The sequence below is a fragment of the Paraburkholderia sp. CNPSo 3274 genome (assembly GCF_024206475.1).
GTDB lineage: Bacteria > Pseudomonadota > Gammaproteobacteria > Burkholderiales > Burkholderiaceae > Paraburkholderia.
Genome location: NZ_JAMBPR010000020.1, coordinates 1 through 57671, shown reverse-complemented (window position 1 = coordinate 57671; position 57671 = coordinate 1). Strand labels below are relative to the sequence as shown.

Annotated in this window: 49 protein-coding genes, 1 tRNA gene and 2 pseudogenes (1 of these 52 running past the window's edge); 17 read left to right on the top strand and 35 right to left on the bottom strand. The window is 63.8% G+C overall.

Features of this window, described 5'->3' with window-relative positions; all coding sequences use genetic code 11:
• Positions 1-77, top strand: partial view of a hypothetical protein gene (locus tag M3I54_RS15940; RefSeq protein ID WP_254337541.1) — the 3' end only. The gene continues 469 nt to the left of window position 1, outside the view; the window shows 77 of its 546 coding nt (coding positions 470-546); its start codon lies off the left edge, out of view; its stop codon occupies positions 75-77.
• A gap of 18 nt (positions 78-95) precedes the next feature.
• Here M3I54_RS15940 and M3I54_RS15935 read toward each other — a convergent pair whose 3' ends face one another.
• The 4 genes from M3I54_RS15935 to M3I54_RS15920 all read right to left on the bottom strand — a co-directional run bounded on the left by M3I54_RS15935 (position 96) and on the right by M3I54_RS15920 (position 5494).
• The gene (locus M3I54_RS15935) at positions 96-2459 is read right to left on the bottom strand and encodes a GNAT family N-acetyltransferase (RefSeq protein ID WP_254337435.1); all 2364 of its coding nucleotides are present in this window, start codon (positions 2457-2459) and stop codon (positions 96-98) included.
• 239 nt (positions 2460-2698) lie between these two features.
• A complete protein-coding gene (locus tag M3I54_RS15930) occupies positions 2699-4300 on the bottom strand; it encodes a peptide chain release factor 3 (RefSeq protein ID WP_254337433.1) in 1602 nt (533 codons plus the stop codon).
• 567 nt (positions 4301-4867) lie between these two features.
• Positions 4868-5161, bottom strand: a complete 294-nt coding sequence (locus tag M3I54_RS15925; protein WP_254337431.1) for an H-NS family nucleoid-associated regulatory protein — start codon at positions 5159-5161, stop codon at positions 4868-4870.
• A gap of 105 nt (positions 5162-5266) precedes the next feature.
• A complete protein-coding gene (locus M3I54_RS15920) occupies positions 5267-5494 on the bottom strand; it encodes a hypothetical protein (RefSeq protein WP_254337428.1) in 228 nt (75 codons plus the stop codon).
• Positions 5495-5878: 384 nt separating this feature from the next.
• On the opposite strand from M3I54_RS15920, the gene M3I54_RS45125 reads away from it, so the two are divergent.
• Positions 5879-7129, top strand: coding sequence for a helix-turn-helix transcriptional regulator (locus M3I54_RS45125; RefSeq protein ID WP_254337426.1), 1251 nt, complete (start codon positions 5879-5881; stop codon positions 7127-7129).
• Between the two features lie 16 nt (positions 7130-7145).
• Here the strand turns inward: M3I54_RS45125 and M3I54_RS15910 are convergent, their stop codons facing one another.
• Positions 7146-7427, bottom strand: coding sequence for a hypothetical protein (locus tag M3I54_RS15910; RefSeq protein ID WP_254337424.1), 282 nt, complete (start codon positions 7425-7427; stop codon positions 7146-7148).
• Between the two features lie 100 nt (positions 7428-7527).
• Positions 7528-8139 (bottom strand): BON domain-containing protein, encoded by a 612-nt coding sequence (locus M3I54_RS15905; protein ID WP_254337422.1) that lies wholly within the window; start codon positions 8137-8139, stop codon positions 7528-7530.
• A 203-nt stretch (positions 8140-8342) separates the two neighbouring features.
• Here M3I54_RS15905 and M3I54_RS15900 point away from each other — a divergent pair, with 203 nt between their 5' ends.
• Positions 8343-9743, top strand: a complete 1401-nt coding sequence (locus M3I54_RS15900) for a GntP family permease (protein ID WP_254337420.1) — start codon at positions 8343-8345, stop codon at positions 9741-9743.
• A 131-nt stretch (positions 9744-9874) separates the two neighbouring features.
• Here M3I54_RS15900 and M3I54_RS15895 read toward each other — a convergent pair whose 3' ends face one another.
• The 7 genes from M3I54_RS15895 to M3I54_RS15865 form a co-directional block, all read right to left on the bottom strand.
• Positions 9875-11074, bottom strand: coding sequence for a succinylglutamate desuccinylase/aspartoacylase family protein (locus tag M3I54_RS15895; protein ID WP_254337418.1), 1200 nt, complete (start codon positions 11072-11074; stop codon positions 9875-9877).
• Positions 11075-11834: 760 nt separating this feature from the next.
• A complete protein-coding gene (locus M3I54_RS15890; RefSeq protein ID WP_254337416.1) occupies positions 11835-13190 on the bottom strand; it encodes a cytosine permease in 1356 nt (451 codons plus the stop codon).
• A 213-nt stretch (positions 13191-13403) separates the two neighbouring features.
• Positions 13404-14399 (bottom strand): biotin-dependent carboxyltransferase family protein, encoded by a 996-nt coding sequence (locus tag M3I54_RS15885; RefSeq protein WP_254337414.1) that lies wholly within the window; start codon positions 14397-14399, stop codon positions 13404-13406.
• Positions 14389-15264, bottom strand: a complete 876-nt coding sequence (locus M3I54_RS15880) for an allophanate hydrolase subunit 1 (protein ID WP_254337412.1) — start codon at positions 15262-15264, stop codon at positions 14389-14391. Before M3I54_RS15880 ends, M3I54_RS15885 begins: the two co-directional genes overlap by 11 nt.
• Positions 15261-16727: an acetyl-CoA carboxylase biotin carboxylase subunit gene (locus M3I54_RS15875; RefSeq protein ID WP_254337410.1), complete on the bottom strand. Its 1467-nt coding sequence runs from the start codon at positions 16725-16727 to the stop codon at positions 15261-15263. Before M3I54_RS15875 ends, M3I54_RS15880 begins: the two co-directional genes overlap by 4 nt.
• Before the next feature lie 4 nt (positions 16728-16731).
• A complete protein-coding gene (locus M3I54_RS15870; RefSeq protein ID WP_254337539.1) occupies positions 16732-16974 on the bottom strand; it encodes an acetyl-CoA carboxylase in 243 nt (80 codons plus the stop codon).
• 21 nt (positions 16975-16995) lie between these two features.
• On the bottom strand, positions 16996-17778 hold the full coding sequence (locus M3I54_RS15865) for a 5-oxoprolinase subunit PxpA (RefSeq protein ID WP_254337537.1): 783 nt from the start codon (positions 17776-17778) through the stop codon (positions 16996-16998).
• Between the two features lie 182 nt (positions 17779-17960).
• Between M3I54_RS15865 and M3I54_RS15860 the strand changes: the two genes are divergently transcribed.
• Both M3I54_RS15860 and M3I54_RS15855 read left to right on the top strand, forming a co-directional pair.
• On the top strand, positions 17961-18869 hold the full coding sequence (locus M3I54_RS15860; protein ID WP_254337408.1) for a LysR family transcriptional regulator: 909 nt from the start codon (positions 17961-17963) through the stop codon (positions 18867-18869).
• A gap of 267 nt (positions 18870-19136) precedes the next feature.
• The gene (locus M3I54_RS15855; protein WP_254337405.1) at positions 19137-20324 is read left to right on the top strand and encodes a DUF2235 domain-containing protein; all 1188 of its coding nucleotides are present in this window, start codon (positions 19137-19139) and stop codon (positions 20322-20324) included.
• Between the two features lie 39 nt (positions 20325-20363).
• Here M3I54_RS15855 and M3I54_RS15850 read toward each other — a convergent pair whose 3' ends face one another.
• The 6 genes and pseudogenes from M3I54_RS15850 to M3I54_RS15825 form a co-directional block, all read right to left on the bottom strand.
• Positions 20364-21083 (bottom strand): ABC transporter ATP-binding protein, encoded by a 720-nt coding sequence (locus M3I54_RS15850; RefSeq protein ID WP_254337403.1) that lies wholly within the window; start codon positions 21081-21083, stop codon positions 20364-20366.
• The gene (locus M3I54_RS15845; protein WP_254337401.1) at positions 21083-21850 is read right to left on the bottom strand and encodes an ABC transporter ATP-binding protein; all 768 of its coding nucleotides are present in this window, start codon (positions 21848-21850) and stop codon (positions 21083-21085) included. Before M3I54_RS15845 ends, M3I54_RS15850 begins: the two co-directional genes overlap by 1 nt.
• Positions 21847-23121, bottom strand: a complete 1275-nt coding sequence (locus M3I54_RS15840) for a branched-chain amino acid ABC transporter permease (protein ID WP_254337535.1) — start codon at positions 23119-23121, stop codon at positions 21847-21849. Before M3I54_RS15840 ends, M3I54_RS15845 begins: the two co-directional genes overlap by 4 nt.
• A gap of 39 nt (positions 23122-23160) precedes the next feature.
• Positions 23161-24108, bottom strand: a complete 948-nt coding sequence (locus tag M3I54_RS15835; protein ID WP_254337399.1) for a branched-chain amino acid ABC transporter permease — start codon at positions 24106-24108, stop codon at positions 23161-23163.
• A gap of 40 nt (positions 24109-24148) precedes the next feature.
• Positions 24149-25393, bottom strand: coding sequence for a branched-chain amino acid ABC transporter substrate-binding protein (locus M3I54_RS15830; RefSeq protein WP_254337397.1), 1245 nt, complete (start codon positions 25391-25393; stop codon positions 24149-24151).
• 139 nt (positions 25394-25532) lie between these two features.
• Positions 25533-26029 (bottom strand): annotated as a pseudogene (locus M3I54_RS15825) (helix-turn-helix domain-containing protein).
• Positions 26030-26128: 99 nt separating this feature from the next.
• On the opposite strand from M3I54_RS15825, the pseudogene M3I54_RS15820 reads away from it, so the two are divergent.
• Positions 26129-26803 (top strand): annotated as a pseudogene (locus tag M3I54_RS15820) (YbiU family protein); the annotation flags it as partial.
• Positions 26804-26880: 77 nt separating this feature from the next.
• Here the strand turns inward: M3I54_RS15820 and M3I54_RS15815 are convergent.
• Together M3I54_RS15815 and M3I54_RS15810 are read right to left on the bottom strand one after the other, a co-directional pair.
• The gene (locus tag M3I54_RS15815) at positions 26881-28617 is read right to left on the bottom strand and encodes an ATP-binding protein (RefSeq protein WP_254337394.1); all 1737 of its coding nucleotides are present in this window, start codon (positions 28615-28617) and stop codon (positions 26881-26883) included.
• 177 nt (positions 28618-28794) lie between these two features.
• Positions 28795-29145: a response regulator gene (locus M3I54_RS15810; protein ID WP_254337392.1), complete on the bottom strand. Its 351-nt coding sequence runs from the start codon at positions 29143-29145 to the stop codon at positions 28795-28797.
• Between the two features lie 322 nt (positions 29146-29467).
• Between M3I54_RS15810 and M3I54_RS15805 the strand changes: the two genes are divergently transcribed.
• On the top strand, positions 29468-29743 hold the full coding sequence (locus tag M3I54_RS15805) for a hypothetical protein (RefSeq protein WP_254337390.1): 276 nt from the start codon (positions 29468-29470) through the stop codon (positions 29741-29743).
• A 6-nt stretch (positions 29744-29749) separates the two neighbouring features.
• Here the strand turns inward: M3I54_RS15805 and M3I54_RS15800 are convergent, their stop codons facing one another.
• Positions 29750-32800 (bottom strand): FAD-binding and (Fe-S)-binding domain-containing protein, encoded by a 3051-nt coding sequence (locus tag M3I54_RS15800; RefSeq protein ID WP_254337388.1) that lies wholly within the window; start codon positions 32798-32800, stop codon positions 29750-29752.
• Between the two features lie 115 nt (positions 32801-32915).
• On the opposite strand from M3I54_RS15800, the gene M3I54_RS15795 reads away from it, so the two are divergent.
• Positions 32916-33833 (top strand): LysR substrate-binding domain-containing protein, encoded by a 918-nt coding sequence (locus M3I54_RS15795; protein WP_254337386.1) that lies wholly within the window; start codon positions 32916-32918, stop codon positions 33831-33833.
• Positions 33834-33952: 119 nt separating this feature from the next.
• On the opposite strand, the gene M3I54_RS15790 is transcribed toward M3I54_RS15795, so the two are convergent.
• The 8 genes from M3I54_RS15790 to M3I54_RS15755 all read right to left on the bottom strand — a co-directional run bounded on the left by M3I54_RS15790 (position 33953) and on the right by M3I54_RS15755 (position 43522).
• Positions 33953-35299, bottom strand: coding sequence for an MFS transporter (locus tag M3I54_RS15790; protein WP_254337384.1), 1347 nt, complete (start codon positions 35297-35299; stop codon positions 33953-33955).
• Between the two features lie 339 nt (positions 35300-35638).
• Positions 35639-36508, bottom strand: a complete 870-nt coding sequence (locus M3I54_RS15785) for an alpha/beta fold hydrolase (protein ID WP_254337382.1) — start codon at positions 36506-36508, stop codon at positions 35639-35641.
• Between the two features lie 65 nt (positions 36509-36573).
• Complete coding sequence (gene mhpT / locus M3I54_RS15780; RefSeq protein ID WP_254337379.1) at positions 36574-37821, bottom strand: 3-(3-hydroxy-phenyl)propionate transporter MhpT; 1248 nt, start codon at positions 37819-37821, stop codon at positions 36574-36576.
• 94 nt (positions 37822-37915) lie between these two features.
• Positions 37916-38941, bottom strand: a complete 1026-nt coding sequence (gene dmpG, locus M3I54_RS15775) for a 4-hydroxy-2-oxovalerate aldolase (protein WP_254337376.1) — start codon at positions 38939-38941, stop codon at positions 37916-37918.
• Between the two features lie 4 nt (positions 38942-38945).
• Positions 38946-39893 carry an acetaldehyde dehydrogenase (acetylating) gene (locus M3I54_RS15770; protein WP_254337374.1) on the bottom strand — a complete coding sequence of 316 codons (948 nt, stop codon included), beginning with the start codon at positions 39891-39893 and terminating at the stop codon, positions 38946-38948.
• A gap of 13 nt (positions 39894-39906) precedes the next feature.
• Complete coding sequence (gene mhpD, locus M3I54_RS15765) at positions 39907-40695, bottom strand: 2-keto-4-pentenoate hydratase (protein ID WP_254337372.1); 789 nt, start codon at positions 40693-40695, stop codon at positions 39907-39909.
• A 29-nt stretch (positions 40696-40724) separates the two neighbouring features.
• Positions 40725-41669 (bottom strand): 3-carboxyethylcatechol 2,3-dioxygenase, encoded by a 945-nt coding sequence (locus tag M3I54_RS15760; protein WP_254337370.1) that lies wholly within the window; start codon positions 41667-41669, stop codon positions 40725-40727.
• A gap of 2 nt (positions 41670-41671) precedes the next feature.
• Complete coding sequence (locus M3I54_RS15755) at positions 41672-43522, bottom strand: bifunctional 3-(3-hydroxy-phenyl)propionate/3-hydroxycinnamic acid hydroxylase (protein WP_254337367.1); 1851 nt, start codon at positions 43520-43522, stop codon at positions 41672-41674.
• A gap of 192 nt (positions 43523-43714) precedes the next feature.
• Between M3I54_RS15755 and M3I54_RS15750 the strand changes: the two genes are divergently transcribed.
• Positions 43715-44518 carry a DNA-binding transcriptional regulator gene (locus tag M3I54_RS15750; RefSeq protein ID WP_254337365.1) on the top strand — a complete coding sequence of 268 codons (804 nt, stop codon included), beginning with the start codon at positions 43715-43717 and terminating at the stop codon, positions 44516-44518.
• On the opposite strand, the gene hcaR is transcribed toward M3I54_RS15750, so the two are convergent.
• A complete protein-coding gene (gene hcaR / locus M3I54_RS15745) occupies positions 44515-45393 on the bottom strand; it encodes a DNA-binding transcriptional regulator HcaR (protein ID WP_254337362.1) in 879 nt (292 codons plus the stop codon). The two genes, M3I54_RS15750 and hcaR, sit on opposite strands and share 4 nt — an antisense overlap.
• 124 nt (positions 45394-45517) lie before the next feature.
• On the opposite strand from hcaR, the gene hcaE reads away from it, so the two are divergent.
• From hcaE to M3I54_RS15710, 7 genes are all read left to right on the top strand, one after another.
• A complete protein-coding gene (hcaE, locus tag M3I54_RS15740; RefSeq protein ID WP_254337360.1) occupies positions 45518-46873 on the top strand; it encodes a 3-phenylpropionate/cinnamic acid dioxygenase subunit alpha in 1356 nt (451 codons plus the stop codon).
• Positions 46870-47418, top strand: a complete 549-nt coding sequence (hcaF, locus tag M3I54_RS15735; protein WP_254337358.1) for a 3-phenylpropionate/cinnamic acid dioxygenase subunit beta — start codon at positions 46870-46872, stop codon at positions 47416-47418. The genes hcaE and hcaF overlap by 4 nt, the downstream gene beginning before the upstream one ends.
• 2 nt (positions 47419-47420) lie before the next feature.
• The gene (hcaC, locus tag M3I54_RS15730) at positions 47421-47741 is read left to right on the top strand and encodes a 3-phenylpropionate/cinnamic acid dioxygenase ferredoxin subunit (RefSeq protein WP_133183789.1); all 321 of its coding nucleotides are present in this window, start codon (positions 47421-47423) and stop codon (positions 47739-47741) included.
• A complete protein-coding gene (gene hcaB, locus M3I54_RS15725; RefSeq protein ID WP_254337356.1) occupies positions 47741-48556 on the top strand; it encodes a 3-phenylpropionate-dihydrodiol/cinnamic acid-dihydrodiol dehydrogenase in 816 nt (271 codons plus the stop codon). The genes hcaC and hcaB overlap by 1 nt, the downstream gene beginning before the upstream one ends.
• A 13-nt stretch (positions 48557-48569) precedes the next feature.
• The gene (gene hcaD, locus M3I54_RS15720) at positions 48570-49796 is read left to right on the top strand and encodes a 3-phenylpropionate/cinnamic acid dioxygenase ferredoxin--NAD(+) reductase subunit (RefSeq protein WP_254337355.1); all 1227 of its coding nucleotides are present in this window, start codon (positions 48570-48572) and stop codon (positions 49794-49796) included.
• Positions 49797-49883: 87 nt separating this feature from the next.
• A tRNA-Val gene (locus M3I54_RS15715) sits at positions 49884-49960 on the top strand.
• Between the two features lie 213 nt (positions 49961-50173).
• On the top strand, positions 50174-51136 hold the full coding sequence (locus M3I54_RS15710; RefSeq protein WP_254337353.1) for a TauD/TfdA family dioxygenase: 963 nt from the start codon (positions 50174-50176) through the stop codon (positions 51134-51136).
• Positions 51137-51164: 28 nt separating this feature from the next.
• On the opposite strand, the gene M3I54_RS15705 is transcribed toward M3I54_RS15710, so the two are convergent.
• Together M3I54_RS15705 and M3I54_RS15700 are read right to left on the bottom strand one after the other, a co-directional pair.
• Positions 51165-52412: a D-amino acid dehydrogenase gene (locus tag M3I54_RS15705; protein ID WP_254337351.1), complete on the bottom strand. Its 1248-nt coding sequence runs from the start codon at positions 52410-52412 to the stop codon at positions 51165-51167.
• A 166-nt stretch (positions 52413-52578) separates the two neighbouring features.
• Positions 52579-54210, bottom strand: a complete 1632-nt coding sequence (locus M3I54_RS15700; protein ID WP_254337349.1) for a methyl-accepting chemotaxis protein — start codon at positions 54208-54210, stop codon at positions 52579-52581.
• Between the two features lie 333 nt (positions 54211-54543).
• Between M3I54_RS15700 and M3I54_RS15695 the strand changes: the two genes are divergently transcribed.
• Positions 54544-55767, top strand: a complete 1224-nt coding sequence (locus M3I54_RS15695) for a YeeE/YedE family protein (RefSeq protein ID WP_254337347.1) — start codon at positions 54544-54546, stop codon at positions 55765-55767.
• Positions 55768-55875: 108 nt separating this feature from the next.
• On the opposite strand, the gene M3I54_RS15690 is transcribed toward M3I54_RS15695, so the two are convergent.
• On the bottom strand, positions 55876-56463 hold the full coding sequence (locus M3I54_RS15690) for a YSC84-related protein (RefSeq protein WP_254337345.1): 588 nt from the start codon (positions 56461-56463) through the stop codon (positions 55876-55878).
• A 196-nt stretch (positions 56464-56659) separates the two neighbouring features.
• Positions 56660-57604, bottom strand: a complete 945-nt coding sequence (locus M3I54_RS15685) for a DUF2950 domain-containing protein (protein WP_254337343.1) — start codon at positions 57602-57604, stop codon at positions 56660-56662.
• Positions 57605-57671 lie beyond the last annotated feature (67 nt).

The window sequence follows — 57671 nt, the reverse complement described above, 5'->3', positions numbered from 1 at the left end:
ATGGCGAGGCCTGGCTCGAAGAGCTCGCACTCACGCGCGGCCAGATCGACGACGCGCTCGCGAAGCTGGCCGCTTAAGCAGCGAGGCGCGCCGGCTCAGTCGAGCGGCATGCGAAAACCGACCACGCCTGGGTCTTCCGTGGGCGTGACGGTGAAGCCGCAAGCGCGCGCGAGGCCGATCATCGGCGCGTTCTCGCGCAGCGCCTCGCCGAGCAGCCAGTGCGTGCCGCGCGAGCGCACGTACGCGATGATGCGCGACATCAGCAAGCGGCCAAGGCCGCCCCGCTTGAGATTCGACAGAATCGCGACCGCGAACTCGGCGGTCTCGTTGTCCGGATCGGCCACGGCGCGCACCACGCCCAGCGTGCGCGGCTCGCCGTCGTCGCCCTGCACGACCGCAATCAGCGCCATCTCGCGGTCATAGTCGATTTGCGTCATGCGCGCGAGCTGTGTGTGATCGAAGCTGCGCACCGCCGAGAAGAAGCGCAGGCGCAAGTCGTCGGGCGTCATCGACGCGACGAACGCGGCGTGCATGGCCTCGTCTTCGGGACGGATCGGGCGGATCGTGAGGCGCTCGCCGTGCCAATCTAGCGATTCTTCCAGCCGCCGCGGATACGGCATGATCGCGAAGCGGCTGCGCTTTTCCGCAATCTGCAGGCAGGGGGCGACGACCACGACCGCCTCGGGCAGCACACGCAGCGTCAGACGCAAGCCCACGATTTCCCGCACCTCGCACACGAACTGCGATAGCTCGGTGAGCGCGGCCAGCGTCGGCTCGGGCGCCGCGTAGCGCGCATAGGGCGAGTGCGCGACGATGTCGCGCGAGAGCACAGGGTTCAACGGCGGGAGGCTGTACACGCGCAGCGGCGGCGAAAAATCGTCCGGCGAAGGCGCGGCGAAACGGAACACCGGGCCGAAGTTGTCGTCGTCGCGAAACTCGACCGACACGTCCACCACCGGCTTCACGCCCGGTTCGTCCTGCGCCTGCGTGGCGAGCCCGAACAAGGCCAGCAATCTGCCCGCCTCCTCCCCTTTCAGTTCCGTGCGCCCGGCCGCCAGCGCCGCGCGCGCTTCGCCCTGCGCGGCCTCGATCGCGGCCGGGCCCTGGGCGGGCATCGTCTCCGGCGTCTGCATCAATAGCTCACGGCCCAGCCGGTAATCGACGAGACGCGCAAACGCGCGCGCCAGACGCCGCGGCGTGGTGTGCACCGGAATGCCGTGTGCGTGCAGTTCGTCGCGCGTTGCTTCGTCCACGCCGCCGAAGAAGCACGCGAGCATGCCGCGATACGCGAAACGCTGTTGCTCGATCAGCGTGCGCGCCACCGCATCCACAGGCGCGCTGTGGGTGGGCGCGTGCACGACGAACGCCGTGCCGCTCGAGCGGTGCGTGGCGAGCGTTTGCAGCGCGAGGCCGAAGTGCTCGGGCTTCGCAGTGTCGCCGAGCACGAGCGGATTACCGGCCTGCGCGTGCGGCAGCGCGGCCTGGATGGCCGCGAGCGCTTCGTCGTTCCAGCGTGCGAGCGTGTCGCCGGCTTTCATGAAGGCGTCGCGCGCCAGCGCAGCCACGCCGCGGTCGCTCGTGATGAGCGTGGCCGTGTCGCTCGCGGCCACGCGGCCCACGCCGAGCGTTTCGATTTCGTCGAGCAGGTCGTCGAGCGTGTCGACGCGTACGAGGCCCGCGCGCCGGAACGCCGCCGTGTAGAGCGCATCGCCCTTGTCGTCGCGGCCGCTGCGCAGCGCGAGCACGGGTTTGTTGCGCGCCGCCGCGCGCGCCGCCGACATGAACTTGCGCGCCGCACGGATCGTGTCCACTTCGAGCAGGATGGCGCGCGTGCTCGGGTCGCTCGCGAGATAGTCGAGCACGTCGCCCACGTCGACGTCGGCTTCGTCGCCGAGCGCGATCACATGCGAAAAGCCCAGGCCGCGCGGGGCGGCCCAGCGCAGCACCGCGTTGGTGAGGGCGTTGGACTGCGAAACCCACGCCACGCCCCCCTTGCGCGCAATCGATGCCGCCGCGCCCAGTTGCGCGTTGAGCGCGGGCGTGAGCGCGCCGAGACTGCCGGGGCCGACGATACGCAGCAGATGCGGGCGCGCCGCCGCCAGCGCATGGCGCAGGTCGGCCTGATCGGCCTCGTCGCGCACCTCGCCGACGATGATCGCCGCGCGCGTGCCCATGCCGCCGAGTCGATGCACGAGCGCGGGCCACGTGGCGGGCCGCGTGCAAATGATGGCAATACCGGGCGCCTCGGGCAGGTCGCCCGCGTCGGCGAGCACGGGTCGGCCGTCGAACGCCTCGAAGTCGCCCGCATGGCGCGGATTCACGGCCCAGAGCGGGCTCGTGAAGCCGCCTTCGATCAGCCGCCGCCACACCATGCTGCCGATGCTGCCGGGGCGCTGCGAAGCGCCGATCACGGCCACGGATTTCGGCTGGAACACTGCATCGAGATTGCGTACGGTCACGGGCACTCCTCGTTGGTCTGGCGAGGCGCGCGCCGCGCAGGCGGGCGCCCATTTGTCGTCTTTTACCGTTACGAGAAGAGGATAGGGCAAGCGCGCAGGCGGTGCGCGTTTTTCGCCCGGCGCGCGTGAGCGCAGATGCGGCGGCATGGCGTCGCACGCCATGCCGGGCGTGTGACACCACGATGAGCGAGAAGGAACTTCGCCTGGTTTGTGAACGCGGCGCGAACGCGCCGCGCGTGTTACATCGACTTGCGGAACGGCGCGCCGGAATGCTCGCGCAGTTCGTTGAACACGATCTTCGGCCAGGCCTTTTGCGCGACCTCGATTTCGGAGACGTGCGAGGCGAGATAAGTCGGCGCGTTCGACGCGTCGTAGGCCATGCGGGCCTCGTACGAATCGGTGAAGCGGCGCAGCTCGGTGGGATCGTCGCAGGTCACCCAGCGCGAGAGTCGATAGCGCGCGGGCATCAGGCGCACGGCAACCTTGTACTCGGCCGCGAGGCGGTGCGACACCACTTCGAACTGCAGTTGGCCAACCGCGCCCAGAATCGTCGCGCCGCCATGGATCGGGCGGAACACCTGGATCGCGCCCTCTTCGCCAAGCTGCTTGAGCGCTTCGCCCAGTTGCTTCGCGCGCATCGGATCGACCACCTCGATGGTCTGGAAAATTTCCGGCGCGAAGAACGGCAGACCCGTGAATTGCAGGTCTTCGCCTTCGGTGAGCGTGTCGCCGAGACTCAGCGTGCCGTGGTTAGGAATACCGATGATGTCTCCCGGGTACGCCTCGGCCACGGTTTCACGGCGCTGCGACAGGAAGCTCACCACGTTGTTCGCGCGGAAGGTCTTGTTGTTGCGCGTGACCTTCAACTGCATGCCGCGCTCGAAATGGCCCGAGCACACGCGGATGAACGCTACGCGGTCGCGGTGCGCGAGGTCCATGTTGGCCTGCACCTTGAACACGACGCCCGTGAACTTCGGCTCATCGGGCGAGACCGGACGCTGCACGGCCATGCGCGGCGACGGCGGCGGCGCGAGATCGACCAGGGCGTCGAGAATTTCCTTCACGCCGAAGTTGTTGATCGCCGAGCCGAACAGCACCGGCGACTGCTCGCCCGCGAGGAAGGCGTCGCGATCGAAGGCGGGCGTCGCGCCCGTGATCAGCTCGACTTCTTCCTTGGTGCGCTTCCAGTGATAGCCGAAGCGCGCTTCGCCATCTTCTTCGCTGATGTTCTGGAGCGTTTCCACCGCGCCGCCAAGCGACTCCTGGCCCGCGCGGAACACGCGTACCTGGTCGCGCTGGATGTCGTACACGCCCTGGAACTCCTTGCCCATGCCGATCGGCCAGGTGAAAGGCACGGCGGCCACGCCAAGGTGCTGCTCGATTTCGTCGAGCAGATCGAGCGGCTCGCGCACTTCGCGGTCGAGCTTGTTGATGAACGTGAGAATGGGCGTCTTGCGGCTGCGGCAGACTTCGAGCAGCTTGAGCGTTTGCGCTTCCACGCCGTTCGCGCCGTCGATCACCATCACGGCCGCGTCGACCGCCGTGAGCACGCGGTAGGTGTCTTCCGAGAAGTCCTCGTGGCCCGGCGTGTCGAGCAGGTTGATGACGGCGTCGCCGTACTCGAACTGCATGACCGAGCTGGCGACCGAAATGCCGCGCTGCTTTTCGATCTCCATCCAGTCGGAGGTCGCGAAGCGGCCGCTCTTCTTGCCCTTCACGGTACCGGCGATCTGGATCGCGCCCGAAAACAGCAGCAGTTTTTCGGTGAGCGTGGTCTTGCCCGCGTCCGGGTGAGAAATGACCGCGAACGTGCGGCGGCGTCTAAGTTCGGCAACTGACATGGATAGGGCGGGTATCACGGATGAATTCGGGCAACCGGGCCGCGCGGCGGGGGTTGCGGCGAGCGCGGCGGCGCTTGCGGGCGCGTTTTCAAGCAACACATGCGGCGCGTGCGGCCGCAGTGCGCGGACCGCCCAGGCGCGGCGAATAGCACGAGCGATCGGGAATGTCCCGGGGATGCCCGCGCAAAAAAGCGAAAAGGCGCCGGGACCGAATGATACACGGCATTCGTCCCGTCGACTAAAGGTTTGATGGGGTTGGAACGGGATAGACGTGCAGGTTGGCGCCGCTTTGCCAAAGGTGAGGTTTTACAGGACCTCGATACGAGCGCACCGTCGACACCGTCATGCACCCGACGCGCTCGCGAGACGCCCCCCATTTTCGCGAAAATTTCCTTTCGCCACAGACGTCCGCCCGCTGCGCGAACGTTCTGGTCCTGGACGTTGCGGCATGCCGCTGTGCGCCGCGCAGTGCGTGAGGTGAGCTTTTTCGGGAGGCTTGAAGCGATGCGGCCGTCACCTCGGATCCTGTGCACGCCCTGGTGTTACGGCCTGGCGAGAATTCGCGAGTTATTCCTTGATGAGGAAGCGTTCGCGGTTCTTGCCCGCCAGCCAGCCCGGCGCGCGGCCACGGCCGCTCCAGGTCTCGCCGGTTTTCGGGTTCATGTAGCGAGCCGGCAGCGCCTTCCTGCGCGCGGGGCCTGCATGTCGGCTCGTGAAGCCCAATTCTTCCGCGGTGATGTCGTACTCCGCGATTTTTTCCTTGATCTCGGCGATCGCCTGGTCAATTTCCTTTTCACGCGCCGCAGCGACTTCCTTGTGAAGCTTCTCCAGCTGGGCGGTCAGTTGCTTGTAGCTCGGCATGAAACGTCATCTCCAGTTCGGTCAAGAGAGTGCCATTGTGACCGGTTTGGAGCCCGAGCGACCAGGAAGGCGGGCTTTTTTACAACGCCACCGCAAACGTTAGCGTTAGCGCTCGCGTTGCTGCAGCGATTCGTGCGACAGACGGCCTTCGAGCGCGCGCAGCGCTTCGTTGAGCCGCTTCACGCGCTGCACCTGCGAAGGTACGAGGTTCGCGCTGGAAACCGATTCGAGCCGGCCGCGCCAATACGAGAGCGGAATACGGTCGCGCCCCGAGAGCCGCCCGATGATGTGTTCGAGATGCTCAATGTCCTTTTCGAGTTGGTGATGATTCATCGCTGCCCCCGGTAATGACAAGTTTTATCGAGCGCGCACAAATAGCGCGCACTCACTTTCGTCGCATCGCCGCTTTTCCGCATGCTGCGGATAATCGGTCAGTTTGGTAATCGCGCCGGCTGACCGTGCCAAATACACGCCGCAGCGGATTTACAGCTTTTGTTCGTACTGTCAGACCAGAATAAGGCCAGCACGCCCGGCTATCCGTTGGATACCGCACGGAATTTCAAAGGCCGCTCGTCCACGCTGACGGTTGTATCCGCATCCATATCGGAAAGCAGATTAGCGGGGGCTATTGCGTCTGTATATTCCTCAATTGTGGAACGCTATGCGGAGCGCATTTTGTTGCCGATGGCTTTTCACAATACGAACAATGAGAATGGCGTGAAAACAAACGAATCACAATACGATCGCCTGCTGCACGTTATTTACGACACACTCGATAATCCTTGCGCCTGGAAGGATTTTTGCGCGCAATTGCGCGAAGCGACTGGGGTGGCGTCGATTCATCTGTATGCCTTTGACCGGCAGCGCGATCTATTTTCCTGGAGCGACGGTTTCGCGCTCGCCGGCGCGGAACCGCTGGAGCGCATTCGGCCGCTCTACCGCGACGATGCGCGCCTTGCATGGCTACGCGCGTACCCGTCGGGCAAGTGGCTGCATTGCGGCATCGAACTCGACTGCGCGGACGGCGACTGCGCAGCCGGCTTCGAACTCTGCCCGCTCGAGGAAGGCCATCGCTGTGTGGCCCTGTGCAAGCTGATCGAACAGAACGGGCTCGCAGTCATGCTCGCGTGCCGCGCGAGCGCCGAGGCCGGGCCGCTTTCGGGCGAGCACCGCGAACTGCTCGAGCGGCTCACGCCGCACCTCGTGCGCGCGGTGCGCCTTTACGTGCGCCGCTTTGCCTTGAACGCCGACACGCTTGCAAACCGCTCACGTCCGCCAGCCATGCTCGTGAGCGCGCTGGGCGAGGTGCTGAACAGCAACGAGCCCGCGCAGCGGCTCCTGAAGGCGACCTCGCTCGTGCGGGTGCGCGGACGGCGGATCACGCTCGCGGCGCCCCATCACGCGCGCCTGCTCGAGGACATCGCCGTGAGCGAGGCGCGCCTGCGTAGCCGCGCGAGCGGCGCGCGGGCGGCGGCGGCGCGCTTTCGCGCGTTGCGTATCGTAGGCGCCGCCGACGGCGCGGCCGCGCCGGATGCGCCGGACGCCGGCACCTCAACGGACCCGCACGGCCAAATCCATACCGGGCCGGGCCGCGCACAGGCCTCGGCGAGCCAGCAGGAGGTGCTCTACGCGTTCTACACCGTGGTGACGGCCGACGACGCCTCGGCCTCGGAATTGCGCGCCTTCGCGGCGCTGACCTTCTATCACCCGCGCTCCGCGCCGCTAGTCGACGAGCGGGTGCTCGCCACAGCCTTCGATCTCTCGCCGGCCGAATGCCGTATTGCGCTGCTGCTCGCGGAAGGGCTCACGCAAAAGGAAATCGCCGCACACGTCGGCGTGCAGCACGACACCGTGCGCAAACAATTGCAATCGATCTTTCAGAAGACGGCGACGCGCCGCCAGCCCGACCTGCTGCGCCTTTTGCTGAATCTGCCGGCGCGCGGCACGGGCGCCGCCGCAGAGGGCTGAGCGGCGCGCGACAGGCTTATTGGGCCTTGCGGCAGGCGAACACGAGCGTGTAGTTGCCGCTGTCGGTCGAGGTCGTGACGGTGTCGTAACCCGCACCGGCGCAACGGGCACGCGCCTGCTGCGCGCAAGAATCGCGATCGCCCGAGGCCGGGCATTGCACCTGGACCGTCGGACGGCCGTCCGACAGAAACAGCGGCGGCCCGCTGCTGCACGCAGCCAGCCCTGCGATCAAGGTCAACGCGCACGCCGCGAACGGCAATCTGCGCAAACGGAACAACGACGCACCAGGACGAGTCATTTGGAGCACCCCAACGGGCTTCTAGTTTTTCGACGTTGCGATTGTGCCATGCCGCGAGCCATGTGCGATGCATCGCTGCGAGCGCCACCTGCGCGCGCGCTCAGGGCGCGGTCGAGAGCGTCTTGTATGGCAGTGCGCCTTGCGGGTGCGAACTCACGCGTACAAAGACCTGCTCGACATCGGGAATCGCCGCGAGCCTGCGCTCGAGCGCCGCACTGTCGAAGCCTGGACCCACGCAGCCTTCCGCGTAGACGAAACGGCGCTGCACCGTGATCCAGATACTCGTGCCCGCAAACAGGGCATCGCCTTGCAGTTGTTGACGAATCGCCGCTGCAATTTCCGGATCGTAAAGATACGAGTTCGGCTTCGAGCACTTGTGCGCGAGCCAGCAGGTCGTGCCGCGCTCCACGCGATAGTGGGCGTCGTCATCGGCTTCGGCTTTCGTCATCAGCGGGCCGAGCGGCAGCGGGCAGGCGCCGATTGCGTTCGACAGCGCGAAGAACGGGTCGTTGTACCAGTTCTTGCGCTGGGCATCCGGCGCGTTCGCCGCGTTCGAGAGGGGTGCACTGGCGCCAGTTTGCGATTGCGTGAGCGCTGCGGCCGCCCAGAAGCCCGCGAAAACGCCCACGCAAACAAGCGCCGCTGCTAGCCGCGCTGTCCGTACCGCCTGCGCGCGCCACGCACTTTGCCCGCCCTTACCGATTGCACTCATCGACTGTCACCTCACCGGCCCACTCCGGCTTGCTCTTCTGCGCAACGATAGGACCGCGCGGCCACGCTCGCAATAACGAGACACATCCTTTCGCTACAATCGCTGCGACGCACCCTGGCCTCGTCGCATTAAAAACCGCGTGTAAAGCCATCGCACACGCAATAAGCTGAATCGCGCAACACGATCGATCCGCAGGAGACTCCATGTCGTTTGTTATCGTTCTCGCCGCCCTCGCGTTCCTCATGCTCGCCGCGTACCGCGGCTACAGCGTGATTCTGTTCGCGCCCATCGCCGCGCTCGCTGCGGTCCTGCTCACCGAACCGGCCGCTGTCGCACCCGTCTTTTCCGGTATCTTCATGGAAAAGATGGTGGGCTTCGTGAAGCTCTACTTTCCCGTGTTCCTGCTCGGCGCGGTATTCGGCAAGGTGATCGAACTATCGGGATTTTCCGAGGCGATCGTGCACGCCGCCATCCGCTATATCGGCCGCTCGCGCGCCAATGCCGTGATCGTCGCCGTGTGCGCGCTACTCACTTACGGCGGCGTCTCGCTCTTCGTGGTCGTGTTCGCCGTCTACCCGTTCGCAGCCGAACTGTATCGCCAGAGCGATATTCCCAAGCGCCTCCTGCCGGGCGCCATCGCGCTCGGTGCATTTTCGTTCACGATGGATTCGCTGCCCGGCACGCCGCAAATCCAGAACATCATTCCCACCACGTTCTTCAAGACCACCGCGTGGGCCGCGCCCGCGCTTGGCGTGATCGGTTCGCTTTTCATCATCGTGGTGGGCCTCTCGTACCTCGAATGGCGCCGCCGCAGTGCGATGTCGAAAGGCGAAGGCTACGGCACCTCGCTCGTGAACGAGCCGGAACAGGTGAAGACCGAGCACCTGCCCAACCCGGCGCTCGCCGTCGCGCCGCTCGTGCTGGTGGGCGTGGCGAACTTCCTGCTCACGCACTGGATTCCCGTTTGGTACGGCGACACCGTGACCGTGCCGCCCGAAGTGCTGCCCGGCATTCATACGCCGGTCACGGCCACCGTCAAGCAAGTCGTGGCGATCTGGGCGGTTCAGGGTGCGCTGCTCGCGGGCATCGTGCTCGTGATCGTCACGGCGTTCGGCCGCGTGAAAGACCGCTTTGCGACCGGCACGAAGGCGGCCGTGGCCGGGGCGCTGCTGGCCTCGATGAATACCGCCTCTGAATACGGCTTCGGCGGTGTGATTGCGGCGCTGCCCGGATTCATCGTCGTGAGCGATGCACTCAAGAGCATTCCGAATCCGCTCGTGAACGCCGCCATTTCGGTGAGCGCGCTTGCGGGTATCACGGGGTCGGCTTCGGGCGGCATGAGCATCGCGCTCGCGGCCATGTCGGACCTCTTCATCAAGAACGCGCAGGCGGCGCATATTCCGATGGAAGTGCTGCACCGCGTGGTGGCCATGGCGAGCGGTGGCATGGACACGCTGCCGCACAATGGCGCGGTCATTACGCTGCTCGCGGTCACGGGACTCACGCACCGCGAGTCGTATCGGGACATTTTCGCGGTGACGGTGATCAAGACGCTGGCCGTCTTCTTTGTTATCGCTGTGTACTATGCTACGGGCATTGTTTGATGGGAGGTGCTTGCGGCTGGGCTGATTGGTGAAACAACTTGAGTTTTTCTTTCTCCGGAAACTCAAGCTGCAGCGTGGCCATATCATCTGAAACAAGGGCGGCAAACCCGTGCCGCCCTGCCCGACCCGATTCATTCAGAAAAGTCCTCCGGATTCTCCTTTACCGCGCTCTGATAAAGAATCATCACGAGAGGAATTCTGGGCTCTGCCGTGGCGTCGGTTCGTCGTGCCGTAACCTCGCCCGCGACTTCGGTCGTATACTCCGCGACCACTTCGCCAAAGGTATTGCGCTGGATTGCCACTTTCTGGCCCGCATTGACTTTGTCATTCAGCTTGACCAGCAGTTCGACGAATCCACCGTGCGTCGACATGACTGTGTGGCCGCTGTTGCCAACGAAGATCCCGACGTCTCGCCCAGTGCGCCCCATCGGACCCGATACGATGTTGTAGCGCTTAAGCACGTTCATCGTGCCCTCGACGAACGACGGAATCATGTCGAAATCGAAAACGCGCGCAGATCCGATCTCGGGCGTGATGGCGGGAATCCCCACATTGATGAATGCATTTGCAAGCAGCGTGGGATATGCGGGGTTGTCGAAGATCTGCTTGATCGGAAAAAGCTCCGCCATGGCTCGCGCCTCCGGCAATTCCATTCTGGCCAGATTGAAGGACGTCACATCCAGGCCGGTCGTGCCCGTATGAAAATCGAGTGCGTAGTCGGTGTTCGGCCTCAACAGCCGGTTGAACAGCAGTCCCGCATGCCGGCTCGGCGCGCTGGCGCCATTCTCGTTGCCCGGCCATTCGCGGTTGATGTCGATGAGGCCGATACCAAGTGCGGAATTGGGCCATCTGCGCTCCATGGCTTCGAGCGCGGGACGCGATACGTCGAGAACTGCCAGCACGGTGCCTGACATCTGCCCGGGATCGAGCTGGCTTATCACGCCGTGGATGGTATGCACGGGGCTCATTTCGTCGCCATGCACCCCGCTGGTCAGCGCGACGCGCTTGCCCGGCCTCGCACCGTGGACAACGATCACCGACACATACCAGTGCTGACCCGTCGGCATTTGCACGCCCTGAAAGTAGAACTTGTGTGTTTTGCCGCGCTCGAGGTCGCCGACGTCGAGCGCGCTGATGACTTTCTTTCCCTGGATCACATCGCCGGTATAAACCGTCCCCGTCCCTTGCCCGCCCCCGGCGGCCGGCGCATTGGCGCCTTGGGCACTTGCGGCCTCGCTTTGCGTGACCAATGCGGATGTTGCGCCGACCAGCGCAACCGCCTTCTTCATGAACGCGCGGCGAGCGATAACATCTTCCGATTCGTTTTGCATGATAGCGAGGACCTGACGTTGTGAGGGAGATCAGTCAACGGTCCCTCACGGGTTATCGGTTACCGCGAATGGCATTGCTTTTCCTGCCAGCATCGAATGCAACCACACTGGCCATCGACGCCGCTACATTCGCTGGAGAGGACGACGCCAAACGCCGGCTACGCTGGAGGCCGCCAGGCACTCTGTGGGGACTCGTGCCGCCGCCGAGTACGGAGACTGTCGGTCAGGTCAGAACATCTGTTAACGTCTACATTTGTTTCCGACTAGTTACTTCGACCAAGCATCCTGCTCAGCCTTTCGAAGCTCGCGGCCAAAACCGCGCCCCCGCCTTTCGCACGTCTCCGAGGGCGCTTCGACATCCATTCTCCCCCGAAGCGCGAAAGCTTGCTTCCCTCACGCGAAAGCCCCTTCAGAGCAGTTCAGCGGACCCGCCGCAGCCCCTGCGGCCCACTTCGCCCCAACATTTAGCGCATTTGGAAATCTCGCGCGAACTTCCCGTGGAAGTCGTCGCTCCCGATGCTCAATTTTGGCCCAAAAGCTGCAAATCTCGCGGCAACTTAGCGAGGACGCAAAGTAAAACTTAAGCTGTCACAGCACTGATGCCACAACGACCTGAGTTTTTCTTTCCCCGAAACTCAAGTTGCAGCGTGGTCATGTCATTTGTAACAAGGGCGGCAAACCCGGCCGCCCCGCCCGACTAAATATGCGGTTTTCATCGCCGTCGCTGGCGAGGCCAATAGCCGGAGAAAAACTGCACTGGTCACATATTCCGCACGAACCATGTCCGCTTCGCACTAGCCAGCAAGCCGCTATAAACCGTCCAGGAAATGACGAACGTGGCTGGCGCGGAGAGCGACGCAAGAAAGCCCGAGCCATTGTTCAACACGAATCCGACGAACGCCCCGGCAAACCACGATATCAAACCGCCGGGATTGAACTGGGGTACGTGAGAGTCGCGGCATTCGATATCGGCGCCGATGAGTCGTTCATAACGCGCCGACGTGATGTGAGCAAGCGCGACGCCAACCCATGCGACGACGAAGACACCCTGCCACGCAAGCGCCTGGAGGATCTTCGAGAAAATATCGGCCATCATCAGCGCGTAGACCACAGCACCAACAACCAGCGCCCACACGAACTTCGGCGCACGCAATCCTGCAACCTTCTGGAAGAAGGCCTGCATGTTGATAGTCGCGAGATAGTAGTTAGCGGTATTGATGCGTGATTGGGTAACCCAGACGAACATCAAGCCCCAGATGCCCATCAGCTTCAACAGCGCCAGGACAACCGAAACTTCGGAGAGCGTGCCGAGACCCGGAATCGTACTCACGAGATAAATGCCCGCAGCGCCATTCACGAGGAACGTGACGAGATAGAACGGAATCCCGAAATTAAACCGGCCGTGGTATCCAGCATCTTCCTTGCGGCCGAAGCGGGCGTAGTCGAACGTGAACATCATCAATACCCATACGCCCATGTAGTAAACAAAGCACTGCCACCAGCCATCTGCGGGTATCGTGCCCTTGGGACCGAAATCGAGCCACGATGCGTTATAGCCGTATTCCCAGGTCGCAAGTCCCACGGCCGCAAGGAGTCCGAGCAGATAGAACGGCAGCAGCACGCCATTGAACTTGTCCAGCCAGTGTTGCACGCTACCGAATACAAGCGGCACGCTATAGCAGACGACAATCAGCGCGGCCCATTTGTATGGCAGCGCGGGAAACAGATGATTGGCCGCGACTGCGATGACCGAACCTTCGAATACGGCGTAGTAAATGGCCGTTGCGAAGAAAATCAGCGTCGCGAGCGCGGCGCCAACGCTTCCAAACAGAACGCGTGAGAACAACGCAACCGACAAACCGGTGCGAATGGCGTATCGACTGATGATCGAGTTGACGACGCCATAGGATACGACCGATAGCGCCATGCCGATCAATGCGTTGCGCGCTCCGTAAGTCAGTGCAAGCGTCGCGCCAACCACAATGTAAAACACTGCGCTACATACTGCCCACCATGCCATCGTTAGCGAAAAGGGCGCCATTCTTGCGCTATCGGGAATGGCGACCGTCGATAGATCGACGGCTCCCTCCGCGCTTTCCTGAGCCAGGTTGGCCATGATCTGCTCCTCGAGTCTGCATTTAACGAACGACGTCCGTACCGCGGTGCGATGCAACTCACGGGGCTGCCTTGACGCCGGGCGGGCAGCCGATGTTGCGAAGAACGTGCGAGCGCTCCCGCCGTGTGGCGGGAAGCCACACGGAACTCGGGTCGCGAAAGGAAAAGGCAGGGGAACTGCGCTGCTGCGGGCCGCCCCTTAGCTTGGAACGGGTTAGTGCGCTAGTGCTTCGCGCAGCAGGGCAAGTCGATGTCGATACTCGCGTCGTGCAGCGAGTGCCTCATTCATGGTGACGCTCACGAAGCGCGCGCGGTGGTTAGGCTGCATCTGGCCGATCAGATCCATATCGGCACTGATCACCGTGCCGATCGTGGCATATCCGCCCCCTGACACCGCGTCACGATGCAGAATGATCGGCTCAAGCCCGGCCGGCACCTGGATCGAGCCAATGGGATAGCAGGCATCGACGATATTCGACGGATCGGCTCCTGCACCGAAGGGTTGTTCTCGGTCCATGAAATGGAGCGGACGCCCGTTCTTGTATCGATAGCCAATGCGGTCCGCTTCGGGCGCGACGGTCCACTCATCATCGAAGAACGTTTGCGCCGACTCGCTGGTGAGGCGGTAGTGATAAAGGCCCGTTAGCACACGCAGTTCGACCGTTGTGTCGAGCTTTGCACGCAAGGCTGCGGGCAGTTCGACACCCTCACTCAGCTTTGCGTTGCTGGCGCCCATCTTGAGACGGTCTCCCTTTTGCAGCCGACGACCCTCGAGGCCGCCGATAGCACCGAGCGTGTAGGTCGACCTGCTGCCCAATACCGCCGGAACGTCGATACCACCGGCGATTGCCAGGTACGCGCGTGCGCCACGCTTCACATAGTCGAACGAGAGCTTGCTTCCGGCGCGAATCCGCAGGGCCGTGTTGGACGGATAGGCGACACCGTCGATTTTCGGAGTCATCTCCGCACCCGTTAGCGCGATCAGCGTTTCCGAGTGGAACAGCAGTTCAGGGCCCAGCAGCGTGAATTCGAGCGCGGCCGCATCTTCGACATTGCCTACGAGCAGGTTCGCCGCACGAGACGAATACTGGTCGAGCGATCCGGAAGGGGGAATACCAACGTGGTAGTAGCCCTGGCGTCCCGTGTCCTGCACCGACGTGGCTAGTCCCGGCTTCAGAACCTCGATCACATTGAGCGTATCAGTTGGCATTCAGCACCTCGACGAGGGAACGGTTGTATTCGTCAGGATTGCGCAGGAAGGCATCAAGCGAGAATTTCACGGGGCGTACACGTAGCGAGAAGGTGCCCGCCTCGACGGCGGCAACGGCTTCGTCATAGGCTGGACGATCGATCGGTTTGAACTTCACGATGTCGCCGGGCTGGAAAAACACCATGAAGTCACGCAGATAATCGAGCCGTTGCGCCGGGTCAAAAATCGGCGCTGGGGTCACGCCGAACATCTGGTATCCGCCCGCGCCGCGCACAGAGTAAATACAGCCGAAGCAACCGCCATGGCCGACCGTCAACTTCGGCGTGTCAGTGCGCGGCCGCAGGTATTTCGGCACCTGAAGCTGACGCTCGCGCTCGACCATCTGGTACATGAACGGCAGCCCCGCGACAAAGCCAACCATCGAAACGAACCACGGCGAGCCGGCATGTGCCGCAATGAATTCATCGACGTCGCGTTTGCCGTTTATGCGCGCCGCGTACTCGAGGTCCGTCGAGGAAGGGTCCTGGTGACGCTCACGAAAACGCATGAGTGTCTCGTGCGTCCAGGGATCGTTATAGAGCACCGGGACTTCGACAATGCGCGTGTCGATGTCGAGCGCGGCTTCGCCGACTTCGGCCTCGATGCTCCGCAATAGCGCGACGAGCGCATCAGGGGCAATGACGTCCGGGTCATAGCGCACCTGGTACGAGGCATTTGCCGGGCAGATTTCGGTCACGCCCGCCACGTTGAGGCGCTGGAGTTCGCGCGTGATCGCCGTGCCCTTGAAAAACGCATCGAGCGACATCTCCTCGCTGATCTCGGCAAATACGAATTCGTCGCCGCCAAAGGTATAGCGTATGGTCATGATGCCTCCCGGGCGCCAGACGAAACTGCAAGGGCGCGTTCTGCCGCTGCGAGCGATGCGGCCTCGCTGCTTTCGCGCCACGCCGCCATCCACGTCTCGAGATAATTGGTGTGATAGTGGGCCACGCGCACGTCTTCGTCTGCAACGAGCGCACGGTGCAGCGGCGCCGTGGTTTTCAGGCCACCAATATGCAACTCCCGCAACGCGCGTGCGAGGCGTTCGATGGCGGCCGCCCGGCTTTCGTCGTGCACGATCAGCTTGGCGAGCAGCGAATCGTAGAACGGCGGCACGACGTAGCCGGGGTACAGCAGCGAATCGACTCGCACACCGGGGCCGGTCGGCCAGACCAGCTCGTCTACGCGCCCTGGATTCGGGCGGAAGTCCTGCATCGGGTCTTCCGCGTTGATGCGGCATTCAAGCGCCGCGCCGCGCAGCACGATGTCGCTCTGGCTGAAGCGCAACGGCTCACCATCTGCAATGCGCAGCATTTCGCGCACGAGATCGACGCCCGTAATCGCCTCTGTGACCGGGTGCTCGACCTGAATACGCGTGTTCATTTCGATGAAGTAAAACTCGCCGCGCGTTTCGTCGAAGAGATATTCGAGTGTGCCAGCGCTTCGATATCCAACCTGCTTTGCGAGGCGCGCCGCCGACGCGCAAAGCTCCGCGCGCAACTTCGGTGTGAGAGACGGCGAGGGCGCTTCTTCGAGAATTTTTTGACGCCGCCGTTGCAGGGAGCACTCGCGCTCGAACAGGTGGATGACGTCATTGCCGTCGCCCAGTACCTGCACCTCAATGTGCCGGGCGCGTGCGATGAATCGCTCGAGATAGACGCCGCCATCGCCGAACGCTGCCTGGGCTTCGCGCTGCGCAAGCGGCAATTCCGCGTCGAGTTGGGCGGCGTCATACGCAACGCGAATGCCGCGGCCGCCGCCGCCCGCTGCTGCCTTGATCATAACGGGGTAGCCGATGCGCGCAGCGACCTCCCGGGCTTCGTCGAGCGTGCTCACGATACCGGCGCTGCCGGGCACCGTGGGCACGTCAGCGCGCTGCGCCGTTTCGCGCGCGCGGGCCTTGTCGCCCATCGCTGCGATTACCTGCGACGTCGGCCCGACGAAGACCAGGCCGGCCGCCTCCACCTGCGCCGCGAAGCCCGCGTTTTCAGACAGGAAACCATAGCCCGGATGAACCGCATCTGCTCCGCATTGGCTTGCGGCAGCGAGAACCGCCGCGGGATTCAAATAGCTCTTTGCCGCATGCGAAGAACCGATATGCACCGCTTCGTCCGCCATGCGGGCGGCCAGGCTGTCTCGGTCCGCGTCGCTCACCACGACCGCAGCACGCATGCCAAGCTCCTGCGCCGCGCGAATCACGCGCACCGCGATCTCGCCGCGATTCGCGACCAGAACGGTTCGAATTCGTCTGGGGCGGTAGAACGTCGTCGTTGAATCTTGCACGTTCATGACTTCACTCCTCGATACGCATCAGCACCTGTCCAGCGTCCACAGGCTCTCCGTCCTCGATGAGAAGCTCGGTTACGCGGCCCGAGACGCTGCTCTCGATTTCGGTGAATTGCTTCATCACTTCGACGAGGCCGATGATTGTGCCGGCCTCAACGGCGGAGTCGACGGCGACGTAGAACTCCGCCTCTGGCGAGGGCCGCCGGTAGAACGTGCCCGGCAGGGGGCTGACGATATCGTGCAGTGCCATCATGTCTCTCCTTGAATTGATTTAGATCTTTGTCGTCGCCGCCTGCGGCCCGGTAATTCGAATCCCTTCCCGAACGAGCCGCTCGCGAGTCTGCTGGACGAGCTCCAGTGCGCCGGGCGTGTCGCTGTGGATGCAAACGGAGTCGAAGTCGATGTCGATATCGTCTCCATCAATCGCCCGCACTTTGCCTTCCGTACACGCTCGCAGGACCTTTTCGGCGACCTGTTCGGGATCGAGACGACCGATGCGACGGATGAATACGATCGAACCACTGCGGTCGTAGTCGCGATCGGCGTAAAACTCCCGGACAACCGGTTGCCCGATCTCGCGCGCGATGCGGTACGTCGCAGACGACTCCATGCAAAAGAGCAACAGATTGGGATCGAGTTGTTGCAGCGTTTCAACGAAGAGCCGCGAGAATGCCTCGTCGCGCGCTGCGTGCATGTAGAGCGCGCCGTGCGGTTTCACGTGCTGCAGCCGGATGCCATGCAGACGTGCGAACTCACGCAGCGCGCCAAGTTGATAAAGGATGTCGTTGACCAGCGCCTGAGGCGTTTCGGCGATGTTTCGACGGCCGAAACCGACCAGATCGCGAAATCCCGGATGCGCACCGATACCCACGCCAGCCTCCCGCGCCATCTGGACCGTCCGCGCCATGATGTTGGGATCGCCGGCGTGAAAGCCGGTGGCGATATTCGCCGAGCTGATGAGCGGCATGATCTGTTCGTCGACACCATCGCCGATTCGCCACGGTCCGAAGCCTTCTCCCATATCGGAGTTCAGGTCGACGCACTGCTTCTTCATATTGTTTCCCCTCCAGATTTGAGCGGTCGGGCGTCTCCACGCGCACGCCAACCAATGTGAAATGGAGGTTATACGGACAGGGTTAGCCAAAAAAGTTTTATTTTTGTATGCCTTGGTATCGATTTTTTCGATAGCATCCGCGTGATGACCTCACTCTGACGTCCAGCGGTTTGACTTCGAAGATGGCGCTTACCCTCAGACAATTAAAGTATTTCGTCGCGACTGCCGAGCTTGGACAGCTTTCCCAAGCGGCGATTCATCTGACCATATCTCAGTCCGCAGTGACGAGTGCAATCAAGGAACTGGAAGAGAGTTTGGGCACCCAGCTCTTCGTGCGTAACGCCGCAGGCGTCACGTTGACCGACACCGGCCGTCGCTTTCTCAATCACGCGTACACCATTCTCGCGTCGGTGGATGAGGCCATGCGGATTCCCAACCTCGAGAGCACGCTCACCGGCACGCTTGCTATCGCGGCGAGCTATACGGTGTTGGGATACTTCCTGCCGCATCACATACAACGGCTGAATGCACTGTATCCCCGCCTGACCATTCAATTGCATGAGTTGAATCGTGACGCCATCGAAGAGGGTTTGATTACCGAGCAATACGACATGGCCGTGCTCCTCACGTCGAACGTGTCGAACCCCGAGCTTGCTCTGGAGCCCATGATTCATTCCGTGCGCCGGCTATGGGTGGCCGCCCACCATCCGCTGCTAAGGCGTGAGAGCGTGACCTTTTCCGAAGTGGCAGACGAGCCCTTTGTGATGTTGACGGTAGACGAGGCCGCGCAAACGGCAATGCGCTACTGGAACGAGACGCCATGGCGGCCGAATGTGATACTTCGGACTTCGTCGGTTGAAGCTGTTCGCAGCATGGTGGCGAACGGATCTGGCGTCGCCATTCTGTCCGATATGGTCTATCGTCCGTGGTCGCTCGAAGGTCGCCGCATCGAGACGATCGTGCTGCTCGATCCCGTACCCGCGATGAGCGTTGGTCTGGCATGGCGCAAGAACAAGGATCTGAGCCCGGCCATGCATGCGGTGAGAGAGTATTTCCGCCATACGTTCATGGAGCCGAGGGCTACCGGATAAATTTCCGGACATCCATTCGCCAGGCGTTGTGAGAACGGAAGTTATATCGACTCGTAGTCGCGAGCCGGCTGAGAGCACTGCCCGTCCCGGTCGTACGTGCGCAGTCGCACATTCCGGGCCTCGCAATCCAGGGCACAGAAGCTATATTTGTAGATCTAACATTCGGCACGCGGCACCGATTGGGCGGAAGTAACGCCCGAGACAATGCTCAGGATTGCGAACAAACGTTTCGTATGTAGCGACTGAATCGCGTATAAGGAGCTAGCGATGTCCAAAACGATAGTCTTTTGCGCAGACGGTACGTGGAACGGACCCGAAGATCCGGCAGGAAAAGGCGACGGCGTCGCTCCTGAAACCGCGGCAGGGTGTCAGCCTGAACTGACCAACGTATGCAAGCTTTTCGCGTGGCTCGACGGGAACATGCTGCCCGAAGGAACCGACTGGGGTGGCGTCGAGATGGAAAAGGCGCTTTCCGACGCAAACGGCAAAACCGTACAAATCGCGAAATACATTCACGGGGTCGGAAATTCCCAGCAACTGCTCGATAAAGTCGCCGGCGGCGCGTTTGGCGTCGGTGTCGTCGCCCGCATCGCTCGTGGCTATACGTATATTTCGCGCAATTTCGAGCCGGGCGACAGCATCGTGATCGTCGGATTCAGCCGCGGCGCGTACACCGCGCGAGCCCTAGCGGGACTGATTGCGGGACAGGGACTGCTTCAACCAGATCTCGCTGCCATCGACGATCAGAATCGTTACGACACCGCGGTGGCGGCGTGGTATCGATGGAGACACGGTCACGATACGACGTTCCAGAAGATTGCAGACGGACTGATGGAATTCCTGACGATCCATAGCGCCTTCTCCAACCCGAAGCCTTTGGACGACACCTCCTTTGTGGACGCAAAAATCGCGGCAGTGGCGGTTTGGGATACGGTGGGTTCGCTCGGCATCCCGGTCTACTATCAGGGTTCCGCCATCGACTTGTTCCGGTTTTGCGATCTGAATCTCAGCCCGGACATTGGCCTGGGCGTGCACGCGGTCTCGCTCGACGAGCAACGCAGGCCGTTCGAACCGACTTTGTGGAATCCCAACCCGAACGTGACGCAAGCGCTCTTTCCCGGCGGTCATTGCGATGTCGGCGGTGGCTATCCCGATCACGGCCTCTCCGACGGCCCTCTGCTCTGGGTCGTAGACAGGTTGCAGCATACGGACGTGGGATTGAACTTCGCCCTTCATCCGCCCGTCACCGTCCAATCCAATCCATTGGGGCCGCGACACCGGGAATGGGTAGAGGACCCCGTCTGGCTGGCAGCGGGAGTAGGCGCGCGGGCCTTCCCGGCAGACATGGTCGTCAACGACAACATACGGCAGCGTATGAACGGTCAACCTGAAGATCTTTTTGGGGCTGCCGGTCAGCAGCCCATGTATTCACCGGGTAACCTGCCCCCACGCTAAACGGATTTTCCGCCGCAGACCGAACGCTCGAAGCGCGCCCTACACTTCCAGCCATTCCTGCCGGACGCGCGCATCGGCCTTCAACTGCTGCGGCGTCCCCTCGAACACGATCTGGCCGTGCCCCATGACGTACACGCGCTGCGAAATATCGAGCGCAATGGCCTGCTTTTGCTCGACTAGCAGCACCGAAATGCCGCGCGCCTTCAGCGTCTTAAGGTACTCGCCCACCTGCGCGACGACGAGCGGCGCGAGCCCTTCGGTCGGCTCGTCGATGATGATGAGGTCGGGGTCGCCCATCAGCGTGCGGCACAGCGTCAGCATCTGCTGCTCGCCGCCGGACAGCAGGCCCGCGGGCGTGTCCTCACGCTCCTTGAGGCGCGGGAACATGCTGTACATGTCGTCGAACTGCCAGCGCGGCTTCTGGCGTGAGCGGCTGCGCTTTTCGCCGAGCATCAGGTTCTGCCGCACGGTGAGCGTCGGGAAGATATCGCGGTTCTCAGGCACGTAGCCGATACCCCGATGCGCAACCTCGAAGGTGCGCAACCCGCGCACTTCTTCGCCGCGCAGCAGAATCTGCCCCTCGCACCGCACCAGCCCCATGATGGCTTTGGCGAGCGTCGAGCGGCCCACGCCGTTGCGCCCGAGCAAGGCGACGATCTCGCCCTCGCCCACCTGCATCTCGACGCCGTGCAGGATATGGCTCTTGCCGTAGTACGCGTGCAGGTCGCGCACCTCGAGCATGGAATTGGCGGTCGCCATCAATGTGCACCTGCAGGTTCGTCCAGCGTGGTGCCCAGATAGGCTTCCTTCACGCGGCGGTTGTTACGGATGGCTTGTGGCGTGTCCGTGGCGACCACCTCGCCGTACACGAGCACCGAGATGCGGTCGGCGAGGCCGAAGACGACGCTCATGTCGTGCTCGACCATCACCAGCGTCTTGCCGACGGTGACCCGGCGAATCAGTTCCACCGCATGATCCGACTCCGAGCGGCTCATGCCCGCCGTGGGTTCGTCGAGCAGGATCACGTCGGCCCCGCCCGCAATCGTGATGCCGATTTCGAGCGCGCGCTGCTCGGCATAGGTCAGCAGCCCCGCAAGCGTGTCGTGCCGACCCTGCAGGCCGATCAGCTCGAGCACTTCTTCGGCGCGTTCGCGCGCGTCGCGCAATTGCTCGAGGCGATGCCAGAACGAATACCGGTAGCCGAGCGACCACAACACGGAGCAGCGCAAATTCTCGAACACCGAAAGGCGATGAAAAATGTTCGTCACCTGAAAGCTGCGCGAGAGACCCATGCGGTTGATCTTGTACGGCGGCAGCCCGCCGATCTCGACGCCGTTGAGTTTGACCGTGCCTGAACTGGGCGCCATGCGCCCCGAAATCAGGTTGAACGTAGTCGATTTGCCCGCGCCGTTGGGACCGATCAACGCGTGACGTTCGCCCTTCGCGATATTCAGGTCGACACCGCGAATGATCTCCGTGCGCCCGAAATTCTTGCGCACTTCACGCAACTCCAGCGCGGCCGTCATACGTTGCCCCCTGCGATTTCCCGTTGCACGCCATCCCACGCGTCGCGCACCCGCGCGGCAGCACGGCGTCCCGCCTGTGCGCCCAGCGCCCACAGCACCGCGGCGACGGCCCGGGGCTTCCATGACACGGCATCGAAGCTCTGGCCGAAGAACGCCATTGCCGTGCCATTGTCACTGTCGATCTGCACCTTGTAGACGAGTTCGACCGTCAGCACGAGCGCAGCAAGCAAAATCAGCGTGGCGCCCAACGCCGCCGCATAGGACGGCAGCATACGGTGCAGCTTGCGCGCCGCAATGAGAGGGACCTGCTTCATCAGCAGGCTCGACACGCCGCCCGGCACGTACATCACCACCAGCACGAAGAAAAGGCCGAGGTACAGCAACCATGCGGGTGTGAGATTGGACAACGCGACCGCAAACAGCACGAACAAGATAGAGCCGATGATCGGCCCGAAGAAGAACGCCCCCCCGCCGATGAACGTCGCGAGCAGCACGCCGCCGGACTGCGCGGCGCCGACATTCTCCGCCGTCACGATCTCGAAGTCGATCACCGAGAGGCCGCCCGCAATGCCGGCGAAGAACGCCGAAAGGACCATCACGAAAAAGCGCACGCGCTGCGTGTTGTACCCGACGAATTCCGCACGCTCGGGATTGTCGCGCACGGCGTTGGCGATGCGGCCAAGCGGTGTCTGCGTCCATGCGTACATGGCGATCATCGACACGAGACACCACACCGCGATCAGGTAGTACACCTGGATCGCCGGGCCGTAAGTGATGCCGAGCACCGCATGGCCAACCGTGCGATTGGTCGGCACCCCGCCTTCGCCGCCGAAAAACCCCGGAAACATGAGCGAACTCGCCGCCACCATTTCGCCGATGCCGAGCGTGATCATCGCGAAGGTGGTGCCCGATTTGCGCGTGGTCACATAGCCAAACAACACGCCGAACAGCATGCCCCCGAGGCCGCCGACCAGCGGCAACAGCGAAACGGGCAACGGGAAATGGCTCGCGCCGATCTGGTTGAGCACATGCGCCGCGACGAATGCGCCGAGCCCGGAATACACCGCGTGCCCGAACGAGAGCATGCCGGTCTGCCCGAGCAGCATGTTGTACGAGAGCGCGAAGATGATCATGATGCCCATCTGCGAAAGCAGCGCGATCGCGAAGCCGCTGGAAAACACGAGCGGCAGCACCAGCATCACAAGCACCGTGGCGCCCCAAATGATCCAGCGCAGCGAATGCGCGGATTGCAGCAATCCGTGGCGTTGCATGGCCGAACCGGCGCTGGCCTGAATGAGCGGTTTCATCGTTCAGCCCTCCCGCTTGCCGAGCAGCCCGCGCGGTCGCAGGATCATCATGAGGACCATGAGCAGGTAAGGCAGAATCGGCGCGACCTGCGACACCGGCATGCGCAACAGCGAAGAGAGCGTCGTGCTGTCCGTCACCGTCACGCCAACGAGTGAGAACAGATCGGAGAGCGAGGCATCGATCGTGACGGCGAATGTCTGCATGATGCCGATCAGCAGCGACGCGATAAACGCGCCCGGCAGCGAACCCATGCCGCCCACCACGGCGATCACGAACACGATGGTGCCGACCGACTCGGCCATCGAAGGCGAAGTAACGAACGCGTTGCCGCCGATCACGCCGGCGAGGCCCGCCAGCGCGGCACCGCCGCCGAACACCAGCATGAACACGCGCTGCACGTTGTGCCCGAGCGCCTCGACCATTTCCGGGTGCGTGAGCGACGCCTGAATGACGAGGCCGATGCGCGTGCGCGTCAACACCAGATACAGCGCCGCGAGCATGGCGATCGAGATGAGCATCATGAAGGCGCGATACTTCGGAAACTCCGACGTGTACACCTTGAACAGCGCCCCGTTCAGTTCAGGCGGAATGGCGTACGGCACCGCGGCCAGACCCCAGACCAGCTTGACGCCCTCCACGATCAGATAGGAAAGGCCGAAGGTGAACAGCAATTCCGCCACATGCCCGAACTTGTGCACGGCACGCAAGCCGAAACGCTCGACGAGCGCGCCGACACACGCCACGAGCACCGGCGCCGCCACGAGCGCCGGCCAGAAACCGATCTTGCTGGCAATGGTGTAGGCGAAGTAAGCCCCGAGCATGTAAAAGCTGGCGTGTGCGAAATTGAGCACGCCCATCATGCTGAAGATCAGGGTGAGGCCCGAGGAAAGCATGAACAGCAGCAGCCCGTAGCCGATGCCGTTCAAGAGAGAGATGGTCAGGAATTCCACTGCCCGATGATCCTTGTGAAGTGTCGTAGCGAGAGCACGTTCAGCCCGGGCGCTTCATCTGGCAAGTGGTCGGCTGCGTTGCCGCGGTCGGCCCAAGCTGGACGTCGGTGCGCCAGCCATAGCCGGTGTTCTCCTGGTCGTACTTTACCGTTTTGCCGTCCGCCTTGGTCCATGTCGCGATCACGAGCGACTGTTGCGCCTGGTGATCGGCGGCGCGCATCGCCACCGGACCGTTCATGCCGTCGACCGTCATGCCCTCCATGGCCTTGGCCACCTTGACGGGATCGGTCGACTTCGTCGCGTTCATCGCCTTGCTCAGCATTTCGATGGCGGCATAGGCCGTAGCCAGGTAATAGTCGTCGTTGTACTTCTTCTTGTAGCCCTCGATGATCTGCCCCACCACCGGCGGGTTGTTCGCCGTGTTCGGGCCGAACACGCCCACGTACTTCACATGGTCGGCGCCGGACGCGCCCATGGCCGTCGGCACGCCGGTCGTGCCTGCGTAGTAGGTATAGAAGTTGGACGTCACGCCCGCGTCCTTGCTCGCTTTCACGAGCAATGCGAGGTCGCTGCCCCAGTTGCCCGTGATCACCGTGTCGGCGCCCGACGCCTTGATCTTGGTGGCGTAAGGCGAGAAGTCCTTCACGCGCGCGAGCGGATGAAAATCGTCGCCGACGATCACGATATCCGGGCGCTTGCTCTTCAGGTCCTCGCGCGCCACGCGCGAAACGTCGTGACCAAACGAGTAGTCCTGATTGATGAGGTAGACCTTCTTGATGTCCTTGTCGCGCGCGAGGAATGTGGTGAGCGCATCCATCTTCATATCGGCGTTGGCGTCGAAGCGGAAGTGCCAGAAGTCGCACCGGGCGTTGGTCATGGCCGGGTCCACCGCGGCGTAGTTCAGGTAGACGATTTCCTTGCCCGGATTGCGCGAGTTGTACTTGGCGACCGCATCCTCCAGCGCGAGGCCGACCGACGAGCCGTTGCCCTGCACGATATAGCGAATGCCCTGGTCAGCGGCCTGGTTCAGCAGGGTCAGGCTTTCCTGCGGCGAAAGCTTGTTGTCGAATCCGACCACCTCGAACTTCATGCCGTTTGCCCAGTTATGCTCGTTGGCGAATTCGGCCGTGTATTGCCAGCTGTGCAGCTGGTTCGTTCCGAGTGACGCCATCAAGCCGGAAAGCGGATCGATGAAGGCAATCTTGACAGTCTCCGCTTGCGCGGCCCCCGCTACCAACGCCGACGATACAACCGCACCAACCAGCAACGAGCGCAACATCCTCATGGACCGTCTCCTTTGTTTGGGCATTTCTTATCGAGCGTGAATTTTCTGTCCGACCGTGCGATTTTTCGCTATATCACCACATTCCTGGCGCTAATGACAGCACTCCAGGGAAATCGCTGACGCGACCAGGCATAGTGAATCATTGCGACTTGCTTACGGTTCGCCTGGGTCCGTTTGCGATGACTCGATCCCGCGTGCGGCCGATTCCCGCCATCCGCCGCGCAGACTCGAGAGAAGGCGAGCGCTCGGTCAGGGACGGCGCAGCATGATCCTCGGCACGTTTGGCGCCCGTGAATTGCTGTCGGTAGGCCACCGGCGTCAACGCTTTTGTGGCCTTGAACTGCCGGTTGAAATTCGCGGCGTTGGGGAACCCTGAGCGGGTGGCAACCACGGAGATGGGCATCTGCGTGTCGGTCAACAGCCGGCAGGCATGGCCGATTCGAACGCGCGCGATGTACTGCCCCACGCTTTCGCCCGTGTGCTGCACGAAATGTCTCGTCAGCGTGCGTTCATCGTCAGCGTGAGTTCGTATTCCGGGTGGTGATGCCATTCGAACGGAATGCGCGGCAAGCGCCGGTGGTATACCCGCACCGAACAGAAGCTGCCGAAGTCGACGTGCTCGTACGCTGCTTTCATGGCCGAAACTACAAAAAGATTGACTCAATAATATCACTGGCCAAGGCTGCGCCGGCGTACGCTCCCATCATTCGAAATCACCAGGGTGGAGACAACGAAATGGCTTTGCATATCGACGACCTGCCCGCGGCTATCCGCAAGGCCAAGCAGGAATTGCGGGAAAAACTGCCCAACTACCAGGCCGTGTTCGCCGAGGTCGAATCGGCCATGTACGAAGAGGCGCATCGTATTGCCCAGCTTCGCGACCGGGGTGAGCCGGTCATCCCCGAAATCGCGTTCGCGGACATCGTCGGGAACCGGGTGAGCGCGGAGCAGATCGCGCTCGTGAAGGCGCGCGGCGCCTGTGTCATCCGCAAGGTATTCGACCGCTCGCTCGTGGAGCAGTGGGACAACGACATTGCGGACTATGTCGAGCGCAACGATCTCGACCGCAAGCTGCTTCATCGCGCCGAAGACAAATACTTCGGCCAGTTGGCCTCAAGCAAGCCGCAGATCTACGGTGTCTACTGGTCGAAGCCGCAAGTGCTGGCGCGCCAGTCGCCGGAGCTCACACAGGCGCGCGTGTTCCTGAACCGGCTGTGGCGCACCGAAAGCGAAGGCCGCGTGCATTTCGACCCGGATCACGTGCCGGTTTATGCAGACCGGCTGCGCCGCCGGCCGCCCGGCTCCGAGTCGCTGGGTCTTTCCGCGCACTGCGACGGCGGTTCAGTCGAGCGCTGGATCGAAGCGAACTTCCGCAAGGTCTACCGCCACGTATTCTCCGGAAACTTTCGTCGGGCGCGCAACGGTCGATGACCTGGCGCCGCTCGGACGCGCGCAAACCGGCTTGAAGACCTGACGCGGAAACTGCGTCAGTCGGTCTTGTTGAGCGCATTGCGCACTGCAACGGCAAGCTCGTCGTATCGATATGGCTTGCTAATGAGCGCGACACCTTCGTCGAGCTTGCCGTCGTGGAAAATGACGTCGCGTGTGTAGCCAGAGGCAAACAGGACCTCGGCGTAATAGGGCGGCCCGCTCGCAATACGAGCCAGTTCGCTGCTTCTCACCGTGCCCGGCGTCACGACATCCGTGAACAGGAGGTCGAAACGCTGACCGCTCTGGATCAGCTTGAGCGCGCTTTCGCCATCTTGCGCGGAAAGCACCTTGTAGCCGAGCTGGGCCAGCATTTCGATCGCGGCAATGCGAACGTCGGCGTCGTCTTCGACAACGAGAATGGTCTCGCCGCCTCGCTCCTGTCTCGCAACGGCCAGCTTGTAAGCGTCGTATTCCGCTTCCAGGCTGCGCGGGAAATAGAGGCTGACTGTCGTGCCCAGGCCTTCCGCGCTTTCAATGAAAACGTGGCCCGAACTCTGTGCCACGAACCCGTGCACCATGCTCAAGCCCAGTCCCGTTCCCTGACCCTCGGCCTTCGTGGTGAAGAACGGTTCGAACACGCGCGCTTTCACGTGGTCGGGCATGCCGCTGCCCGAGTCCGAAACGCTCAGGCGCACATATTCGCCCGCTGGCACGCCATCGCGGCGCGCCAGTTCATCGTTGCTTGCATCGATGTTCGCGAGACAAACGCCGATGCGTCCGGGTCCGTCTATCGCATCGCGCGAGTTGATGACCAGATTCAGAAGCGCGCTTTCCAGCTGACTTCGGTCTGCACAGATATTCCAGCTCTCTTGCGCAGGCACTATGGCGAGTTCGATCGTCTCCGGCAACGTGCGGTGAAGCATCTCGGCTATGCCTTCGACCAGCCGGAAGGGATTCAGAACGGCCGGCGCGAGTGGTTGCCTTCGCGCAAAGGCCAGCAATTGCGCGGCGAGTTTCGCGCCGCGCGACACCGCGTTGCTGACCGCAGCCACGCGCCGCTCGAGCGCGGCGTTGCCTTTCGTCGAAAGATCGATGAGCTGCAGGTTGGCGGAGATGACCTGCAGGACGTTGTTGAAGTCGTGCGCCACGCCGCCCGTGAGACTGCCGATCGCCTCCAGCTTTTGCGCCTGACGCAGCCGCTCCTCCATCGCCGCGCGCGCCCCCACTTCCTCGGCTACGCGCTGCTCCAGTGTCTGGGTCAGTTGCAGCAGCGCGTCTTCGGCGACCTTGCGCTGCCTTTCCGCCAGTATCTTCGCGGTCGTTTCGAACACGATGGCGATGACGCCCGCCGGCCGCTCGTCGTCTTCGAAAACCGGGCTGTAGCTCAGGTCCAACCAGACGTCTTCGGCGTGACCTTCGCGATACAGCACGAGCTGCTTGTCCTGGAAGGCCAGCGTGCCGCCGGCGAGGCACGTATCGACGACATTGCGGTTGAACGCCGCCACTTCCGGCCAGCCGGTTTCGACCGGTTTGCCGAGCAGGAACGGATGCCGGCTGCCCGCGAAAACCGCGTAGGCGTCGTTGTAGACCATCGTGCCTTCGTGGCCCCAAAGCATGACGAGCGGAGAAGGCGAGGCGAGGAGCATATTGATCGCGGCGACAAGGCTCGCCGACCACGTTTCGCGAGGGCCGAGCGCCGTGTCGCTCCAGTCGAATGCAGCGATGCGCTCTGCCATTTCACCCGGCCAGCGGGTTGAAGGGCGCTCGATCGGCGGTGGAACTTCCTTGTTCATGACGCGACGCTGCTCCGAGGAGACGCTGCTGGATATCGGAACGACGATGTTCGTGGAGACTCGAGGCTGCGCACGAGCCAGACAGAGTGCGCAATTATTGTTCCGGGTCCGGGCGGTACCCGTCAAGATCGCCACGGAGGGCAACCGGCGCCGAAGCGGCAGCCGGTCAAACCGGCGTCACAGGCAGGCCAGCAGGTCTTCTAGCCGCACCGGTTTCGTCAGACATTTGTCGAAACCGGCTGCGGCAGCCCTGGTCGCGATATCCGGGTCGATGTGTCCCGATAGCAGAACGTACCGGGTATGCGACAGCGCGGGGTTGAGCCGAAGCTGACCTACCAGCTCGCCGCCGCTCATGTCCGGAAGCTTCCAGTCCACGACGGCAAGTTCGGGAAGGAACGACCCGGCAACGAGCAGGGCCTCTTGTCCGTCGGCGGCGCATCGGGCTTGATGACCTTCGAACTCGACGAGCGCCGCGAGTGCATCCGCGACGTCGCGGTTGTCATCGACTAGCAAGATTCGTTTTGGCATCGGGCGCAAAAAGCTGGCTGGAGAGCGGGCGCGACACAGCTAGAACTCGACTCGCGGTTCGCCTTTGAGTGTACCCAGGATTGCGCCAATGGCAAACGCCCGCGCCGCCTCACTCGAGGGGTCGGAGTGCAGCATGCTCCATCACGATAAATCCATCGTGGTACTGATCAATTCGCAATGACATTTACACAGCGGCAACGCGGCATGCGCATAACGCGTTGTTACCAATCTCGCAGCACCGTTTCACCTGTGTCCGGGGGCGACGCCTACACTCCGAACCGTGCTCATCAAAAACGCACGCAGCGTGCGAAGGAGTGGCGATATGAAGAAGACGATTTTCGGCCTGATCCTGGGCGCAACGGCGTTGGCGGCTTCGACCGCTGCATTGGCCCACGTGGATGTGGCCGTGGGCGTTGACGCGCCAGGCGCAGCCTATGCGCCGGCTCCCGTCCAGACCGACTGGAGAGGCGACAACGACTGGCGCGCGCGGGGCTGGCGCGAGCACGAGTGGCGCGAGCGCGAACGTCGTGAGCATGAATGGCGCGAGCGGCAGTGGCGCGAACGCGAATGGCACGACCGGGGCCGTTGGGACTACTGATCCGGGTTAGCGCAGGGCGTCCAGCAAAGCCTGAATGGGGTGACGCAACTGGCGCCCGCGCAAGCGCTTCACCTGGCAGCGGCACGAATAACCCGTGGCGAGCAGTTCTTCCGCCCCATGCGCCGACGTCGATTCCGCATCGACATGTCGCGCCCACGATTGCTCGAAGATCGTTTCCGAGGTCGCGCGATTGCGCGCCTCGTGACCGTAGGTGCCCGACATGCCGCAGCAACCGCTAGCTGGCATCGCGAGCGCGAGGCCTGCCGCGGCGAATACGTCTTTCCACAAGAGCGCGGCGGCACTTGCGTTGGTGCGCTCGGTGCAATGCGGTAGCAGGCTGAACGAGCCAGACGCCCGCGGCGTTATTGCGCGCGTGCGCAATGCGCCGATCAGCCATTCCTGCGGCAACTGAACGTCGGGTACGGTTTCGATGCCTTCCACCTTGCGGTACTCCTGGCGGTACACGAGCGTCATAGCCGGATCGATGCCAACCAGCGGCACACCCGATTTCGCAAGCGCGGTCAGTTGCGCCGCATTGCGCCGCGCGGCCCGGCGAAACTGCGGCAGAAACCCCTGCACGTGCAATGGCTTGCCATTCGGCAGATAAGGCGCGACGAATACCTTGAACCCAAGCCGCGCGGCGAGTTCCAGAAACGCGGAGGCGACCGGCGTTTCAAAGTAGCGCGTGAACGCGTCCTGCACCACGATCACGCTGCGCTGGCGCCCGGCAACGCCCAGCATCGAAAGGCGTTCGGGCGTTGCGACCTCCGCTCCCGAGCGGCGCAGCGCACCGCGCCATGACACACGGCTCAACAACGGGCTATCGACAAGGCCAAGACAGCGCGCAAGCAACGATTTGACGAGATCCGTGCCCATCACCGCGTTGTATGCGCTTCTCGCTCCAGGCAACGCCGCCACGCGCGGCACCGTGAATTCGAGTGCGCCGGTCAAATAGTCGCGCAGCGGCCGCAAATAGCGCGTGTGATAGAGCTCCAGAAAGCGTGCGCGAAACTCGGGCACGCTCACTTTCACGGGGCATTGCCCCACACATGACTTGCACGAGAGGCAACCCGCCATGGCGTCATAAACCTCATGCGAGAAGTCTTGCTCGCCCTGGCGTTTGCGCGCGCTATTGAGCATGCGCACCGGCAACGCCGCCGCGGCTGGCACAGCCGTGAGATCCGCTCCGGCATCCTGTTGCATACGCAACCATTCGCGCATTAACGAAGCCCGGCCCTTCGGCGAATGCACGCGCTCGCGTGTGGCTTTCCAGGACGGACACATGGCGTCGTTCGGGTCGAAGTTGTAGCAGGCGCCGTTGCCGTTGCATTGAACGGCGTCGGCATTGGCCTGCCAGACACGCTCGTCTATGCGCCGGTCCAGTTCGCCGCGCAGCGTCGTCGCGTCGATCCTCAACAGCGCCGCACTCGCCCCCGCTGGCGTGGCGATCTTGCCGGGATTGAGCTGATTGTGCGCATCGAATGCTGCCTTGAGCCGCTGTAGCGCGGGATACAAAGGGCCGAAATACCCGGGCACGTACTCCGAGCGCACGCCCTTGCCATGCTCACCCCACAGCAGGCCGCCATACTTCATCGTCAAGGCGGTCACGGCATCCGAAATGGGGCGCACGAGTGCGGCCTCGTCGGGATTGCGCATATCGAGCGCGGGGCGCACGTGGAGCACGCCGGCGTCGACGTGGCCAAACATACCGTAGCGCAAACCAAAACCATCTAGCAGCGCCCGAAACTCCGCAATATAGTCGGCAAGATTTTCGGGCGGGACGGCCGTGTCTTCCACGAAGGGCTGCGGGCGGCTCGCGCCGCGTGCGTTGCCGAGCAGGCCCACCGCACGCTTGCGCATCGCATAGACACGATTGATCGCCGCCTCACCGTCGGCGATCGTATGTCCCAGGCGCCTGACGCTCACGTCGGCACCCAGGTGCTCAGCGAACGCCGCCACGCGCGCGCGCAATTCGTCCGCATCGTCGCCGCTGAATTCGACCATGTTGATGCCGCTCGCACCGCCTTCAATCCCTTCGTCGTCGGGGAAATACCCGGCCACGCTTTGCCAGACGATATCCTCGCGCGCCAGCCGCAGCACCGTGGAGTCCACGGTTTCGATCGAGAGCGGACGATGGGCCATCAACGCGCGCGCGTCGCGCAGGGCATCCATGAAACCCTCATAGCGGATATTGACGAGCGCGGCGTGCTTCGGAACCGGCAGCACGTTCAGCGTCGCCTCGACGATAAAGCCGAGCGTGCCTTCCGAGCCGCACAGCACGCTATTGATGTCGAAGCGCCCTTCGCCGTCACGCAAATGGGCGAGGTCGTAACCTGTCAGGCAGCGGTTCAGTTCGGGAAAGCGCTCGCGTATCAGGTCGGCTTCGCGCTCGCTGATGTCCCGCGCGATGCGGAAAACTTCGCCGACCTTGTCCTTGCGCACACAGAGCGCCATAAGTGCGGCATGATCGACCGGCACGCTCGACAGACACTCACCGCCGACCAGGACCGTTTCCAGCGCGAGCACATGGTCGCGCGTTTTCCCGTAGGTGCAACTGCCCTGCCCGCTCGCATCCGTGCTGATCATGCCGCCGATGGTCGCGCGGTTCGAAGTCGATAGCTCCGGCGCGAAAAAGAGTCCGTGCCGCTTCAGTTCGGCATTGAGCTGATCCTTGACGACACCAGCCTCCACTCTGGCCGTGCGCGCAACGGGATCGATTTCGAGGATGCGGTTCATATGCCTCGACATATCGACCACGATGCCTTCGGTCAGCGATTGCCCGTTCGTGCCCGTGCCGCCGCCGCGCGCCGCAACCGCCACGCCGCGAAACGCCTCGCGCCCCAGCAGGCTCGCGAGGCGTGCGACGTCCTTCGCATGGCGCGGAAACACCACCGCTTGCGGATAGCGCTGGTAGATCGAATTGTCCGTGGCCAGCACCGTGCGCGTCGCGTGAGTCGCATCCACCTCGCCTTCGAAACCCGACGTCTCCAATTCATGCAAAAATTGACGGATCAGCGGCTTTCTGAATTCGCCAATGGTAAGCGGAGCAATTGTCATATCGTTCTCGAAGTCTCGCCTTGGGCGCACTATTCCCTTTCCGGCAAGGCATTGTCGCGTCCCCGGCCGCCACCGGGCAAACGTATATTCGTTGGGTTGATCATGAGGTTTATGCATGAATTTTCGCAAGCTCACGCCTTCCATGTCGCTGCTGCTCGCGTTCGAAGCGTCCGCGCGGCATGAGAGCTTCACGCGTGCGGCCGAGGAGCTGTCGCTCACGCAGAGCGCTGTGAGCCGCCAGGTTCAGGCGCTCGAGGCGATGCTCGAGCTTGCGCTCTTCACGCGCGAGGGCAAGCGCATCATCCCGACGGATACCGGCCGCGCCTATATGGCCGAGATCTCGCACGCGCTCACGCTGATCCGCAGCGCGACGCTGCAGGCCCTCACGTCCAACGCGCCAAAAACGCAGCTGCGCGTTGCGACCCTGCCGACGTTCGGCGCCAAGTGGCTGCTGCCGCGCCTGCACCGCTTCTACCAGGCGCACCCCGATTTGCAGATCGATCTCGACTCGCGCATCGAGGCCGCCGACTTTTCGACCCAGGACCTCGACGCCGCCATCGTGGTGGGCGACGGCCGCTGGCCGGGTGTGACGGCACACAGGCTCTACGCGGAAGAGCTGGTGCTGGTCGGCAACCCTGCCGCCTTGCCCCTCGCGCGAAAATCGAGGCGCAGGGCTGCAGCGCCGACCATCGAATCCCTCGAAGGGCTCACGCTGCTGCGCGTGCGCAGCTTTCCCGACGCATGGCGCGAATGGTGCGCGCACTTCGGTTTGCCTCACGACGCGCTGCGGCCGGGCCCGAGTTTCGAACTGACCTCGCATCTGATCCAGGCAGTCGTGGCCGGTATCGGCGTAGGCCTCGTGCCGCGCATGCTGTTGGAAGACGAATTGAAGGAAAACCGGCTGCTCAGCCCGTTCGAAGCGGTGCCAAGCTCGCGCTCGTACTACCTCGTCTACCCGGAGCGTGCTCAGCGCCATCCCGTGCTGGTTGCGTTTCGCGACTGGCTGCTGGAGGAGCTTGCGGGGCAGCAGTGACTTCAAGGTTGCATTCGCAAGGGGATGCGGAATGAAATTTGCTGCGCCACCACCATTGCGAATGTTCAGCAGGCGCTGGCCGAGCTGGCGCACGCTACTCATGCCTGCGTGAGGTGCGCTCAGCGGCCAGCCTTCACCGCCGGCACACCAACCACCAACGCCGCACCACTCACTACCAGCAACGCCGCGAGCAGATACAGCGCGTTATCCATGCTGCCCGTTTGCGTCTTGATGAGCCCGATTGCCCATGGGCTCACAATGCCGCTCGTAATGCCGATACTGCTGATGAGCGCGATGCCCGCAGCGGCGGCCTTGCCCGTGAGATACGCCGAAGGGACCGCCCAGAAGATCGGCAACGCGGCGAAGATCAGCACAGCTGCGATCGAAAGAATCGCCATCATCGCGGCGAAGCTCGCAAGATGCAGCGTGAGCAGCGCCAATGCGATGCCGCCGCCTACGGTGCACGCCGCGAAATGCCAGCGCCGTTCGCCACGCCGGTCCGAGCGGCGCGCGATCCACATAAGGCCCACCGCGCCCACCGCATTCGGAATGACGGTGTAGAGGCTGATCGCCAGCACGTCATGCACGCCGAAGTCGCGGATCATGAGCGGCATCCAGAAGTTCAGCGTGAGCGAGGCACAGGTCAGCGAGAAGTAGATGAACGCGAACAAATACACGCGCGGGTTGCGCAGCGCCGCCCCGAACGAACGCGTGGAGTGCGCGTGATCGCCTTCGCCGTCGCGTTGTGCGAGGAGTTGTGCCTTTTCTGCATCGGTCAGCCAGCGCGCCTTCTCGGGTCCGTCCACGAGCCAGAACGCCGCCATGAGGCCGAGCAGCACGGCCGGCAGCCCTTCGATCAGGAACATCCAGCGCCAGCCGGCGAATCCCGCCACGCCGGCCATGTCGCGCATGATCCAGCCCGAGATGAGGCCGCCCAGCACGCCCGCCACCGCCACGCCCGCGAAGAAGATCGAGAACACGGCTGCGCGGCGGCGCGCAGGATACCAGTACGTGAGATAGAGCACGATACCCGGAAAGAAGCCCGCCTCGAACACGCCCAGCAAAAAGCGCAGCGCATAGAACTGCGTGGGGCTCGACACGAACATCATGCTGGTCGAGGCAATGCCCCACAGCAGCATGATGCGCATGAACGTGCGGCGCGCGCCGAAGCGCGCAAGCAGCATGTTGCTCGGCACTTCGCACAGCACGTAGCCCACGTAGAACACGGCGGCGCCGAGCCCGTACATCGCGTCGCTGAAGCCCAGGTCGTGCTTCATCTGCAACTGCGCGAAGCCGATGTTGATGCGGTCAAGGAACGAGACGACGTAGCAAACGAACAGGAAAGGAATGACGCGCGCGGACACCTTGCGATAGAGCGCGTCGTCTTGCTGCGAGGAATTCTGTGCGGGCGTAGCGTACGCGCGCGCGGCTTCGGACCGGCGGTCCGGGGCGATCGATTGGGGCATCTGCCTGTCTCCAAACATGACTCCGGTTCACCCAGGCGGGCCCGGGCAGACCGTTGATGCGCGGCGTCTTGCGCGCCTTGCGCGGCTCGCCGGGACGCGTGCGGTTCGCGCGTCTCCAGGCAGTGATGCCGATCATAGGTGGGGCAGGTTTAATTTGTCAATGGCGAATCGTTTCGTTTTACGCTAATGTGGGTTTGCCTTTAGGCGAACCGGTTGACGGTACATTGACTCACGGTTTCGTCACACAAAAGCCGGTTTGCAAACGCAATGCGACCGCCCCAATAAAAAAGCGGCACACCGCGAGGTGCGCCGCATCGTTACTGCAAGGGCTCTCGAGTCTTAGTGCTGCAGGAAGTCGATCACCATGCGGTTGAACGCTTGCGCATGCTCCCATTGCGCCCAGTGGCCGCAACGGTTGAACACGTGCAGTTGCGCGTTCTGCATGCCGGCCAGCAGACGCAAGCCGATATCCATCGGCACGAAGCGGTCGTCGCGGCCCCAGATCACGAGCGTGGGCGCGGCGATTTCCCCGAGGCGCGGGCCGTAGTCGCTGAACTGCTTCGGGAACGCAGCGAGGCTCTTCACGAAGTTTTCCAGGTGGTCGCGGCGCGCGAGCATGTTGTCGAGGCGCGTTTGCATCAGCTCGTCGGTGAGCGCGCTCGCGTCGTACACGAACACGTTCATCATGCGCTTGAGGTTCTCGATCGTCGGATCGCGATAGAGCCCTTGCAGCAGCTTGATGCCTTCGGTGGGCATCGGCACGAAGCTGCTCGGGCCGCCGGTGCCGCCGCCCATCAGCACGAGCTTGCCCACGCGTTGCGGGTTCGCCAGTGCGAACGCAACGGCGCTATGCCCGCCCATCGAATTACCGAGAATATGCACGCGCTCGATGTCGAGCACGTCGAGCAGGCCCTTGAGCACGCGGCCGTTCAGGTCCGAGCGCGAGCTTGTGCAGACGATCGGATCGCTCTTGCTCCAGCCCGGGCAGTCCATCAGGATCACGCGGTACCCCGCCGCGACGAGCGGTTCGACGTTGCGGTTGAAGTTGGCCCAGCCGCTCGCGCCCGGACCCGAGCCATGCAGCATCACGACGGTTTCGGCGCCTTCGCCCGCGTCGTTGTAATGAATCTGGAACTCGACCTCGCCGTCCTTCACGCGCGCGAACTTGCTCGTCGAGGCTTCGGTGATTGCTTGTGCCGTACCCGTCATGATGACCATCCTTTAAGACTTGATAACCCATGCCGGAGAAGGCGCGTGCCTTCTCCCCTTCAAAATCATGCGCCCTGTGCGCCCAACGCGCTGCGCTGCTTGAATGCACCCACCACGCTGAGCGCGGCAAGCGCCGCGATCACGACGAGCGGGATGCTCGAACCCACCAGCATCGAGGGGCTCTGGCCGAGTGCGAACAGTTGCCCCGCCACGAGCGGCCCGAGAATCGAACCCAGACGCCCCACGGCCACTGCCGCGCCCACACCCGTGCCGCGCACTTCCGTGGGATACGCATGGCCGGCGAGTGCGTAAAGCACCGACTGACCACCCACGATAAAGAAGCCGCACAGCAGGCCACCCACGGCCGTCGAGCTTGCGCCGCCCGCGCTTGCGAGCACGCTGAGCGCCACCACGATGCCGATGTACATCCCGATCACGGTACCGCGGCGGCCAAAGCGATCCATGATCGTTGCGATCGCAACGGCTCCGACGCCGCCGCCGATGTTGAACAGCATCAGCACGAGGTTCGACTGCACGCGCGTGAGGCCGCGTGCGAGCACCATCGAGGGCAGCCAGTTCATCAGGAAGTACAGCACGATCAAGGTGCCGAGGTAGCTGATCCATAGCGCAATGGTGGTGCGCGCGCGGCCCTCTTGCCAGAGCGCTTGCGCCACGGTCGGCGCGCCCTCCTTCGCGACCTTCGAAGCTTGCGCGGCAACGAACTGCTGCGACTCGCGCAGGAACACGCCAAGCAGCGGCACCATCACGATCGGGCCGAAACCGCCGACGTAGAACACGTGGCGCCAGCTCGCGTCCCCCGTGCCGAGCATGCCGATCACGGCGGCAACCGCCGCGCCGAACGGCATGCCGCAGTACATCGCGCCCACGGCCGTGCTGCGCTGCTGCGGACCCGCTGCCTCCGAGCACAGCGCGATCAGGTTCGGCATGGCTGCGCCGAGACCGAGACCCGTGAGCAGACGCGCGACGAGCAGGCTTTCGAAATTCCACACCATGGTCGTGGCGAGCGAGAAAAGCCCGAACAGCGTCACCGACCACATGAGCACGCGCTTGCGGCCAAAGCGGTCGGCAAGCCGTCCGCCCAGCGCCGCACCCGGCAGAAGGCCGATAGCGCCTGCGCTGAACGCCCAGCCCATTTGCGCGACGGCGAGATGAAACTCCTTCGCCATGCGCGGCCCCGCTACGCCCGCCGATTGCAGGTCCAACCCTTCGAGCAGCGCAATCGCCAGACACAGGGCGATGGTTGCCTTGCTGCTCGTTCCGCTTCCTCCAGCACTACTAGTTCGCGACGTCATAAAAAGTCTCCATATGTATGGGCGAGCCGCTCTTCCCGGCGGCTATTTGTGGCAACGCCGCACACCACCCAAAGGCGATGCGCGGCGCGCTTGATCAGGACTGCAATGCTTCCTGGCGCTTTTTCAGATCGAGCGCCACGTCGACGATCATGTCTTCCTGGCCGCCCACCATCCGGCGCTTGCCCAGTTCGACGAGAATGTCCACCGTCTTCAGGCCGTACTTCTTCGCGGCCACTTCCGAGTGACGCAGGAAGCTCGAATACACCCCCGCATAACCAAGCGCGAGCGTTTCCCGGTCCACGCGAACCGGGCGGTCCTGCAGCGGACGCACGATGTCATCGGCGGCGTCCATCAGCGTGTAGAGGTCGGTGCCGTGGTTCCAGCCCATACGTTCCGCCGCGCCGATGAACACTTCGAGCGGCGCGTTGCCCGCGCCGGCACCCATGCCGGCGAGCGATGCGTCGACGCGGTCGCACCCTTCTTCCACCGCGACGATCGAGTTCGCCACGCCCAGCGAGAGGTTGTGGTGCGCGTGCATGCCCGTTTGCGTTTCGGGCTTGAGCACTTGTTTGACGGCACGGAAACGGTCGCGCACGTCGTTCATCGTGAGCGCGCCGCCCGAATCGACCACGTAAATGCAGGTCGCGCCGTAGCTTTCCATCTTCTTCGCTTCGACCGCGAGGTTTTCCGGCGTGGTCATGTGGCTCATCATCAGGAAGCCCACGGTGTCCATGCCCAGTTCGCGCGCGTATTCGATGTGCTGCTTCGAAATGTCGGCTTCCGTGCAGTGCGTGGCCACGCGCACGATGCGCGCGCCCGCGTTGTACGCGGCCTTCAGGTCGTGAATCGTGCCGATGCCGGGCAGAAGCAGCGTGGCGATCTGCGCGTGAGTGACCACATCGGCCACCGCCTCGATCCATTCGAGGTCGCTATGCGCGCCGAAGCCGTAGTTGAAGCTCGAACCTTGCAGGCCGTCGCCGTGGGCGACTTCGATGCTGTCCACCCTGGCTTTGTCCAGCGCGCGGGCGATGTCCTGCACGTTCTGGATCGAGTACTGATGGCGAATGGCGTGGCTGCCGTCGCGCAGCGTCACGTCGGAGATATAGAGTTTCTTGCTCATGGTCTTATCCCTCCACGCTCAGAAGCGTCTGCGCCATGCGTTCGGCGGTGGCGAGCGCGGCGGAAGTCATGATGTCGAGATTGCCTGCGTAAGCGGGCAGGTAATGCGCGGCGCCTTCCACTTCGAGGAACACCGAGGTCTTCAGGCCGCTGAACTTGCCGAGGCCCGGAATATTCAAAGGCGCGCTGGCCGGAATCTCATCGAATTGCACCTTTTGCTTCAGGCGATAGCCCGGCACGTAGGCGTGTACCTTCGCGACCATCTCTTCGATGGATTGCTCAACCTTCTCGCGGTCGGCCATTTCGGAGAGCGTATATACCGTGTCGCGCATCATGACGGGCGGCTCGGCCGGATTCAGCACGATGATGGCCTTGCCCTTGGCCGCGCCGCCCACCACTTCGATCGCCTTCGACGTCGTTTCCGTGAACTCGTCGATGTTGGCGCGCGTGCCCGGGCCCGCCGACTTGCTGCTGATCGACGCAACGATTTCAGCGTAGTGAACCTTCGCGACGCGCGACACCGCCGCGACCATCGGAATCGTGGCCTGGCCGCCACACGTCACCACGTTGACGTTGAGCGCTTCAATGTGAGCGTCGATATTCACGACCGGCACGCAGTACGGGCCGATTGCGGCGGGCGTGAGGTCGATCACGCGGATCGTCGGCTTGAACGTGCGCAGCAGCGCGTCGTTCTTCACATGCGCGCCGGCCGAAGTCGCGTCGAACACGAAGTCGATGTCGTTGAACACCGGCAAGCGCGTGAGACCGACCACGCCTTCGTGTGTGGTCGCCACGCCGAGGCGCGCGGCACGCGCGAGGCCATCGGAGTTCGGGTCGATGCCGACCATCGCCGCCATCTCCAGATGCTTGCTGTTGCGCATGATCTTGATCATCAGATCCGTGCCGATGTTGCCGGAGCCGATGATCGCGGCCTTGAGTTTTTCGGAAGCCATATGAATTCCTGTATCAGGCTGAGAAAGTCGCGCGAACGCTGCCGAGGCCTTCGATCTGCGCGGTGTACGTGCCGGGTTCCTTCACGGCGACCATGGGCCCGAGCGCACCCGTGAGCACCACGTCGCCCGCACGCAGCGGCGTGCCGAGCCGGACCATGCGGTCGGCGAGCCACACGGCGGCGTTGAGCGGATTGCCCAGGCATGCGGCGCCGTTGCCGCGCGAGAGCACTTCGCCGTCGCGCGAGAGTTCCATGGCGCATGCGGTCAAGTCGATTTGCGAGAGCGGCACCGGGCGGCTGCCCACGACGAAGCGCGCGCTCGAGGCGTTGTCGGCCACCGTATCGACGAAGCGGATGTCCCAGTTCTGGATGCGGCTGTCCACCACTTCGATGGCCGCGAGTGCGTACGCACTGGCGCGCAGGATATCGACGAAGGTGTGCTTTTCAAACGTGAGATCGTGCTCCAGCACGAGCGCGATTTCCGCTTCCACCTTCGGCTGGATCAGTTGCGAGAGCGGAATCGCTTCAGCATCGCCATAGGCCATCGACGCGAACAGCGCGCCGAAGTCAGGCTGATCGACGCCCAGCTGCTTTTGCACGGCGAGCGACGTGAGGCCGATCTTGCGGCCCACGATGCGCTCACCGGTCGCCACGCGCCGATCGACGTTGGCTTGCTGAACGGCGTAAGCGGTGGCGATATCGTCCGACGCGATCTCGCCGCGCACCGGTTCGATCACGTTGCGCGAAGCTTCGGCTTCGTGCAGGCGGGCGGCCAGCGCCGCGACGAGTTTCGAATCTGACATGTTGATTATCCGGAGTCCGTACTGTTCTATCAAGCCGCGTCGGGCGTGGCATGCATGGTGGCGAAACCCGCAATCCACTCGGGAATTTCGCGGTAGTAATCGAGCGAGGCGCGATACGGGCCGTAAGCGGCCAGCACGCCGAATGCCGCGACCCACGTGCGGATCTCGTGCGCCGACTTGCCGCCGTCACGCGTGATGGCCGCGTTGGTCATGCCGTCCACGGAAGTCAGCTCGCCCGATGCAAGGCGCGCGAGGAACGCGCGGTCCCATTCCGGATTGAGCGGATGCAAGGGGCTGTCGCCCGCCGTGAACGACTGCGCCGCGGCCACAGTGCGCGCCTGGCGCGCGGCGCGCGAATCCGCCGAGGGGTTGCGGCCTGCGATCAGGCGTTCGGCCACTTCCGGCGTCGCGCCGAACAGTTCCGGCACCGGCGGTTCGTGCGAAATGCCGCCCGAGCCCACCACGAGCACGCGCTTGTCGCTGCGCGAAAAGAAGCGGCCAATGGCATCGCCGAGCAGACGCGCACGACGCAGCGTCGCCATGGGCGGCGCAACGGAGTTGATGAAAACCGGAATCACCGGATAGCGATCCAGGCCGCCCGTGAGCACTTCCAGCGCCTGCGCACAACCGTGATCGACCTGCATGCGGTACGAGAGCGCCACGTCGATATCGGCGGCGAGCACGTTCTCTGCGAGCGTGTGCGCGAGATCTTCAGGCACCGGCAGCGTACCGGCCATGCTCTTGAAGTCGCCAATCGCATCGGCACGCGCGCCGACGCAGAACGGCGGCATCACGTCATAGAAGAACCCGTTGAAATGATCGGGTGCGAACGCAACGATCACGTCGGGGTTGAAGGCCTCCACGCGTTCGCGCGCGGCGTGGCCGACCCGTTCGACTTCGGCCACCACTTCGGGCAGCGGATCGAAATAGCCATGCAACGGCGTATGCGACAGACATTCGAGGTGAATCGGCATGCTCATGCTCCTGCTGTGCGCGCAACGGCCACGCCGCGCACGGGACGGTTTTGCGGGGCTGCGGCACCCGCGCCATGCAAGGCGGCTTCAGTCATGCCGAGCTTGCCCGCGAGTTCGACGATCGAGTCCGATACCTGTTGCGGCGTGCACACGCCCGCGACGAAGCGGTCCGGGCGCAGCAGCACGACGGATTCGGGCAGACGGCTGAACCACTCCTTCAGGCGGCCCTGCACGTCGCCGAGCGCGAGCACGCCCTCGGGCACGTCGTCGCTATATTCGAGTTGCACGTCGGGCTTCGCGAAGATGAAGCGCGCGCCGAGGCGCTCCCACAACGCGCGAGCTTGCGGCGTGAGGCCGAAGGTCGGGTCCGCGCCCCATGCCAGCACCGCGAAGCCGTTGCCGATCGCGTCGTCGAGGCGCACTACGCGGCCATCGGCAAGACGCACACGCGGCTGGATGAACATGCGCCCCACGGGCGAGGCCGCGAGCGGATCGCGGCCATACGCGAGGCGGCCGATCAGCGAGTCGCGCTTCTGGCTCATCAGGCCGAGCAGGCGGCCAGGCGCCGAGTTGCCCGAGCGCTCCAGCAGGCTTGCGAACCAGCCGCCCGTCTTTTGCGGCGGCGGCAACAGCACGACGCCCGCTTCGTAGCGCGGCATCGGCTTGAAGCGCATTTCCACGAAGTAACGCTTCACCGAGGGGAACACGTTCATGTAACGCACGAACGTGTCGCGAAAGCGCGCGCCAAAGCGCGTGGTGGGCGCGAAGATATCGCCCGCCACTTCGGAGAGGTGGATCATCGAGCGCGCGTGCGCGCGGCGCTCCACGGTATAGCTGTCGAGCAGGCGGCCGTCGGCCTGGCCCTTCGCGACCATCACGAGCTTCCAGCCCAGGTTGTTTGCGTCGCGAATGCCGCTGTTGTAGCCCTGGCCCTGCCATACGGGCATGATGTGCGCGGCATCGCCCGCGAGCAGAACGCGATCCACGCGGAACGTTTCGGCGAGGCGCGCGTTGTGCGTGTACACACGCTTGCGGATGTAGTCGACCTTGTCGGGGTCCGCCACCACCTTGCGGATCAGCGCGGCCATGTTCTCGGGCTTCGAGAGTTCTTCTTCCGTCTCGCCCGGCATCACCATGAATTCGAAGCGGCGAATACCGTGCGGCAGCGCAGCCGACACATACGGGCGTTGATGATCGCAATGCATGTAGATATGCGGCGAGCCGATGGGGTCGTTGCGCACGTCCACCACGATCCATTGATTCGGCTTCGTGCGGCCTTCGAAGGGCACGTTCAGCGCGCGGCGCACGAAACTGTTGCCGCCGTCCGCGCCCACCATGTACGCTGCGCGGATCGTGCGGCGCTCACCGTTCGCATCGCTCACGTCGATCGTCACGCCATGCGCGTCTTGCTCGAATGCGTCGACCGCGTGGCCGAACAACACGTCCACATGCTCGAAGCGCGCGAGCCCTTCATACAGCACGCGGTCAGCGAGCGGCTGAATGAACGCGTTGCGGCGCGGCCAGCCGAATTCGTCGGTGCGCGGTTCGATCGAGGCGAAGCAATGGCCGTCTTTCGTGACGAAGCGCATCCAGTGGTCGGGCGTGGTATGCGGCAGCAGCGCGTCGGCAAGACCAATGGACTGGAACACGCGCAATGCTTCGTCATCCAAACCAATGGCGCGCGGGTAGTCGATTATCTGGTCGAGCTTCTCGACGAGCGTGACACGCACGCCTTGCAGGCCGAGAATATTGGCGATCATGAGGCCGACCGGACCCGCGCCGATGATGGCGACGTCGGTGGCAATCTGGCGAGGGCGGACGGTATCCGCCTCCTGGGCGAGGGGGGTGTTCATGTGTCTCCTTCTCGCGCGACTTATGCGGCCGCTGCGGATGCTGACAGGTGGTGCCTGAAAACGGATCACCCGGTTGGACGTTTTGTCACAGTGCGGGGAATGGAAGCGAGTCTAGGTTCCGCCCGATGCGCGTTCAACATTTTTAGAGAAATGTGCATAGAATGCACACAGTTGATTTTGAAGGCATTTTCGATGACGAAGTATGCAAACGTGCGAGGTCTGGCGCGCGGCCTGCAGGTGCTCCAGGCGCTCAACGCCATGGAGAACGGGCGCGCGACGAGCCAGCAACTGAGCGAGGCAACGGGTCTGCACCGCACGACCGTGAGGCGCCTGCTGGAAACCCTGGTAGAGGAGAAGTTCGTGCGCCGCAGCGCTTCCGACGACAGCTTTCGTCTGACGATGAACGTGCGTGGCCTGAGCGAAGGCTTCACCGACGACGAGCTGATCGCGACCATCGCGCCGCCGATCATGGCGCAAATGCTCCAGCGCACCGTGTGGCCATCGGATCTCACGACGCCCGATGGCGACTCCATGGTGATTCGCGAGACCACGCACCGCTTCAGCCCGCTTTCGTTTCACCGCGCGATGGTGGGCCGCCGCCTGCCGATATTGCTCACGGCGGCCGGCCGCGTGTACTTTGCGATGTGTCCCGAGGCGGAGCGCGAGGACATTCTCGAGCTATTGCGCGCGGGGGCGGGCGGCGAGCAGCAGCAAAAACTCGCCAGCGACACGGCCTATATCCGCAATCTCGTGCGCCAAACGCGCGCGGACGGTTTCGGCTCGAACCACGGCGACTGGGCAGATCAGCGCAAGATCGGTGCGCTCGCAACGGCCATCGAGGCGCATGGGCGCGTGCTCGCGAGCCTGAACGTGATCTACCTGGAGCAGGCCATCAATCCGGCGGAGGCGGTACGCCGCTTCGTGCCCGAGTTGCAGCGCGCCGCCCAGGAAATGGTGACGGCGTTAGAGGCGCAGGAGGAAAACACGAAGCGTTAAGCTTCGTTCTCGCGCACGAGTTCGAGCAACGCTTCAAGCTCCGCTGCATGCGGCTCTTTGCGCGACACCATCAGCAAGTCGATGGTGGGCGGCTCGCCTTCGAGCGGGCGCGTGCAGATCGCGCGACTCGTGAGCGACGAGACATACGCGGGCAGGAGCGCATAACCGAGCCCCATCCCCACGAGATTCAGATTGAGCAGAATATTGGTCGCGACCTGCGCCACCTTGCGCTCGATCCCGTGCGCCTCGCAATACGCCTCGACCACGCTGTGCACCTGCCCCGAAAACTGCGGATGCGTGCTGATGAACGGCTCGCCGCTTAGTTGCGCCGGTGCGATGCGCTTTTGCTTCGCGAGCGGATGACCGCTCGGCAGCACCACCACGAGCGGTTCGGTGAGCACGACTTCGCTGCGCAATTCAGGCGAAACAACGGGCCGGCGCATGAACGCCACGTCGATATCGCCGCGCAATAGCGCGTCTTCCTGCTCGGCCGTCGGCAGGCTGCGCAACTCGACATTCACCTCGGGAAAACGCAATCGCAAACGCGGCAAAATCACCGGGAAAACCCGGATCTCCGCTGCGGGCACGAAACCGATCGTCAACGTCGCGCGCCCCAGCCCCACCTGGCGCGCACGCGCCACCGCCCGATCGGCCTGCGCCACCACGAGGCGCGCCTCGGCGAGAAACACCTTGCCCGCGTCGGTCAATTCCACCTTGCGGCGCGTGCGCTCGAAGAGTGGCGTGCCCACTTCGTCTTCGAGATTGCGGATCTGCTGGCTCAGCGATGGCTGCGCCGTATGCAGGCGCTGCGCCGCGCGCGTGAAGCTCAGTTCGTCGGCAACGGCAATGAAGTAGCGCAGGTGTCTCAGTTCCATGCTCGAGTTATCGTTTCGAAGTCTTAGTGGCAACAAACAAAATATTTCACAACGGCAAAGCGAGCAACGATCATCCGTCTGCGTTCTCCGCCAAAAGGAGAATGCTGCCACGGAGGAGACTCGCATGTCCGCAATCATCGACATCGATGCACTCGTAGACGCGCAAAATGGCCGCGTCACGTCGTCGATCTATACCGACCCCGACATTTACGCGCTCGAACTCGAGCGTATTTTCGGCCGCTGCTGGCTCTTTCTCGCCCACGTCAGTCAAATACCGAAAGCCGGCGACTTTTTCAATACCTACATGGGCGAAGACCCCATCGTCGTGGTGCGCCAGAAGGACGGCTCGATCAAGGCCTTCCTCAATCAGTGCCGCCATCGCTCGATGCGCGTGAGCCACGCCGATTGCGGCAACACGCGCGCGTTCACGTGCCCGTATCACGGCTGGTCGTACGGTGTGGACGGCGCGCTCATCGACGTGCCGCTCGAACCGCGCGCCTATCCGCAGGGCCTGTGCAAGGAGAAATGGGGCTTGCAGGAGGTCACGCGTGTGGCGGTGTACAAGGGCCTCGTGTTCGGCAACTGGGATGCAAACGCGCCCGACCTCGAGACCTATATGGGCGACATCGCCTGGTATCTGGACGGCGTGCTCGACCGCCGCGAAGGCGGAACCGAGATCGTGGGCGGCGTGCACAAGTGGGTGATCGACTGCAACTGGAAATTTCCAGCGGAGCAGTTCGCGAGCGATCAGTATCACGCGCTCTTCACGCACGCGTCCGCCATCGAAGTGCTCGGCGCGAAGGAAGGTGCGGGCGACAAGGCGCTGGGCGCGGGTCAAACGGCGCGCCCCGTGTGGGAGACCGCGAAAGACGCGCTGCAGTACGGTCAGGCGGGCCATGGCAGCGGCTTCTTCTTCACCGAGCAGCCCGACGCGAACGTGTGGGTGGACGGCGAAGTCTCGCAGTACTTCCGCGACACCTATGCCGAAGCCGAAACGCGGTTAGGCAAGGTGCGCGCGATGCGCCTGGCGGGCCACAACAACATGTTCCCCACGCTTTCGTGGCTCAACGGCACGGCCACGCTGCGCGTCTGGCATCCGCGCGGCCCCAACCAGGTGGAAGTGTGGGCGTTCTGTATCACCGACAAGGCAGCGTCCGATGAAGTCAAAGCCGCCTTCGAGCGCAGCGCGACGCGCGCGTTCGGGCCCGCGGGATTTCTCGAACAGGACGACTCGGAAAACTGGGCCGAAGTGCAAAAGGTGCTGCGCGGCAGCCGCGCGCGCAAAACGAAGCTTTGCCTCGAAATGGGCTTGGGCAACGAGCGCGTGCGCGAAGACGGCATACCTGGCGTGACGAACTACATTTTCTCGGAGACGGCTGCGCGCGGCATGTACCGGCGCTGGGCAGACCTGCTGATTTCCGAAACGTGGGACGAAGTACACGAGCGTACCGCGCGCTACGAAGCGGAGGTGCTCAAATGAGCGAAGTCGCCGACCGGATTTTCACGCCCGCGCGCGTAGGTCTCGAACTGCATCACGAAATCGGGCAATTCCTCTTTGAAGAGGCGGCGCTGCTCGACGGCTGGCGCTTTCGCGCATGGCTCGAACTCATGTCGAAAGACATCCGCTACACCATGCGCACGACCGTCAACGCGCAAACGCGTGACCGTCGGCGCGGCGTGCAGCCGCCCACCACGTGGATCTTCAACGACACGCATTTCCAGCTCGAACGCCGCGTGGCGCGCCTCGAAACCGGTATGGCGTGGGCGGAAGAACCGCCTTCGCGCACGCGCCATCTCGTGACGAACCTGCGCGCGTTCACCACCGAAACGCCCGGCGAATATGAGGCGCAGGTGAACTACGCGCTCTATCGCTCGCAGAAGGAGCGCGACGAGACGTTCTACGTGGGCCGCCGCATCGACCGCGTCCGCCAAGTGGAGGGCGCGCAAGGCTGGCAGGTGTGCAACCGTGAGATCACGCTGGACCAGGCGGTGCTCACTTCCCATAACCTGAGTGTGCTTTTCTGATCATGGCCCGTATTTTTGTCTGCCAGGACGACGCATTGTCCGATGGCGAAGCGATCAAGGTGGACGGCCCGTCCGCCGCGATCGCCGTATTCAAGGTGAACGGCGAACTATTCGCGCTGAACGACCGCTGCTCGCACGGCAATGCTTCGATGTCCGAAGGGTATATCGAAGACGATGGCACCGTCGAATGTCCGCTGCATGCGGCACGTTTCTGTCTGAAGACAGGCACGGCGCTGTGCCAGCCTGCGACCGAAGCGCTCAAGACGTTCCCTGTCACGCTCGTTGACGGCGCGGTTTTTGTCGACGTTCCGGAGGCCGCGTAATGGGCTGGCTCGATAACGAAGTTGCATTGATCACGGGCGGCGGATCGGGACTCGGCCTCGCGCTCGTCGAACGCTTTCTCGAAGAAGGCGCGCGCGTGGCCGTGCTCGAACGTTCGGCAGACAAAGTCGCGGCACTGCAAGCGCGCTTTGGTGCGGAAAAGATCGTCGCCGTGCAGGGCGACGTTACCTCGTACGCCGACAACGAGCGCGCCGTGAGCGCCGCCGTCGATGCGTTCGGCAAGCTCGACATCTTCATCGGCAACGCGGCGATCTGGGATCACGCTTCGGGCCTCGTCGATCTCTCGCCTGCGCAACTCGACAGCGGTTATGAAGAGCTTTTCTCGATCAACGTGAAGGGCTATCTGCTCGGCGCAAAGGCGGCTGCGCGCGCGCTCATCGCGAGCGAAGGCAGCATGATCTTCACGCTCTCGAATTCTTCGTTCTATCCGGGCGGCGGCGGCCCCTTGTACACGGCGAGCAAGCATGCGGCCGTGGGCATCATCCGCCAGCTGGCCTACGAACTCGCGCCCAAGGTCCGCGTGAACGGCGTCGGCCCTTGCGGCATGGCGAGCGATTTGCGCGGCCCCGCTTCGCTCGGCCAGCAGGACCTGCGCATCATGGATTCGCGTTCGCCCGAGGCGATTGCAAGCATTTTGCCGCTGCAGTTCTTTCCGCAGCCTGCGGAGTTCACAGCGCCTTACGTGATGCTCGGCTCACGCGCGAACAATCGCGTATTGAGCGGCGTGATGATCAATGCGGACGCCGGCCTTGGCATTCGCGGCATCCGTCACGCGGCGGGCGGCCTGCATCTGTAACGGGAAACGGATCATGAACGCTTCGACTTTCGTCATCGTCGGTGCGGGCCAGGCGGGCGCGCTCGCCGCCGCCGAATTGCGCCAGCAAGGCTATGCGGGGCGCGTCGTACTGATCGGCGAGGAAACGCACGCGCCTTATGAACGGCCGCCGCTTTCGAAGGACGTGCTGCTGCAACCGCAAACCGCGCGCTGCGCGATTCACGGCGAAGGCTACTACGCGGCGCAAAACATCGAGTTGAAGCTCGGCGTGGCCGTGACCGCGCTCGACGCACAGGCGCGGATCGTTACGCTGGCGAACGGAGAATCGATCGCTTTCGACGAACTGCTGCTCGCCACGGGCGCGCGCGTCCGGCGCTTGCCGATGCTCGACGCGCTTGGCGAGAGCGTCTACACGCTGCGCACACTAGAGGACGCGCAACGCCTTATTCCCGTGCTGCAACCAGGCAAACGCGTACTGCTGGTGGGCGCGGGTGTGATCGGTCTGGAACTCGCTTCGAGTGCGGTCGATCTCGGCGCGGAAGTCACCGTGATCGAACAGGCGCCGCGCGCGATGGCGCGTTGCGCGCCACCGCTCCTTACCGAGCATCTGTGCGATGTGCATCGCGCGCGGGGCGTGACACTGCATCTGGGCTCGCCACTCTCGTCGGCAACGCGCGAAAACGGCGATATCGTGCTGACGCTCGAAAACGGCGCGCGCATCACCGGCGACGCGGTGATCTACGGCATCGGCGTCGAGCCCGAAACCACGCTCGCTCGCGCAACGGGCCTGCAAATAGACAACGGCATCGTGATCGACGCACAGTGCCGCACCTCGCACGCGCACATCTACGCAGCCGGCGACGCAGCGAGCCAGTGGGACGAAGCAAGCGGTCGCCACCAGCGCCGCGAAACGTGGGAGAACGCGAACCGCCACGCGCAAACGGCCGCGCGCGCGATGCTCGGCCTCGAACCCGAAGCCTATGAAGCAGATTGGTTCTGGACCGATCAATGCGGCCTCAATATCCAGTGCGCGGGCGACATGGCTGCGCCTGAATGGCTCACACGGGGTTCGCTGGAAGCGCCGCCCTGTGTGCTGTTCGGTCTCGACGGCGAAGGCGCGCTGGTTGGCGCGATCACCGTGAATCAGGGTCGCGACATGCGCAGCGCCAAAGCGATGATCGGCAAACGCGCGCGCATCGCCCGCGAAACGCTCGCCGATCCCGCGCAAAACCTGCGCAATCTGGCGCGCGAGTTTGCATAGACGCGCGCCCGCAGACACGGCGTTTCAACCGATCCGAGAAAAGCCCTTGCAAGCGCGCGCGAGTGTCTCTATAATTCGCGCCTCGACAGGCTCGTAGCTCAGTTGGTTAGAGCACCACCTTGACATGGTGGGGGTCGTTGGTTCGAATCCAATCGAGCCTACCAACGAACATGCAGTAAAGAAGCTGTACCTTGCAGCATCTTGTGAATGACGCATTCCCTCGCGGGTCTGCGTCATTTTCTTTTGGTGCGCGCTAATCACACGCACAGCTATCCATAGCGCGCCACCACGCGCATAGCTTCGCAGAAATCGTCAGTTCTTCTCGCGGCGCAAGGCTGCTTGAATGGGCGTTCCACGTCCAGCCGAGGAGACTTTCGATGTCCGACGTTCAAACGCAACGCCAGGCCGTGTCCGTTCCGTCAGCGCATCTGCATTCCGCCACGGAACAACACGCCGATACCACGCTCGACCTCCATCAAGTCGCGGGCCGCATTGGCGCGCGCATCGATGGTGTGCGTCTGCACGCCGATCTCGACAGCGCCACGTTCGACGCGATCAACGCCGCCCTGCTGCGTCACAAGGTGCTGTTCTTCCGTGGCCAGCAGCATCTCGACGATACAGAGCAGGAAGCCTTCGCGCGGCGCTTCGGCGAAACGGTCGCGCACCCCACGGTGCCCTCGGTCGAAGGCGGCAGCCTGCTGGAACTCGATTCGCTGCACGGCGCGCGCGCCAACTCATGGCACACCGACGTCACCTTCGTCGACGCCTACCCGAAAGTCTCGATCCTGCGCGCCGTGGTGATTCCGCCATTTGGCGGCGACACGGTGTGGGCCAATACGGCCGCCGCGTACGCGCAACTGCCCGAGCCGCTGCGCACGCTCGCCGACACGCTGTGGGCGCTCCACACCAACGCCTACGACTACGCGTCGACACACACGAACGCGGACAGCACGCAGCTCAAGCGTTACCGCGAAGTCTTCACGTCGAAGCGCTACGAAACCGAACATCCCGTGGTGCGAGTGCATCCGGAAACGGGCGAACGCACGCTCGTGCTCGGCCACTTCGTGCAGCGGCTCAAGGGTCTTTCGTCGTTCGATTCGGCACATCTGCTGCAGGTGTTCCACGAGCATGTCACGCGGCTCGAAAACACGGTGCGCTGGAACTGGCAGGAAGGCGACGTCGCGATCTGGGACAACCGCGCCACGCAGCACTACGCGATCAACGACTACGGCGACGCGCGCCGCGTCGTCCGACGCGCGACTGTGCGCGGCGAAGTGCCGGTGAGCGTCGACGGACGCACGAGCGTGGTCGTGCGCGAGGAAGGCGCGACGCTGCAGTAACGTCTCGTTGGCAAATCAGTGAGCCAGATCAGCGGCCCGGCGCAAAGGCGTCGCCGTCGATCGGCAACTCGCGCTCCGCCAGCAAATCGGCGAGCAGTTGCGCGCTGCCGAGCGCGAGCGTGAAGCCTAGCGCGCCGTGCCCCGTGTTGAGCCACAGGTTGCGAAAGTGCGTGGCGCCAATCACAGGCTTGCTGTCCGGCGTGGCGGGACGCATGCCGGTCCACGTCTGAATGGCGTCGTAGTCGCCGGCGTTGGGGAAGGTTTCGCGCGCCTGCCGCGTGAGCAGCGCGATGCGGGCGTCGTCGGCGTGCGGGTTCATGCCCGTGAGATCGACCATGCCCGCAATGCGCAGGCGCTCGCCGAGCGGGGCGTAGACGACCTTGTGATGCGCATCCGTGACCGAGACGCGCGGCGCGCCCTGCGCATTCGCGTTGGGGAGCGTGAGACTGTAGCCTTTGAGCGGATACACGGGCACGTGCACGCCGAGCGAGGCGAGCATCGGCTGGCTCTGGAAACCCAGGCACACGACGAACGCGTCGGCTTCAATGTCGCCCTGCGAGGTCTGCGCGACAAGTACCCGCAGCCCTTTCGTTCGCAGTCCCGAAAACTCGGTGGCAAGTTGCAGGGTGACGCCGTCGCGCCGCGCCGCGCGTGCGAGGCCGCGTGTGAACTGATCGCAGTCGGCGGCCTCTTCGCCTGGCGTGTGAATGCCGCCCACGATCTCTGCGCCGATATGCGCAAGCGCAGGTTCGAGCGCGACGCACGCCGCGCCGTCGAGCACATGCTGCACACAGCCCAGTTTCGCCTGGTATTGCGCCTGGAGGCGCGCGCCCGCGAAGGCATCCTGATCGCGATACACCACGAGCTTGCCGTTGCGCACGTAGTCGAATGACAGCGCTTCGCGCTCGACCACTTCGTGCATGAGACGCTGGCTCAAAAAACCAAGGCCGAGCAGTTCGGCCGTGGTCGCGCGGCTGCGCGCGCGCGTGCACGCACGCAGGAACGCGGCGCACCAGCGCCATTGGTGCGGATCGAACCGCGGCACGAAACGCAGCGCGGCGTCGCGCGAGAAGAGCCATTGCGGCAGCTTGGGAAGCACTGAGGGGTCCGCGAACGGCGCGACGTAGCTGTAGCTAAGCTGGCCGCCGTTGGCGTGGCTCGTTTCCTGCGCCACGTCGGCGTGGCGCTCGACGAGCGTGACCTCGTGTCCATCGCGGGCGAGCGCATACGCCGTGCTCACGCCAATCACCCCACCGCCCAAAACACAAACTCGCATGATCCGTTGTTCTCTTTCGCTGACGGCCAAGCCCTGACGGCCTATGCCGCCAGTCTCGCCGGGAACGATGGGGAACTCAATTGCGAATTGCGCGCGGGGTATAACCTCAGGTTAAAACGGCCGAAAGTTGTCCTTGCAACAGCAAGGACAACCCGCAATGGCTGGCTCAGGCCAGCGCCCGCGTCCCCCCGCGGCCTGCGCGCGTGTCCGCCGCAGCGGCATGCGCCGGGCGCGCACCTGCCTGCCCCGCGCCACCCAGGTTGAACACCGCTACGGCCTCGCGCAGCAAATCGGCCTGCGATTCGAGCGACTGCGCGGCCGCCGCCGCCTCCTCCACGAGCGCCGCATTGCGCTGCGTGACCTCGTCGATCTGCGCAATCGCGCGGTTCACCTGCTCGATGCCATCGCTCTGCTCGTGCGTCGCGGTCTCGATCTCGGTCATGATCCCGCTCACGCGCGCCACCGCACTGCGCGCCTCGTCCATGGTTCGGCGCGCGTCTTCCACGAGGCGCGCGCCCGCACTGACAGTCGCCGCCGAGGCCGCGATCAGCTCCTTGATCTCCTTGGCCGCCGTGCCGGAGCGCTGCGCGAGACTGCGCACCTCGCTCGCCACGACCGCGAATCCGCGGCCCTGCTCGCCTGCGCGCGCCGCCTCCACGGCCGCATTGAGCGCGAGGATGTTGGTCTGGAACGCAATGCCCTCGATGATGCCGGTGATCTCCTCCACCTTCTGCGACGAGGCCGTGATGTCGCTCATCGTCGCGTTCACGCGGGCCACCACGTCGGCGCCGCGCGTGACGGTTTCGAGCGCGGTCTGGGCGAGCCCGCTCGCTTCCTTCGCGCCGTCCGTGTTCTGGCGCACCGCCGCCGAAAGCTCCTCGATGCTCGCCGCCGTTTCTTCGAGCGCAGCCGCCTGCTGCGCCGTGCGGTCCGAGAGATCGACGTTGCCCGACGCGATCTGCTTCGCGCCCTGGGTGATTTCGTGCATGCTGCCGCGCACACGCGAGACGGTGCCCACGAGGCCGTCGCGCATGGTCTGCAGCGCGCCCAGCAACTGGCCCATTTCGTTCTTCGAGCGCACCCTCACTTCCACCGTGAGGTCGCCCGCGGCGATGCGCTCGAAATGGCGAATCGCATGGTTCACCGGCTTGACGACGGCGGCGGCGAGCCCCACGCGCGCGAACACGCCAATCACCACGCCCACCACGCCGATCAGACCGAACACGATGAGCGAAAGGCGAAAGCGCTGCGCGGCGGTGTCGGCGTCCTGCTGCTGGCGCGCGGCCTGCCAGCTCTCGAGCGCGTCGATTGCCTTCGCGTAGGCGCCGTAGTAGCGGTCGGCGGTTTCGCCCTGGATCGTGCGGAAGGTATTGAAATCGTTGTCGACGAGCGCCTTGTACTCAGGCTCGAGCGCCTGTGAGACGAGCGCCTCGCGCGCGCTGCTCACGGCCTGGGCGAGGCGCGCCTCTTCGGGGTCGTCGAACGGGCCGGCGCTGTAGAGCGCGAACTCCCTGTTCGAATTCACGAGCACCTGGTGCGCCTTGTCGAGCAAGCCGTCTGTGGCCTTGCCGACGCTGAAGAGCGTCTCGTAGCCGCCGAGCGCGAGGCGCACCTGGAGCAGACGTTCCGAACTGGTCTTGAGGGCGTCGAGCGACTGCGCGCTGCGCTGGGCATCGTGCAGGCTGTCGTTGGTGATCTTGAGCGCGCCATACGACACGCCGATCACCGTCAGCAGAAACGCGACGAAGATACCGATAACGAGCGTTAGCCCACGGCGAATGGTGATGTTTCCCAGCATGAGGTCTCCGTTGCGTTTTTTATCTTCCAGCCAGTGCGAATGCGCGCGGCCCGACACGCGCTGGCACCTCGTCTCGCGTAACGGCAGACGGCTCGCGGCGCTGCATAGGGGAAATCCATGATGCCCGCAGGGCTGCGGGGGTTTGGCGGGGCTTCGCCCCAATATCTGGGAAATCCCCGTCTGGACGGGGTTTGCGGCGATTTTTCGCGGCTCGGAGCGGGTCGCGAAACGTCGGCCTGGGGGCTCCGTCAGACCACGTTGCGATTCGTGCTATCGTTTTGGTTTCATCGATTGTTTTTCCTGGCGACTTTTCGAGGCCGCCCCCGCTCCCATATGTCCGACCTCTCCACGCCGCTCGCGCGCGCGCCGCGCCGACTCGACTCCATCAATCCCAAGCCGCTAGGCATCGCGCTTTTGCTCGTCGCGCTCGGCGCGGTGTATCTCGCGCAGACCGTGAGCGCGCGTCAGGCGGCGCTCTACGTGGTCGGCGCGCTGCTCGGCATGACGCTCTATCACGCGGCGTTCGGCTTCACCTCGGCGTGGCGCGTGTTCATCGCCGACGGGCGCGGCGCCGGCTTGCGCGCGCAGATGGTCATGCTCGCCATCGGCGTGCTGCTGTTCTTCCCCGCGCTCGCGGCAGGTTCGCTGTTCGGCCATCCGGTCACGGGCCTCGTTTCGCCCGCGGGCACTTCGGTCATCGTCGGCGCGTTCATGTTCGGCGTGGGCATGCAGCTGGGCGGCGGCTGCGCCTCGGGCACGCTCTATACCGTGGGCGGCGGTAGTACGCGCATGGTCGTGACGCTCATCGCTTTTATCGCAGGCTCCGTGGTCGCCACGGCGCACATGCCGTTCTGGACGTCGATGCCGCAATTGAAGCCGTTCTCGTTCGTGAACGCGCTGGGCGCCGCGCCCGCCATTGCGCTCAATCTCGTGGTGTTCGCGCTCATCGCCGCGCTCACCGTGGTCGTCGAAAAGCGCCGCCACGGCCACCTCGTCAACGAGCCGCGCGCGCCGCACACCTCGCCGTGGCTGCATGGCCCGTGGCCGCTGCTGGCTGGCGCGGTCGCGCTCGCGATTCTGAATTTCGCGACGCTCGTGCTCTCGGGCCGCCCCTGGGGCGTGACCTCGGCATTCGCGCTGTGGGGCGCGAAGGGCTTCGCAACGCTTGGCATCGACGTGGTTAGCTGGAAATACTGGATAGCCGGCCCGAACGCCGCCGCGCTCGCCGCCCCGGCAAGCCACGACGTCACTACCGTCATGGACATCGGCATCGTGCTCGGCGCAATGGCCGCGGCCTCGCTCGCGGGCCGCTACGCGCCGGTGTGGCGCATTCCGCTGCGCTCGCTCGTGGCGGCCGTGATCGGCGGGCTGCTGCTCGGCTATGGGGCGCGCCTCGCTTACGGCTGCAATATCGGCGCGTATTTCAGCGGCATCGTCTCGGGCAGCCTGCACGGCTGGCTGTGGCTCGTGTGCGCGTTCGCGGGCAATGTGCTTGGCACGAAGCTGCGCCCGTTGTTCGGGCTCGAAGTCGAGCGCGTGAAGAATACGGGCTGCTGAGGCTGTACGCGGCTCAGCCAGTTCGGGCTGCGCAGAAATGACGAAGGGCAAGGCTTGACGCCTTGCCCTTTTTACATGATCCGGCGCTTTTTACCGGTGCGAGCGTCTTCAGATATTCAAACGCGAGACCTTGGTGCCCGCCAGCGAGACGTCGGCCATCAAGCCAGCGTTGGTCAGCACGAAGACTTCCACCGGGTGCGTGGCCGTGTTGGTGTCGACAACGCCGTTCGCGCCCACGGTCACGAGCGCGACGGAGGCGTCGGCGCCCGCCGCCCAGCCATCCGTCGCGCGGAATTTGTCGAGCGAGTCCTGCGTCATGAAGGCGAAGATGAGCGCCTTCGACTGGGCGCCGGCCTGCAGGCCGAACGAGCCCGACACGGTGCTGTAGTAGCCGACCGTAGCGCCGCCCACGCGCAACGCGCCCTCGCCATACTGCCCGCCGACGATGAAGCCGGCCTGCAGCACTTCGGGGAACACCAGCACGCCGCGCGACTTCGCGAGCAGCTCGTGCGAGCCTTTCACGGTCGAAAACAGCCGCGAGAGGGTGCCGTCCACGGACGCGTCGATCGACTGCCGCTTGGACATGTTCTGCGACGCCGAGGAATTCGAATTCGTGGTGGTGGTACAGCCCGCGAGCGTGAGACCGCCCGAGGCCAGGGTCACCGCCGCCGTTAGCATGAAGTTGCGTCGTTGCATTTGGTTATCTCCACACGAATGAGAGTGCGGGGATGATCGAGCAAACCGCATGCCCGACCTCTCCGCTTCCGTTGGCCAAAGCCCGCTTCGGGCGACACCCACGTCGCCGTGGCTTGATTGTGCCCGAATTCCATATCGAGCGTCTGTCAGAGACGACGTCAGCAATCATGCCGCCCGACGGACGGCGGCTCGCCGATCAGGGTGTGGTGGCCTTCCAGGACGAGTCGGGATCGAATGCCTTGATCGCCGCTGCCGTATGCGCGCCGTTCGGCCCGAGGTCCTTCTGATAAAGCTGGCCGTCCTGGTTGATGATGAAGCTCATCACACCGGTTTTGCCGTATTGCGCTGGCCAGGCCACGAGCGCAAAACCGCCGCTCAGGTCCCCGTTCTCGAGATAGCTGCGCGCACCACCGCTGGCGTGCGGCCCCTGCGCGGTGAGAACGCGGAAGTGATAGCCGTGATAGCCCTCGGTCGGCGTGATCTTCGTGTTGCCCGGCATGGCTGCCGCGAGCGGTCCGAGCGGACTTTCGGTCTCGCCCGGCTCGACCGGCCAGTACAGACCGTCGTGCGTGCCCGGCGTACTCACGAGGCGCTGCGCATAGTGCTGCGTGAGCTTGCGATAGTCGTTCTGCGCGTCGACGTAGGCGAGCGAGGTGAGCATGGCCGCACGCTCGTTGCGGCCGATGCGGCGCGTGAGAATTTCGCTCGCGCCTTCACGCGGGTCGAAATGCCAGCCCTTGCCCGATTGCACGATTGGGATGGGCAGCGTCCAGCCGCTGTCGCCCACCTCGACGTGAGCGCTCGCCTTGCCGGCCACAGGCGTGGCGTCGGGTACGACGCGATGGCCCTTCGCCCAGGCGCCAAGGTAGTCGTCGATATCGTCCTGGCCGATGTTTTGCGTTGGGATGAACTCGGTGAAATCGTTGCCGAGCACGTGCTTCATGGCGCCCTGGTCGTTGGTCGCGAGTGCGTCGGTGAATGCGTTCGCGGCGGCTTCGGGCGTGGCGAAGACGGCTTGCGCGTAAACGGAGGCACCGCCGAACTGGGCCGGCAGCAGCGCGGGCGCGCCAAAGAGCGCGAGTGCCGTAGCGAGCGCGAGCGCGTAGTCGTGCGGCAGGCGGCGTGCGGAAATGCGGATCATTTTTTGACTCCTCATGATATTCAACGTTATCGACGGCCGATGTGACGTCCGCCACCACCGCCGCCAC

Coding starts and splice junctions, on each gene's coding strand:
- M3I54_RS15705 (WP_254337351.1), bottom strand. CDS start 52,412: ATGCGAGTTTGTGTTTTGGGCGGTGGGGTGATTGGCGTGAGCACGGCG.
- hcaB (WP_254337356.1), top strand. CDS start 47,741: ATGGGCTGGCTCGATAACGAAGTTGCATTGATCACGGGCGGCGGATCG.
- M3I54_RS15890 (WP_254337416.1), bottom strand. CDS start 13,190: ATGGCCAACCTGGCTCAGGAAAGCGCGGAGGGAGCCGTCGATCTATCG.
- M3I54_RS15750 (WP_254337365.1), top strand. CDS start 43,715: ATGACGAAGTATGCAAACGTGCGAGGTCTGGCGCGCGGCCTGCAGGTG.
- M3I54_RS15895 (WP_254337418.1), bottom strand. CDS start 11,074: ATGCAAAACGAATCGGAAGATGTTATCGCTCGCCGCGCGTTCATGAAG.
- mhpT (WP_254337379.1), bottom strand. CDS start 37,821: ATGACGTCGCGAACTAGTAGTGCTGGAGGAAGCGGAACGAGCAGCAAG.
- M3I54_RS15795 (WP_254337386.1), top strand. CDS start 32,916: ATGAATTTTCGCAAGCTCACGCCTTCCATGTCGCTGCTGCTCGCGTTC.
- mhpD (WP_254337372.1), bottom strand. CDS start 40,695: ATGTCAGATTCGAAACTCGTCGCGGCGCTGGCCGCCCGCCTGCACGAA.
- M3I54_RS15855 (WP_254337405.1), top strand. CDS start 19,137: ATGTCCAAAACGATAGTCTTTTGCGCAGACGGTACGTGGAACGGACCC.
- M3I54_RS15695 (WP_254337347.1), top strand. CDS start 54,544: ATGTCCGACCTCTCCACGCCGCTCGCGCGCGCGCCGCGCCGACTCGAC.
- M3I54_RS15900 (WP_254337420.1), top strand. CDS start 8,343: ATGTCGTTTGTTATCGTTCTCGCCGCCCTCGCGTTCCTCATGCTCGCC.
- hcaR (WP_254337362.1), bottom strand. CDS start 45,393: ATGGAACTGAGACACCTGCGCTACTTCATTGCCGTTGCCGACGAACTG.
- hcaF (WP_254337358.1), top strand. CDS start 46,870: ATGAGCGAAGTCGCCGACCGGATTTTCACGCCCGCGCGCGTAGGTCTC.
- hcaC (WP_133183789.1), top strand. CDS start 47,421: ATGGCCCGTATTTTTGTCTGCCAGGACGACGCATTGTCCGATGGCGAA.
- M3I54_RS15755 (WP_254337367.1), bottom strand. CDS start 43,522: ATGAACACCCCCCTCGCCCAGGAGGCGGATACCGTCCGCCCTCGCCAG.
- M3I54_RS15810 (WP_254337392.1), bottom strand. CDS start 29,145: ATGCCAAAACGAATCTTGCTAGTCGATGACAACCGCGACGTCGCGGAT.
- M3I54_RS15805 (WP_254337390.1), top strand. CDS start 29,468: ATGAAGAAGACGATTTTCGGCCTGATCCTGGGCGCAACGGCGTTGGCG.
- M3I54_RS15860 (WP_254337408.1), top strand. CDS start 17,961: ATGGCGCTTACCCTCAGACAATTAAAGTATTTCGTCGCGACTGCCGAG.
- M3I54_RS15760 (WP_254337370.1), bottom strand. CDS start 41,669: ATGCCGATTCACCTCGAATGTCTGTCGCATACGCCGTTGCATGGCTAT.
- hcaD (WP_254337355.1), top strand. CDS start 48,570: ATGAACGCTTCGACTTTCGTCATCGTCGGTGCGGGCCAGGCGGGCGCG.
- M3I54_RS15690 (WP_254337345.1), bottom strand. CDS start 56,463: ATGCAACGACGCAACTTCATGCTAACGGCGGCGGTGACCCTGGCCTCG.
- M3I54_RS15785 (WP_254337382.1), bottom strand. CDS start 36,508: ATGACGGGTACGGCACAAGCAATCACCGAAGCCTCGACGAGCAAGTTC.
- M3I54_RS15880 (WP_254337412.1), bottom strand. CDS start 15,264: ATGACCATACGCTATACCTTTGGCGGCGACGAATTCGTATTTGCCGAG.
- M3I54_RS15925 (WP_254337431.1), bottom strand. CDS start 5,161: ATGCCGAGCTACAAGCAACTGACCGCCCAGCTGGAGAAGCTTCACAAG.
- M3I54_RS15845 (WP_254337401.1), bottom strand. CDS start 21,850: ATGACGGCCGCGCTGGAGTTGCGTGAAGTGCGCAAGAATTTCGGGCGC.
- M3I54_RS15830 (WP_254337397.1), bottom strand. CDS start 25,393: ATGAGGATGTTGCGCTCGTTGCTGGTTGGTGCGGTTGTATCGTCGGCG.
- M3I54_RS15685 (WP_254337343.1), bottom strand. CDS start 57,604: ATGATCCGCATTTCCGCACGCCGCCTGCCGCACGACTACGCGCTCGCG.
- M3I54_RS15840 (WP_254337535.1), bottom strand. CDS start 23,121: ATGCAACGCCACGGATTGCTGCAATCCGCGCATTCGCTGCGCTGGATC.
- M3I54_RS15710 (WP_254337353.1), top strand. CDS start 50,174: ATGTCCGACGTTCAAACGCAACGCCAGGCCGTGTCCGTTCCGTCAGCG.
- M3I54_RS15790 (WP_254337384.1), bottom strand. CDS start 35,299: ATGCCCCAATCGATCGCCCCGGACCGCCGGTCCGAAGCCGCGCGCGCG.
- M3I54_RS15865 (WP_254337537.1), bottom strand. CDS start 17,778: ATGAAGAAGCAGTGCGTCGACCTGAACTCCGATATGGGAGAAGGCTTC.
- dmpG (WP_254337376.1), bottom strand. CDS start 38,941: ATGAGCAAGAAACTCTATATCTCCGACGTGACGCTGCGCGACGGCAGC.
- hcaE (WP_254337360.1), top strand. CDS start 45,518: ATGTCCGCAATCATCGACATCGATGCACTCGTAGACGCGCAAAATGGC.
- M3I54_RS15800 (WP_254337388.1), bottom strand. CDS start 32,800: ATGACAATTGCTCCGCTTACCATTGGCGAATTCAGAAAGCCGCTGATC.
- M3I54_RS15885 (WP_254337414.1), bottom strand. CDS start 14,399: ATGCCAACTGATACGCTCAATGTGATCGAGGTTCTGAAGCCGGGACTA.
- M3I54_RS15700 (WP_254337349.1), bottom strand. CDS start 54,210: ATGCTGGGAAACATCACCATTCGCCGTGGGCTAACGCTCGTTATCGGT.
- M3I54_RS15905 (WP_254337422.1), bottom strand. CDS start 8,139: ATGAGTGCAATCGGTAAGGGCGGGCAAAGTGCGTGGCGCGCGCAGGCG.
- M3I54_RS15850 (WP_254337403.1), bottom strand. CDS start 21,083: ATGGCGACCGCCAATTCCATGCTCGAGGTGCGCGACCTGCACGCGTAC.
- M3I54_RS15875 (WP_254337410.1), bottom strand. CDS start 16,727: ATGAACGTGCAAGATTCAACGACGACGTTCTACCGCCCCAGACGAATT.
- M3I54_RS15870 (WP_254337539.1), bottom strand. CDS start 16,974: ATGGCACTGCACGATATCGTCAGCCCCCTGCCGGGCACGTTCTACCGG.
- M3I54_RS15910 (WP_254337424.1), bottom strand. CDS start 7,427: ATGACTCGTCCTGGTGCGTCGTTGTTCCGTTTGCGCAGATTGCCGTTC.
- M3I54_RS15920 (WP_254337428.1), bottom strand. CDS start 5,494: ATGAATCATCACCAACTCGAAAAGGACATTGAGCATCTCGAACACATC.
- M3I54_RS15930 (WP_254337433.1), bottom strand. CDS start 4,300: ATGTCAGTTGCCGAACTTAGACGCCGCCGCACGTTCGCGGTCATTTCT.
- M3I54_RS15770 (WP_254337374.1), bottom strand. CDS start 39,893: ATGGCTTCCGAAAAACTCAAGGCCGCGATCATCGGCTCCGGCAACATC.
- M3I54_RS15815 (WP_254337394.1), bottom strand. CDS start 28,617: ATGAACAAGGAAGTTCCACCGCCGATCGAGCGCCCTTCAACCCGCTGG.